Annotated in this window: 49 protein-coding genes and 1 pseudogene (2 of these 50 cut by a window edge); 24 read left to right on the top strand and 26 right to left on the bottom strand. The window is 62.8% G+C overall.

What is annotated here, in order from left to right:
- From ACQKI2_RS08690 to ACQKI2_RS08710, 5 genes are all read right to left on the bottom strand, one after another.
- On the bottom strand, positions 1-362 hold the 5' portion of the coding sequence (locus ACQKI2_RS08690; RefSeq protein WP_427379293.1) for an SIMPL domain-containing protein. 538 nt of this gene lie to the left of the window's left edge; only the first 362 of its 900 coding nucleotides appear in the window; its start codon is at positions 360-362; its stop codon lies beyond the left edge, outside the window.
- A 96-nt stretch (positions 363-458) separates the two neighbouring features.
- Positions 459-944 carry a bacterioferritin gene (gene bfr, locus ACQKI2_RS08695; protein ID WP_427379294.1) on the bottom strand — a complete coding sequence of 162 codons (486 nt, stop codon included), beginning with the start codon at positions 942-944 and terminating at the stop codon, positions 459-461.
- 204 nt (positions 945-1,148) lie between these two features.
- Positions 1,149-1,358, bottom strand: coding sequence for a (2Fe-2S)-binding protein (locus ACQKI2_RS08700; protein ID WP_427379295.1), 210 nt, complete (start codon positions 1,356-1,358; stop codon positions 1,149-1,151).
- A gap of 73 nt (positions 1,359-1,431) precedes the next feature.
- Positions 1,432-1,659 carry a helix-turn-helix transcriptional regulator gene (locus tag ACQKI2_RS08705; protein WP_427379296.1) on the bottom strand — a complete coding sequence of 76 codons (228 nt, stop codon included), beginning with the start codon at positions 1,657-1,659 and terminating at the stop codon, positions 1,432-1,434.
- A 3-nt stretch (positions 1,660-1,662) separates the two neighbouring features.
- A complete protein-coding gene (locus tag ACQKI2_RS08710) occupies positions 1,663-2,112 on the bottom strand; it encodes a hypothetical protein (RefSeq protein ID WP_427379297.1) in 450 nt (149 codons plus the stop codon).
- Between the two features lie 158 nt (positions 2,113-2,270).
- On the opposite strand from ACQKI2_RS08710, the gene ACQKI2_RS08715 reads away from it, so the two are divergent.
- On the top strand, positions 2,271-3,863 hold the full coding sequence (locus ACQKI2_RS08715; protein WP_427379298.1) for a lysine--tRNA ligase: 1,593 nt from the start codon (positions 2,271-2,273) through the stop codon (positions 3,861-3,863).
- Between the two features lie 65 nt (positions 3,864-3,928).
- Positions 3,929-4,261 (top strand): hypothetical protein, encoded by a 333-nt coding sequence (locus ACQKI2_RS08720; RefSeq protein ID WP_427379299.1) that lies wholly within the window; start codon positions 3,929-3,931, stop codon positions 4,259-4,261.
- Positions 4,262-4,345: 84 nt separating this feature from the next.
- On the opposite strand, the gene ACQKI2_RS08725 is transcribed toward ACQKI2_RS08720, so the two are convergent.
- Positions 4,346-7,807 carry an indolepyruvate ferredoxin oxidoreductase family protein gene (locus ACQKI2_RS08725; protein ID WP_427379300.1) on the bottom strand — a complete coding sequence of 1,154 codons (3,462 nt, stop codon included), beginning with the start codon at positions 7,805-7,807 and terminating at the stop codon, positions 4,346-4,348.
- A 126-nt stretch (positions 7,808-7,933) separates the two neighbouring features.
- Here ACQKI2_RS08725 and ACQKI2_RS08730 point away from each other — a divergent pair, with 126 nt between their 5' ends.
- Both ACQKI2_RS08730 and ACQKI2_RS08735 read left to right on the top strand, forming a co-directional pair.
- Positions 7,934-8,431: an Lrp/AsnC family transcriptional regulator gene (locus ACQKI2_RS08730; protein WP_035601403.1), complete on the top strand. Its 498-nt coding sequence runs from the start codon at positions 7,934-7,936 to the stop codon at positions 8,429-8,431.
- 67 nt (positions 8,432-8,498) lie between these two features.
- A complete protein-coding gene (locus ACQKI2_RS08735) occupies positions 8,499-9,563 on the top strand; it encodes a serine hydrolase domain-containing protein (RefSeq protein WP_427379301.1) in 1,065 nt (354 codons plus the stop codon).
- Here ACQKI2_RS08735 and ACQKI2_RS08740 read toward each other — a convergent pair.
- The 10 genes from ACQKI2_RS08740 to ACQKI2_RS08785 form a co-directional block, all read right to left on the bottom strand.
- Complete coding sequence (locus ACQKI2_RS08740; RefSeq protein ID WP_427379302.1) at positions 9,560-10,642, bottom strand: DUF2332 domain-containing protein; 1,083 nt, start codon at positions 10,640-10,642, stop codon at positions 9,560-9,562. The genes ACQKI2_RS08735 and ACQKI2_RS08740 overlap by 4 nt on opposite strands.
- 18 nt (positions 10,643-10,660) lie before the next feature.
- Positions 10,661-11,284, bottom strand: coding sequence for a hypothetical protein (locus ACQKI2_RS08745; RefSeq protein WP_427379303.1), 624 nt, complete (start codon positions 11,282-11,284; stop codon positions 10,661-10,663).
- A complete protein-coding gene (locus tag ACQKI2_RS08750) occupies positions 11,262-11,558 on the bottom strand; it encodes an SEC-C metal-binding domain-containing protein (protein WP_157532902.1) in 297 nt (98 codons plus the stop codon). Before ACQKI2_RS08750 ends, ACQKI2_RS08745 begins: the two co-directional genes overlap by 23 nt.
- Positions 11,559-11,637: 79 nt before the next feature.
- Complete coding sequence (locus ACQKI2_RS08755; RefSeq protein ID WP_427379304.1) at positions 11,638-12,819, bottom strand: thiolase family protein; 1,182 nt, start codon at positions 12,817-12,819, stop codon at positions 11,638-11,640.
- Between the two features lie 102 nt (positions 12,820-12,921).
- Positions 12,922-13,515: a glutathione peroxidase gene (locus ACQKI2_RS08760; RefSeq protein ID WP_427379305.1), complete on the bottom strand. Its 594-nt coding sequence runs from the start codon at positions 13,513-13,515 to the stop codon at positions 12,922-12,924.
- Between the two features lie 103 nt (positions 13,516-13,618).
- A complete protein-coding gene (locus ACQKI2_RS08765; protein ID WP_427379306.1) occupies positions 13,619-13,948 on the bottom strand; it encodes a PilZ domain-containing protein in 330 nt (109 codons plus the stop codon).
- Positions 13,949-14,071: 123 nt separating this feature from the next.
- Positions 14,072-16,282, bottom strand: a complete 2,211-nt coding sequence (locus tag ACQKI2_RS08770; RefSeq protein ID WP_427379307.1) for a M13 family metallopeptidase — start codon at positions 16,280-16,282, stop codon at positions 14,072-14,074.
- Between the two features lie 90 nt (positions 16,283-16,372).
- Positions 16,373-19,594, bottom strand: coding sequence for an efflux RND transporter permease subunit (locus ACQKI2_RS08775; protein ID WP_427379308.1), 3,222 nt, complete (start codon positions 19,592-19,594; stop codon positions 16,373-16,375).
- Positions 19,591-20,856, bottom strand: coding sequence for an efflux RND transporter periplasmic adaptor subunit (locus ACQKI2_RS08780; RefSeq protein ID WP_427379309.1), 1,266 nt, complete (start codon positions 20,854-20,856; stop codon positions 19,591-19,593). Before ACQKI2_RS08780 ends, ACQKI2_RS08775 begins: the two co-directional genes overlap by 4 nt.
- 5 nt (positions 20,857-20,861) lie before the next feature.
- Positions 20,862-22,331 carry an efflux transporter outer membrane subunit gene (locus ACQKI2_RS08785; protein WP_427379310.1) on the bottom strand — a complete coding sequence of 490 codons (1,470 nt, stop codon included), beginning with the start codon at positions 22,329-22,331 and terminating at the stop codon, positions 20,862-20,864.
- A 213-nt stretch (positions 22,332-22,544) separates the two neighbouring features.
- Here ACQKI2_RS08785 and ACQKI2_RS08790 point away from each other — a divergent pair, with 213 nt between their 5' ends.
- Positions 22,545-23,930, top strand: coding sequence for a sensor histidine kinase (locus ACQKI2_RS08790; RefSeq protein ID WP_427379311.1), 1,386 nt, complete (start codon positions 22,545-22,547; stop codon positions 23,928-23,930).
- A 90-nt stretch (positions 23,931-24,020) separates the two neighbouring features.
- On the opposite strand, the gene ACQKI2_RS08795 is transcribed toward ACQKI2_RS08790, so the two are convergent.
- On the bottom strand, positions 24,021-24,569 hold the full coding sequence (locus tag ACQKI2_RS08795) for a GcrA family cell cycle regulator (protein WP_427379312.1): 549 nt from the start codon (positions 24,567-24,569) through the stop codon (positions 24,021-24,023).
- Positions 24,570-24,818: 249 nt separating this feature from the next.
- Between ACQKI2_RS08795 and ACQKI2_RS08800 the strand changes: the two genes are divergently transcribed.
- Positions 24,819-25,646, top strand: coding sequence for an ABC transporter permease (locus ACQKI2_RS08800; protein WP_427379313.1), 828 nt, complete (start codon positions 24,819-24,821; stop codon positions 25,644-25,646).
- A 3-nt stretch (positions 25,647-25,649) separates the two neighbouring features.
- Here ACQKI2_RS08800 and ACQKI2_RS08805 read toward each other — a convergent pair whose 3' ends face one another.
- Positions 25,650-26,936, bottom strand: coding sequence for a spinster family MFS transporter (locus tag ACQKI2_RS08805; protein WP_427379314.1), 1,287 nt, complete (start codon positions 26,934-26,936; stop codon positions 25,650-25,652).
- Positions 26,933-27,808: an alpha/beta fold hydrolase gene (locus tag ACQKI2_RS08810; protein ID WP_427379315.1), complete on the bottom strand. Its 876-nt coding sequence runs from the start codon at positions 27,806-27,808 to the stop codon at positions 26,933-26,935. Before ACQKI2_RS08810 ends, ACQKI2_RS08805 begins: the two co-directional genes overlap by 4 nt.
- A 209-nt stretch (positions 27,809-28,017) precedes the next feature.
- Here ACQKI2_RS08810 and ACQKI2_RS08815 point away from each other — a divergent pair.
- Together ACQKI2_RS08815 and ACQKI2_RS08820 are read left to right on the top strand one after the other, a co-directional pair.
- A pseudogene (locus ACQKI2_RS08815) lies at positions 28,018-28,137 on the top strand (TetR/AcrR family transcriptional regulator); the annotation flags it as partial.
- A gap of 3 nt (positions 28,138-28,140) precedes the next feature.
- On the top strand, positions 28,141-28,677 hold the full coding sequence (locus tag ACQKI2_RS08820; RefSeq protein WP_427379317.1) for a TetR/AcrR family transcriptional regulator: 537 nt from the start codon (positions 28,141-28,143) through the stop codon (positions 28,675-28,677).
- A 148-nt stretch (positions 28,678-28,825) separates the two neighbouring features.
- On the opposite strand, the gene ACQKI2_RS08825 is transcribed toward ACQKI2_RS08820, so the two are convergent.
- Both ACQKI2_RS08825 and ACQKI2_RS08830 read right to left on the bottom strand, forming a co-directional pair.
- On the bottom strand, positions 28,826-31,162 hold the full coding sequence (locus ACQKI2_RS08825; protein ID WP_427379319.1) for a TonB-dependent receptor: 2,337 nt from the start codon (positions 31,160-31,162) through the stop codon (positions 28,826-28,828).
- 343 nt (positions 31,163-31,505) lie between these two features.
- Positions 31,506-31,808: a hypothetical protein gene (locus ACQKI2_RS08830; protein WP_427379321.1), complete on the bottom strand. Its 303-nt coding sequence runs from the start codon at positions 31,806-31,808 to the stop codon at positions 31,506-31,508.
- A gap of 391 nt (positions 31,809-32,199) precedes the next feature.
- Between ACQKI2_RS08830 and ACQKI2_RS08835 the strand changes: the two genes are divergently transcribed.
- Positions 32,200-33,123, top strand: coding sequence for a hypothetical protein (locus tag ACQKI2_RS08835; RefSeq protein ID WP_427379322.1), 924 nt, complete (start codon positions 32,200-32,202; stop codon positions 33,121-33,123).
- A 209-nt stretch (positions 33,124-33,332) separates the two neighbouring features.
- Positions 33,333-34,487 carry a hypothetical protein gene (locus ACQKI2_RS08840; protein WP_427379323.1) on the top strand — a complete coding sequence of 385 codons (1,155 nt, stop codon included), beginning with the start codon at positions 33,333-33,335 and terminating at the stop codon, positions 34,485-34,487.
- A 29-nt stretch (positions 34,488-34,516) separates the two neighbouring features.
- On the opposite strand, the gene uvrB is transcribed toward ACQKI2_RS08840, so the two are convergent.
- A complete protein-coding gene (gene uvrB, locus ACQKI2_RS08845; RefSeq protein WP_427379324.1) occupies positions 34,517-36,700 on the bottom strand; it encodes an excinuclease ABC subunit UvrB in 2,184 nt (727 codons plus the stop codon).
- Between the two features lie 195 nt (positions 36,701-36,895).
- Between uvrB and ACQKI2_RS08850 the strand changes: the two genes are divergently transcribed.
- The 3 genes from ACQKI2_RS08850 (at position 36,896) to ACQKI2_RS08860 (ending at position 39,016) form a co-directional block, all read left to right on the top strand.
- Positions 36,896-37,222 carry a DUF2200 domain-containing protein gene (locus tag ACQKI2_RS08850; protein ID WP_427379325.1) on the top strand — a complete coding sequence of 109 codons (327 nt, stop codon included), beginning with the start codon at positions 36,896-36,898 and terminating at the stop codon, positions 37,220-37,222.
- 115 nt (positions 37,223-37,337) lie between these two features.
- Positions 37,338-38,453, top strand: a complete 1,116-nt coding sequence (locus ACQKI2_RS08855) for a ParA family protein (protein WP_427379326.1) — start codon at positions 37,338-37,340, stop codon at positions 38,451-38,453.
- Positions 38,453-39,016, top strand: a complete 564-nt coding sequence (locus ACQKI2_RS08860) for a hypothetical protein (protein WP_427379328.1) — start codon at positions 38,453-38,455, stop codon at positions 39,014-39,016. The genes ACQKI2_RS08855 and ACQKI2_RS08860 overlap by 1 nt, the downstream gene beginning before the upstream one ends.
- Before the next feature lie 59 nt (positions 39,017-39,075).
- Here ACQKI2_RS08860 and ACQKI2_RS08865 read toward each other — a convergent pair whose 3' ends face one another.
- Positions 39,076-40,587, bottom strand: coding sequence for an inorganic phosphate transporter (locus ACQKI2_RS08865; RefSeq protein WP_427379329.1), 1,512 nt, complete (start codon positions 40,585-40,587; stop codon positions 39,076-39,078).
- A gap of 269 nt (positions 40,588-40,856) precedes the next feature.
- Here ACQKI2_RS08865 and ACQKI2_RS08870 point away from each other — a divergent pair, with 269 nt between their 5' ends.
- On the top strand, positions 40,857-42,338 hold the full coding sequence (locus ACQKI2_RS08870) for a sigma-54-dependent transcriptional regulator (protein WP_427379365.1): 1,482 nt from the start codon (positions 40,857-40,859) through the stop codon (positions 42,336-42,338).
- 24 nt (positions 42,339-42,362) lie between these two features.
- Here ACQKI2_RS08870 and ACQKI2_RS08875 read toward each other — a convergent pair whose 3' ends face one another.
- From ACQKI2_RS08875 to ACQKI2_RS08885, 3 genes are all read right to left on the bottom strand, one after another.
- Complete coding sequence (locus ACQKI2_RS08875) at positions 42,363-43,346, bottom strand: bifunctional helix-turn-helix transcriptional regulator/GNAT family N-acetyltransferase (RefSeq protein WP_427379330.1); 984 nt, start codon at positions 43,344-43,346, stop codon at positions 42,363-42,365.
- Positions 43,347-43,431: 85 nt separating this feature from the next.
- Positions 43,432-44,622, bottom strand: a complete 1,191-nt coding sequence (locus tag ACQKI2_RS08880; protein ID WP_427379332.1) for an MFS transporter — start codon at positions 44,620-44,622, stop codon at positions 43,432-43,434.
- Between the two features lie 128 nt (positions 44,623-44,750).
- Entirely contained in the window at positions 44,751-45,668 is a 918-nt protein-coding gene (locus tag ACQKI2_RS08885; protein WP_427379333.1) for a hydrogen peroxide-inducible genes activator, read from the bottom strand.
- A gap of 120 nt (positions 45,669-45,788) precedes the next feature.
- Here ACQKI2_RS08885 and ACQKI2_RS08890 point away from each other — a divergent pair, with 120 nt between their 5' ends.
- The 10 genes from ACQKI2_RS08890 to murD all read left to right on the top strand — a co-directional run.
- A complete protein-coding gene (locus ACQKI2_RS08890) occupies positions 45,789-46,346 on the top strand; it encodes a peroxiredoxin (RefSeq protein WP_035600292.1) in 558 nt (185 codons plus the stop codon).
- A gap of 126 nt (positions 46,347-46,472) precedes the next feature.
- Entirely contained in the window at positions 46,473-47,015 is a 543-nt protein-coding gene (locus ACQKI2_RS08895; RefSeq protein WP_427379335.1) for a carboxymuconolactone decarboxylase family protein, read from the top strand.
- A gap of 412 nt (positions 47,016-47,427) precedes the next feature.
- Entirely contained in the window at positions 47,428-47,922 is a 495-nt protein-coding gene (locus tag ACQKI2_RS08900; protein WP_427379337.1) for a division/cell wall cluster transcriptional repressor MraZ, read from the top strand.
- Positions 47,922-48,950, top strand: a complete 1,029-nt coding sequence (rsmH, locus tag ACQKI2_RS08905) for a 16S rRNA (cytosine(1402)-N(4))-methyltransferase RsmH (RefSeq protein ID WP_427379338.1) — start codon at positions 47,922-47,924, stop codon at positions 48,948-48,950. Before ACQKI2_RS08900 ends, rsmH begins: the two co-directional genes overlap by 1 nt.
- Complete coding sequence (gene ftsL / locus ACQKI2_RS08910) at positions 48,947-49,327, top strand: cell division protein FtsL (protein ID WP_427379340.1); 381 nt, start codon at positions 48,947-48,949, stop codon at positions 49,325-49,327. Before rsmH ends, ftsL begins: the two co-directional genes overlap by 4 nt.
- The gene (locus tag ACQKI2_RS08915) at positions 49,324-50,955 is read left to right on the top strand and encodes a peptidoglycan D,D-transpeptidase FtsI family protein (RefSeq protein ID WP_427379342.1); all 1,632 of its coding nucleotides are present in this window, start codon (positions 49,324-49,326) and stop codon (positions 50,953-50,955) included. The genes ftsL and ACQKI2_RS08915 overlap by 4 nt, the downstream gene beginning before the upstream one ends.
- The gene (locus tag ACQKI2_RS08920; protein WP_427379344.1) at positions 50,952-52,388 is read left to right on the top strand and encodes a UDP-N-acetylmuramoyl-L-alanyl-D-glutamate--2,6-diaminopimelate ligase; all 1,437 of its coding nucleotides are present in this window, start codon (positions 50,952-50,954) and stop codon (positions 52,386-52,388) included. The genes ACQKI2_RS08915 and ACQKI2_RS08920 overlap by 4 nt, the downstream gene beginning before the upstream one ends.
- Positions 52,385-53,821, top strand: coding sequence for a UDP-N-acetylmuramoyl-tripeptide--D-alanyl-D-alanine ligase (locus ACQKI2_RS08925; RefSeq protein ID WP_427379346.1), 1,437 nt, complete (start codon positions 52,385-52,387; stop codon positions 53,819-53,821). Before ACQKI2_RS08920 ends, ACQKI2_RS08925 begins: the two co-directional genes overlap by 4 nt.
- Positions 53,821-55,014 (top strand): phospho-N-acetylmuramoyl-pentapeptide-transferase, encoded by a 1,194-nt coding sequence (gene mraY / locus ACQKI2_RS08930; RefSeq protein WP_427379347.1) that lies wholly within the window; start codon positions 53,821-53,823, stop codon positions 55,012-55,014. The genes ACQKI2_RS08925 and mraY overlap by 1 nt, the downstream gene beginning before the upstream one ends.
- Before the next feature lie 10 nt (positions 55,015-55,024).
- Positions 55,025-56,220, top strand: partial view of a UDP-N-acetylmuramoyl-L-alanine--D-glutamate ligase gene (gene murD / locus ACQKI2_RS08935; protein WP_427379348.1) — the 5' portion only. Its footprint extends 220 nt past the window's final position; only the first 1,196 of its 1,416 coding nucleotides appear in the window; it begins with the start codon at positions 55,025-55,027; its stop codon lies beyond the right edge, outside the window.

A 56,220-nucleotide genomic window follows, 5' to 3' on the forward strand; every position in this document is an offset into this window, starting at 1 on the left:
TTGTCCTTGTATTGCTCATAGAGCGCGGTGACGTTCACCGAGGACTGGATGAGGGCGCTCTTGCCGGCCGTCTTCTTGATCGTGTCATAGGCAAGACGTCCACGCTCGACCGCCAGCTGCATCGCTTTTTTCGAATCCTTGTCGGTTTCCAGATAGGTCACCGAGAAGGAAGCGCGGTTTGGAGCAACCTCCATGTTGGCCCGGCCGAGCACTTCGATGACAGGGTTTCTCGTCCAGTAGGGCGTTGTGAAGGCCTCGTTCTGGAAGTCGGGCATGGTCTGCGCGCTGGCCAGAGACGTGGCGGCCGTACTCATCGCAAGGAACAGGCACGCAAGGGCGCGCATGGCGGAAAGGCGTTTCATGTATGTCCCCATAAGGTCAGATGTGAATGCGGCCTGCAGAGTGAACTGCAGGCCGCAAAACTATCGAACCTTTAATGTGGCCGTACAATGGCTGGATTAGTCCCCTTTTTCGTTCGCTTCGGCCTGGAGCAGCGTGTAGCGCTCGATGCCGATACGCTCGATCAGGGCGAACTGGGTTTCCAGATAATCGACGTGTTCTTCCTCATTGTGGAGGATCTTGTAGAAGAGATCGCGGCTGCCATAGTCGCGCACTTCCTCACAATACTGGATCGCGTCGCGCAGCAGCGGGATGGCGATATTCTCGAGCTTGAGATCGCATTCGAGAATTTCCTGAACGCTCTCGCCGATATGCAGCTTGCCCAGATCCTGAAGGTTGGGCAGGCCGCCGAGGAAGAGAACACGCTCTACCAGCCAGTCGGCGTGATGCATCTCCTCGATCGATTCCTCATACTCTTTCTTGGCGAGCTTGGAGACGCCCCAGTCGCGCAGCATGCGGGAATGCAGGAAATACTGGTTGATGGCGGTCAGCTCGTTTTTCAGGGCCTGGTTCAGGAAGTCGATGACCTTCTTGTCGCCTTTCATGGGGAGCTCCGCTGGTTGGCTATGTAAGTGAATCTACCTAGGCATATAGAGGAGGGGTTGGCGGCGATCAACCAAAAAATCCAATAAAATCAATTGCATATGAAAGTGCGACACAGTTGCAGCGGACATGCGCCAAGCGCCTGCGCAAGGCAGGCACAGTCAATGCTTTGAGTTTTCAGGAAGAAACGGTCCGCAGCAGCGGGCTTATTCAGCAGCGATCATCGGCAGGGAGCCGCTTTGAGCGTCCATCTTCTCGGAAATCATTTCCCCGATCGTGGTGGAGCACTTGCCGCAATTGAACTTGCAGCCATGGTGAGCCTGCACAGCCTTGGGGCTGCGGGCGCCAGCATCCACGGCCTCGCGGACCGAGCGGCAGTTGATACGATTGCAGACGCAAATGATCATGCGAACCATTTGCAGCACTTGCGAATGAGTGTCAATCAGGCTTTCGCGGAAGGCGGGCCTGAATTTGCATCCCCGGGCGCGGTCAGGCGGCGGGCGGACTCTCCCATCCAAAAACATCTTCAATTCCAAGGCCGAAGACCCTGGCTATCCGGAAGGCGCTTTCCAGAGAGGGGGAGTATTTGCCCCGCTCTATCGCGATGACCGTCTGGCGGGTGACGCCGATCATCTCGGCAAGCTGTGCCTGGCTCATCCCGCCGCGTGCTTCGCGCAGCTCCCGTATGCGATTGGTGATGGGAGGGGCGTTGGCCATGGCTCAGCCACCCCGGCGGTACAGGAAGATCTGGAAGGCGTATTCCGATATCTGCGACAGCATCAGGCTGAGAAAGACCAGGTGGAACAGCATGTTTCCGTCGAGGTTCAAAGAATAGTGCCAGAGGCCCCCGAGCGCCGGAACGGCCAGCACATAGCCCGACCAGTTGCCCGCCTTGTCGGCAATGATCTTTTCCCGCTCATCGGCGGGCGCATCGGCCTCCTTGCCGGCCATTCCCGCAAGAACCGACATCATGATCACCGAGGCAATCACGATGAACACCACATAGGCGATGACAAAGCCGATGATCGGCGGGGCGGTTCTGCCAAGCGCCTCGGAAAGGCTCATCACCTTGCCGAAATAGAAGACCGCGCCCGCACTCAGGATGAGGCCCATGCCCCATGCGGATTTTTCCCGGAACGACATGTTCGCGACGGTTTCGATAACAGACATGGCGGTCTCCGATCGTGTCAAAAATTCTATACATCCTCATGTGGTTCAAAATTTTTGACATGTCAAACATCTTTTACAAAACTTGCCCCGTCGCTTGACGCCCCCCGGCGCGGCCTCTAGGTCCGGCGGACCATTAATCAGTAGTGACTGACAATAAGATGACCGACCTTTCGACCCTCGCCCAAACTGCCAAGGCCTGGCCTTTCGAGCTTGCGCGCGCGCTGGAAAAGCGCGTGGCCGAACAGGTGAAGGCGGGCGAGCGCAAGGCAGACGCGCCGGTCATCTTCGAGACGGGCTACGGCCCCTCGGGCCTGCCGCATATCGGCACCTTCGGCGAAGTTGTGCGCACCACGATGGTGCGCCATGCGTTTGAGGTGCTGACGGCGGGCAAATATGCCACGCGCCTGATCTGCGTGTCCGATGACATGGACGGTATGCGGAAGGTTCCCGATACCGTGCCCGATCCCAAATCGCTGGAAACCTTCCTCCAGAAGCCGCTGACATCGGTGCCCGATCCTTTCGGCACCCATGCGTCCTATGGCGCGCATATGAATGCGCGTCTCTGCGCGTTTCTCGACAAGTTCGGCTTCCAGTACGAGTTTCTTTCGGCCACCGACTGTTACAAGTCCGGCCGGTTTGACGCGATGCTGCTGCGCGCGGCGGAGACGTATCAGGCGATCATGGATGTGATGCTGCCGACCCTGGGGGAGGAGCGGCGGGCCACCTATTCGCCCTTCCTGCCGATCAGCCCGAGCACGGGCCGCGTGCTGTATGTGCCGATGAAGAAGGTAGACGCTGCGCGGGGGGAAGTGACGTTCACGGATGAAGACGGCACGGATGTGACGCTGCCCGTTACCGGCGGCGCGGTGAAGATGCAGTGGAAGCCCGATTTCGGCATGCGCTGGGCCGCGCTCGGCATCGACTTTGAAATGTTCGGCAAGGACCATCAGGCCAACGCGCCGATCTATTCCAAGATCTGCCGCATCCTGGGGGCGCGCCCGCCGGAACAGTATGTCTACGAACTGTTCCTGGACGAGAAGGGCGAAAAGATCTCCAAGACCAAGGGCAATGGCATCTCGGTCGAGCAATGGCTGACCTATGCGCCGGACGAGAGCCTGGCGCTGTTCCAGTTCCAGAAGCCGCGTGTGGCGAAGAAGCTCTATTTCGACGTCATCCCCAAGACCGTGGACGAATACCTCACCTTCCTCGAGAAGTTCCCGCAGGAAGAGGTCGCCGCGCAGCTGGAAAACCCTGTCTGGCACATCCATTCCGGCCGCCCGCCGCAATGGTCGAGCCCGGTCAGCTTCGCGCTGCTGATGAACCTCGTGGCTGTCGCCAACCCGACCGATACCTCCCAGCTCTGGGCCTATATCACCCGCTACGCGCCCGAAGCGTCTCCGCAGACCCATCCGCTGCTGGACGAGCTGGCGGGCTATGCCATGCGGTATTACCGCGACTTCGTGTTGCCGGCGAAAACCTTCCGGGCACCAACGGATCAGGAGCGCGCCGCGATGGCTGACCTTTCCGGCCGCCTCAAGGCATTCAGCGATGAGCCCACCGGCGAGAACCTGCAGACGCTGACCTTCAGCGTTGGCAAGGATCATGGCTTTGAAAATCTGCGCGAATGGTTCAAGGCGCTTTACGAGGTGCTGCTGGGCCAGGAGCAGGGGCCGCGTTTCGGTAGTTTTGCCGCGCTCTATGGCGTGGCCGAGACCGCCGGGCTGATCGACGACGCGCTGGCGCGTGGCTGAGCTGTAAGCTGAAAGTAACGCAAATGCGGGTTATGGTTGGGTCTTCACAAGGAGGCTCCCCGCCCATGCGTCTTTGCATTCTTGCTGCGCTCGCCCTGACTTTGCCGATGACGGGCTGTGTGGCGGCCAAGATCGTCACCGTTCCGGTCAGCCTGGCGGGGGACGCGCTGGAGGCAACGGCCAAGGGCGTGGTGTATGTAGGCGGCACGGCCGTCCGGGTGACGGGCGACGCGCTGGACGGGCCCGACGAGATGGTCCGCCTCGAAGTGACCTACAAGAAGGGCAAGGGCACGCGCACCGAGACGCGCGAAGTCAAAGCCAAATATGTCGAGCGGGAAATCAAGAAGATGAGCAAGAAGGGCAAGGTGGTGGACGTGGAAGTGTCGCCGCTCCGCTGATCCCTGAAAAAGAAACCCCTGACCCGCTTTCGCGGGCCAGGGGGGCAGTTTCACTGCGCGCCATACAGCCGGGAAGCGGTCCGGCTATCGCGCTGCAGCGATCAGGGAGACCTTCGCCTTGGGCAGCTTGCCCTCCGGCCAGCCGGCCCAAAGCTCTGCCGCATGGGCCTTGGCTTTTTCCACGGCGGCTTCCTTTACATGGCCGAAGCCGCGGATTTCGTCGGGCACTTTGGCAATCTCGACGGCCAGGCTGTGATTGGCGGGGGTCAGCTCCCGCGCAATCTGGCTCATATTGGCGAGATAGTCATCGCGCAGGGCGCGTTCCATCTTGCGCTCCCCGGTATAGCCGAAGAGATCAAACCGGGTGCCGCGCAGGCCTTTCAGCCTGGCGAGAACCCGGAAGCCGGTCAGCATCCACGCGCCGAAATGCTTTTTCTCCAGATGCCCGTTGCCATCCTTCTTCGAGAGGATAGGCGGGGCGAGCCAGAAGCGCAGCTTGCCGCCCTTGAACTGGCTGGCCAGCTGCTCAGCAAACTTTCCATCCGTATAGAGACGGGCAACCTCATACTCGTCCTTGTAAGCCATCAGCTTGTAGGCATAGGTGGCCACCGCGCGCGTCAGGTTCTCGCCGAGGCCGGCCTGCGTCTCTGCCGCGCGGACCTCTGCCACGATATCCCGGTAGCGGGCGGCATAGCCGGCATTCTGATAAGCGGTGAGGCGGCCTGCGCGGTCCTCGATCAGTTCGTCCAGGGTCTTGGGCTCGATATGGCCGCGGGGATCGTGCTGCGGGGCGAGGCGTTCAGGCGCCGCGGCGGCGAGGCGGCCGATATTGAACGCCGCCATGTTATCCTCAACCTTGGTGCCGTTGAGCCGGATGGCGCGGTAAAGGCCGCGCAGGCTGACGGGCACTTTGCCCTTCTGCCAGGAATAGCCCACCATGATCATGTTGGTGTAGATGGCGTCATGCAGATAGCCCACGGCGAGCGCTTCGGCATCAAAGGCGCCGAACTCTGCGGTCTGGCGCTTTACCCGCGCCGAGAGCAGATCGCTCTCGAAACGTTTCGACCGGTTACGGATGAATTCCGAAGTGGGGGTAACGTCCGAATTGGTGTAGGCGGCCGTGCGCTCCGGGTCCATGAGGTTCAGCGCGTCGCCGCCGGCGGCTACCACAAGATCGCAGCCGATGATCAGGTCAGCGCTGGCCGGGGGCACGCGGCCGGTGGAGATCATCTCCGGCTCGCGCGCAAAGCGCACATGGCTGAGCACCGGCCCGCCTTTCTGCGCAAGGCCCGTCATATCCAGCGTGCAGGCCGCATTGCCGTCCACATGCGCGGCCATGGCCAGCACGGCGGCAACCGTGGTCACGCCTGTTCCGCCCACGCCCGTGAACAGCACGTTCCAGGGCCGGGCGAGGCTGGGCGTTTCGGGCAGGGGCAGGCCGTCGGCATCAAAGACAAGGCGCGGCTGGTCTTCCCAGGCCGGTTCGCCATCCTTGATCGTCACGAAGCTCGGGCAGAAGCCCTTGACGCAGGAGAGATCGGTATTGCAGGTCGACTGGTTGATCCGGCGCTTGCGGCCAAGTTCGGTCTCCACCGGCTCCACCGAGAGGCAGTTGGATTTGATCGAGCAATCGCCGCAGCCCTCACAGACTTCGGTGTTGATGATGGTGCGTACACGGTCTGGGGCGATCATGCCGCGCTTGGAGCGGCGGCGCTTCTCGGTGGCGCACATCTGGTCGTAGATGATGACGGAGACGCCTGGTGTCTGGCGCAGTTCCTTCTGCACGTCTTCCAGATCGTCGCGGTGATAGATCTTCACGCCGCGCGGCAGGCCGGTGACGGCGGCATAGCGCGTCGGATCTTCGGTCACGATACGGATGGTCTTGACGCCTTCAGCCTCCACCTGCTGGGCAATCTGGGCGGGCGTCTGGCCAGATTCCACATGCTGCCCGCCGGTCATGGCAACCGCGTCATTGTAAAGGATCTTGTAGGTCATGTTTGCGCCACTGGTGACGGCGGCGCGGATGGCCAGAGAGCCGGAATGGGAATAGGTGCCATCGCCCAGATTGACGAAGACGTGGGGTTCTTCGGTGGCCCAGTGCTGGCCCACCCAGGCAATGCCTTCCCCGCCCATCTGGCTGGTCATGTCAGTTTTCCGGTCTGGCATGAAGTTGGCCATATAGTGACAGCCGATGCCGGCGAGGGCGCGGGAGCCTTCGGGAACATTGGTGGAGGTGTTGTGAGGGCAGCCCGAGCAGAAATGCGGCGAGCGCACGGTGGGCGAGGCATTCGTGCGCGCAGCTTCGCCGGCGCTGCCCACGCGGTTGAAATAGGCCTCGGCGCGGCTGGTATCCCAGCCCGAAGGGATGGAGCGCATCAGCGCGTTGGCGATTTCCGGAATGCTGAGCGAGGCAATGTCGGAAAGGAGCGGGCGGCCTTCCCCGTCGAACTTGCCTTCGATCACCGGGCGCCGGCTTTCCGGGAGGTCGTAGAGGGCCGCCTTCAGCTGCGCTTCGATCAGCGGGCGTTTGTGCTCGATGACCACCACACGCTCCAGGCCGGAGCAGAATTCGCGGATGCCTTGCGGCTCCAGCGGCCAGGGCATGGCCACCTTGAAGATGCTGAGGCCGAGGCGGCCAGCTTCTTCCGGCGTCAGGCCGATCGCGGCGAGGGCCTCGAACACGTCGCGGGCTGCCTGGCCGGTCACGATGATGCCGATGCGCGGCTTGGGCGAAGGCAGGATCACATGGTCCAGCCGGTTGGCGCGGACATAGGCCTGCGCGGCGGGCAGTTTGATCTGGCGCAGCCGGGCTTCCTTGTTGAGGGGAATGTCGCCCCGGCGCATATGCACGCCGCCTTCCGGGAAGGGGAAAGACGGCCGCTGGATCGACAGCCGGCTGAGCGTGACATCGACCACGGAGCCCGAATCCATCGTATCGGCGAGCGCCGTGAGCCCGACCCAGGCGCCGGAGAAGCGGCTCATCTCCCAGCCATGGATGCCATAGTCCAGCACGTCCTGGATCGAGGCCGGGTTCAGCACCGGGATCTCGGCATCCATCATCGCGTAATCGGACTGGGACGGCAGGGTGGAGGATTTGCAGTTATGGTCGTCCCCCACGATGGCGAGGACGCCGCCAAGCGCCGAGGTGCCGGCGGCATTGGCGTGTTTGAAGACATCGCCGGTGCGGTCCACGCCGGGGGCCTTGCCATACCAGATGCCGAACAGGCCATCGAATTTTGCGCCGGGGAAGAGGCCGAGTTGTTGCGAGCCCCAGACAGCGGTGGCGCCGAGGTCTTCGTTGAGGCCTTCCCAGAATTTGATGTCGTGAGCATCGAGAAGTTTCTGGACGGCGCGGAGTTGCTGGTCATAGCCGCCGAGGGGAGAGCCCCGATAGCCCGAGATGAAGCCGCCGGTATTGTGGCCTGCGGCACGGTCCAGGCGCTTGCGATCAATGGGCAGGCGGACGAGGGCCTGGATGCCCGTCATATAAGCCTTGCCCTCGACAAGTTCGTATTTGTCGTCCAGCGTAACTTCACGATGTTTCATGGCAGACTGGCGCTCCAATGTCTGCGGCATATTATTGGGAAAAACGAACGAAATTGCTTGCCTATCTTGCGAGAATTTTGTTATTTCCGGGAATATTCTTCCAATTGTTGAGGGGTTCCCGGTAAATTGTCCCAAGAGCTTGATAGCATTGATGCCCGCATCCTCGATCTGATTCAACACGATGCGAGCCTGTCGGTCGCTGAAATTGCAGAGCGTGTGGGGCTTTCTTCTTCACCCTGCTGGCGGCGCATCAAGCGTATGGAAGAGGCCGGCTTCATCAAGGGGCGGGTGACGCTGATTGACAATCATGCGCTGGGGCTGAACTTCGAGGTGATTGCCAGCGTCAAACTGGCCTTGCCGAGCAAGGAAAACCTTGAGGCTTTTGAAGCGCTTGTGCAGCTCTGGCCGGAGGTGGTCGAATGTATGACCGTGACCGGGGCGGTAGACTATTCCATGCATATCGTAACAACGGACATGCATGCTTATGACAATTTCCTGCGCGACAAACTCCTTGGTTCCAAACTGGTTTCTGACGTTCAGTCGCGGATTGTCATCCGCGTTGCGAAGAAAACCACGGCCCTGCCCCTCGGCCTCGTGCGCCAGTCTGCAAAGTCGAGCGATTAGGGCCCGGCGGGCGGCAAACCGCGTCATTTTGAGTATTCTGGCAGCCAGTTTGATAACCGGCCCGGTCATGGCCGAGACAATTCCGGACAAATCTGGACAGATCCGACCCCTTCTGGAGACCGCGCGGGAGAGGCACGGCCTGATCGGGCTGGGCGCCGTGGTCGCCACGCCGGAGGACGGGATCATTGCGCTCGCGGTCACCGGGGAGCGCGCGCGGGGCGGCGCGGCCATTCAGCCCACTGACGCCTGGCATATTGGGTCCAATACCAAGATGCTGACTGCGCTGGGCTGGGCACGTTTGGTGGAGGCAGGCTCGGCGCGCTGGGGGATGACGCTGGGCGAGATCTTCGAGGGCGAGACGCTGCACCCCCGCTGGCGGGATGTAACGATTGAGGAGCTGCTGGCGCATCGCTCGGGCGCGGCGGCCAATCCCGGCGTGCTGTGGATGACCGGGGCGGGGCGCAATGGCGACCCTGTGGCGCAGCAGCGCGCCAGCCTGGTGGCCAGCACCTTGCAGAAAACCCCGGCGGGCGAGCGCGGCGCGTTTGTGTATTCCAACCTCGGCTACATCCTTGCCGGAAGGGCGATGGAGCAGGTGGCGGGAACAGGGGAGACCTATGAGCAGCTGATGCGCCGTCTGGTGATTGAACAGGTACCGCAGGGCGCGGGCATGGGATTTGGCTTTGGACCGCCGAGTGCCATTCAGGGGCATAAGGGCGGCTTGTTTGGCGGGCTAAGGCCCGTGGGCACCGGGCCTTCTGCCGACAATGCGCCCGCCTTTGCCTCTGCCGGAACAGCCCATATCAGCCTTGCCGGGCACGCCCTTCTGTTGCTGCCTTTTCTGGAGGGCCCCCAGGCGCTGCCTGGCGAGATGCGCCGCAGGCTGATGACGCCCTATCCGGACGCGGCGGCGGAGTATGCCATGGGGTGGGGCGTGCAGACAGGCGCGGATGGCAAACCCGTTTATCTGCATGCGGGGTCCAACACGATGTGGCTGTCGCAGGTTGTGGTGTTGCCGGAGCCGGGCGCGGTGATCATTGTCAATACGAATGCGGCCGGCAAGCAGGCAGACGAAGCCATCCGTGAGCTGACAGGTCAGTTGATCGGCTGGGCGCAGGAAAATGCCCGCTAGAGACGTTCGGCCCGCACGACATGCCCATCTGAACGCACAAGGCGGTAATCTTCCCCCTCCGGCCAGACGCGCAGATAGGTGATGAAATCGTTCGGATTGATGCCCACCTGATCGGGCCCCTGGAAGAAGGCGCCCGGCTCAAAGCAGACCCAGGCAAGCGGGCGGTCCCAGGTGGCCTTTGCGCCGGCCTCTTCAATCATGGCCTGCAGGGCGCGGCGCGTTTCGGCCGGCGGATATTGCAGGAAGACCGAATGATAGATCACGGTCGGGCCTTCTTCGGGGCGTGAGGCGAGCTTTGCCTTCAGCCAGTCTGCCGCGTCTGCCTTGTCGACGCGGACGCGGGTGCGGCGGGCCAGCGCGATAGCGGCATCGAGCCGCGCAAGCCGTTCGGGCTGGTCGGGCCAGACATAGGATTTGAGGCGGCGGGCGGCCGAAGCCTTTGAAAGACTGATCGGCGCCTGATCGCAGGCCGCGCGGGAGGCGACGTTGAACGACATGTCGATATGATCCGGGGGCGGACCATCCCACTCGGTGTCGATGGTGACGTCGCTGTTGCCGGTAAGCTCCCAGCGGCTGGTGCGGTAATTGAACCGGTCCCAGTTCTGGTTGAGGCCAGCGCTGGCGCCCAGTTCCAGCATATGCATCGGCCCCGGAAAGAGGCTGGCGACCTTCAGGAAGCCCGGCACGAGCGCAATGGCGCGCCGGGTTTCGTTGGTCTGCGGGGGGGATTTCATGAAAACCTTTGCCGCCCGCTCGCGCCTTGTCAGCCAGTCGCGCGCGATGGGCCAGACGGCCTCCATGGTCCAGTCCGGATTGGCGCCTGGATAGACGGCGGCCAGTTCCGGCGCCTTGCCGCCCAGAACGGCATAGTGAAGGTATCCGGCGATCCGCAGGGACAGCGCATCGCGGCGGGGATTGCCCGGCCAGCCCCTGACCAGCCGCTCAACCGGCCCGCCGGCCTCGATATCGCTGGCCATGGCGTGGCACAGGGCCTCCATGAATGGAGACCCCAGCGCAGCGCAGAACCCTGCCTGCTCGCGAAAATGCGCGAGAATGTCGTCCCTGGTTGTACCCGCCACGCGGTTGTGCCCCTTCGCTCACACACTACCGATAGAGGTATGTAAAGAGACTTCATAGCCGGAATTTATTGCTGCGCAGATGATTTCTGGCGTTAACCTTGTGCCTGCCTCATGCAGCGGCAGGGCCGGGCCGTAGCCGCTGAAGGACCAGGCGCGGGCGCGGCCTGCCTGGATGAGAAAGGCTTTCCCTTCAACGGCGTACATGGCGCCGTCCGGAAGCTGGGCGGGGGTGATGATCTCGCGCGCGCGGCGGCCGGTGAGCACCTGCTGCATCGCCCCGGCGGAGAGGGCATCGGCTTCAGAGATCGAGGCGCCCGGCTTCAGGCGGCCCGCGCGGATGAGGGCCTGCCGGAAAGCTTCCGCCTCCTGCCGGCGGCATTCGAAGCAGGGCCGGTGGCCGCCCGCCAGAGCAGTCGCCTCATCCAGAAAGAAGAGTTCGGTATAATGGCCGGGCCGCATCAGCGTGCGGCGCCGGCCTTTGAAATCCAGCCGGCAGATGATCCAGCGCTGGCTGGCCCATTGCCGGGCTTTCAGTGTACGGTCTTCCCGGTGGAAGCAGCCACCCCGGTTTCCCATGAACAGGCCGCGTTCGGGCACGGCATGCAGATGCCCGAACGGGTCAGCCCGGTTCTGGAGCGGCATGGCGCGCAGCCCTCCCAGATCTGGGAGGGCTGCTGATGCCGGAACTGTCAGTCTCGGGAATATTCATTCCTGTTTGCCCCATCGAAAGCGGCCTGATTTCAGGCAGCACTTGCTGAAATCTGCGATCCGAACCGCAGGGGCAAAGGTCGTTCCGTCCGAGTTTTTCGACGAGTTCCTTATCGCCGTGTACGATCCGTACGCCGCGCTTTACGCTGGTTTCGGAGTTGAAGCCCTTGCGGCGTTTAGAGGAGACCTCGAAAGGACGGAAGTTCATCAAATGATCTGATCTTGCGGGCCATGACAACCTCCCTGTTTGTGTGGGAGGCCGTCATAACGCAAGGGCAGGTTGAACGCTAGACCCGCTCGACCGCCATGGCGATGCCTTCGCCGCCGCCGATGCAGAGGGAGGCCATGCCTTTTTTCAGGCCGCGGTCTTCCATCGCTGCCAGCAGCGTGATGAGCACGCGGGCGCCGGAAGCGCCGATCGGGTGGCCCATGGCGCAGGCGCCGCCATTCACGTTCAGCTTGTCATGGCTGATGCCGAGCTCTTTCATCGCGATCATCGGGACGACCGCGAAGGCTTCGTTGACTTCCCACAGGTCCACATCCTCGGCCTTCCAGCCGGCCTTCTTGAGGGCCTTCTGTATGGCGGGGACGGGGGCGGTGGTGAAATAGGCCGGCTCATGCGCATGGCTGGAGGCGGAGACGATCTTGGCAATCGGCGTGAGGCCGCGTTTCTTCGCTTCGGATTCGCGCATCAGCACCAGGGCGGCGGCGCCGTCGGAGATGGCCGAGGCGTTGGCGGCGGTGACCGTGCCATCCTTGCTGAAGGCGGGCTTCAGGCTGGGGATCTTGTCGGGCATCGCTTCGCGGGGAAGCTGGTCGGTGTCGATCACGGTTTCGCCCTTGCGGGTTTTCACGGTGACGGGGGCAATCTCGCGCTTGAACTTGCCGGCTTTGGTGGCGTCCTGAGCGCGCTTCAGCGTTTCGAGGGCGTAGGCGTCCTGCTGCTCGCGCGTGAACTGGTATTCGCGGGCGATCATGTCGGCGAAGTTGCCCATCGGGCCGCCTTCATAAGCGTCTTCCAGGCCATCGGTGGCCATATGGTCGCGCGCGGAGGCGGCGCCGTATTTGTGGCCCTGGCGCAGGGTGATGAGGTGGGGCGCGTTGGTCATGGATTCCATGCCGCCGGCGACGATGACGGTAGCTTCGCCCGCCAGCAGGGCGTTGCGGCCCATGACGACGGCTTCCATGCCGGAGCCGCACATCTTGTTGATGGTGGTGGCTTCGGTTTTTTTGTCGAGGCCAGCCTTGATCGCCGCCTGGCGGGCCGGGGCCTGGCCCTGGCCGGCGGGCAGGCAGTTGCCCATGATGATTTCGTCAACTTCCGTAGCGCCAAGCTTGGCTTCGGCGGTTGCGGCTTTCACGGCATGAGCGCCAAGCTCATTGGCCGAGAAGCTGGCAAGTTCGCCGAGCAGGCCGCCCATGGGCGTGCGGGCCATACCTACGATGACGACCGGATCTTTCTCTGACATGGGGCGCGTTCCTTCCTGAGAATGGTTTCTTGTGCGGCGCGGGAGAATAGGCGCCGGACATGCCGTTTCGTCAAGGCCGGGGAGGCCGGTTCCCGGCCTGCGTCAGCTGCCGAGAGCTGCTTCGATGTCAGCCGCCAGGGCTTTGTCGCCGGGTTTTACCGAGGAGGAGTAGGCCTTGATTGGCGTGCCATCGGCGCGGACGAGGATCTTGTGGAAGTTCCATTTCGGCTGCGCCGGCTCGCCCAGCGTGGTGACGGCGGCCTTGTAGAAGGGGTGCTGATCCGGGCCGGTGACGGCGTATTTCTTGGTCAGCGGGAAGGTGACGCCGTAATTGATTTCGCAGAAGGATTTGACGTCCTCCTCGCTGCCGGGCTCCTGACCGCCAAAATCATTGGACGGGACGCCGACGATCACGAGGCCGTCCGCCTTGTTCGCCTCGTAGAGTTCCTGAAGGCCGGCATATTGCGGCGTGTATCCGCAGCGCGAGGCGGTGTTGACCACCAGGATGGCCTTCGCATTGAGGGCGGTGAGATTGAGCGGTTTGCCGTCGATGCTGGTGAATTCGGTGGCGGACATGGCGATGCCGGTCTCCTGGGCAGCGGGCGGGGTGGGGGCGTCCTCCTTGGGGCCGGCGGTCGCTTCGGAGCAGGCTGCGAGCAGCATGGGGGTGGCAAGGGCGAGCATTGCTAGGCGCATCGGCGCATCTCCTGAAGGTAATCCACAGGAAGTATAGGCCGCTGAAAGGCCGCGTCATCCCCATGCGAGATGAAATGCTTGTGATTTGAAGAAGCCGGGCGGCTCAGATCAGCTTGAGGCCGACCTCGGAGCCTTTCTGCCAGACCACCTGAGCGCGGCCGGAAATTCCGACAGTGCGGGCGTTCACAGAGAGGAAGCGGGGCATGGTTTCATTGGTGGGGAAGCGGATGCGCAGGCCTGTGTCGGAATAGTCCAGCACGATCCCCTTACGGGTGTAGCCCGATTCCAGGGTGACGGTGGCTTCCCGGTAGACATGCGCGCGCAGGGGGCGGGCATAGCCTTCGCTGCGCCGCGAAGACGTCACATCTTGAATGCGCGACGGGGTAACCGTCCCGGTTTTCCGGTGTCCCAAGAGGCGCGTGAAAATAGACATGCCCAATCCCTAAGCAAGAACCATGCCGGAATACGGCCCTTGGCCGGCAACTTAGGAATTTGGGGGTTAAAGGCGAATTGACCGGGAGGGTTAAATTCTCCCGGTCAATCCCTTTTGCGGCTGTTACCAGATCCGGACGCGCTGTTCCGGCGGCAGGTAAAGCGGCGCGTCTTCGGTGACGCCGAAGGCGGCATACCATTCGTCGAGATTGCGCACGACGCCGTTAATCCGGTATTCCGGCGGGGAGTGAGGATCGGTCAGCAATTGCTGGCGCTTGGCTTCGTCACGGTATTTCGAGCGCCAGACCTGCGCCCAGCCGAGGAAGAAGCGCTGGTCACCGGTGAGGCCATCGATGACGGGGGCCTGCTCGTCTGCGCTGACCACGCCGTCACCATCGGCATCCAGGCTGAGCTGGTAAGCCTTGTAGGCCATCGAGAGGCCGCCAAGGTCGCCGATATTCTCGCCAAGGGTCAGGCGGCCATTGACGCAGGTGGCCCCGTCATCAAGCGGGCAATAGCCGTTATACTGCGCCACCAGCGCGTCGCCGAGTTGGCGGAAGGCACCCTGATCTTCCGGGGTCCACCAATTGCTGAGCGCGCCGGATGGGGCGTATTTGGCGCCCTGGTCGTCAAAGCCGTGGCCCATCTCATGGCCGATCACCCCGCCGATCGCGCCATAGTTCACGGCCGGATCGGCAGACAGGTTGAAGAAGGGCGGTTGCAGGATGGCGGCCGGGAACACGATCTCGTTGAAGGCCGGGTTGTAATAGGCATTGACCGTTTGCGGGGTCATGAACCATTTCGTCTTGTCGACCGTTGTTCCGAGGTCGGACAGATTATCGTCCATCGCCCATTTGGCAGCCGCCATGGCATTGTCGAGGGCGTTGGAGGTGACCACCAGGGTCTCATAGGTCTCGAACTTGTCGGGGTAGCCGATCTTGGGGTTGAAGCTGTCGAGCTTTTCTTCAGCCTTCACCTTGGTCTGGTCGCTCATCCAGGTGAGTTCTTCGAGGTTGACCGCCATCGCCTTGCGGAGGTTGGCGACGAGTTCATCCATCGCGGCTTTATTCTCCGGCGGGAAGTAGCGTTCGACGAATACCTTGCCGATGGCCTCGCCCATCACGCCTTCAGTGGAGGAAACCGCGCGCTTCCAGCGCTCACGCTGCTGGGGCTGGCCGCGCAGGGTGGTGCCGTAGAAGGCAAAGACTTCACGGTCGATCTCATCGGGCAGGACGTCCGAATGATCGATCAGGAAATGGGCTTTCAGATAGGCTTTCCAGGTGTCGAGCGGCGTTGCGTTTGCCAGCCGGAACATCGCCGGGAAGCCGCCGCCAAGCTTGGTGGCGTCTTCGACCGAAATGCCGGCCTCTGCCAGCTCTTCCTGTGTCGGCGGAACCTGCGCGACGAGGAAATGATCCTGCTCGCCGACGCCGATCGTGTCGAGCGCAATGGCGGCGGGGAAGGGGCCGGCCATGGCGTAGAATTCACTGCGCGAGAGTTTATTGTAGGTGATCTCCGGATTGCGCGACAGGGCCCGGTCCCAGTGGGTCTTGGCCATCTCCGTTTCGAAGGCCATGACGTCTGCGGCCGCCGCTGCCGGATCAGCATAACCTGCCTTGCCGAGAAGGGTTGTCAGCAGATCGACATATTTGGCGCGCTGCTCGGCGGATTTTTCGTCGGTCTTCAGATAATAGTCCCGGTCCGGAAGGCCGAGGCCGCTGAGGCCCATCTGGAAGATGTAGGTTTCCGGGTCCTTGTCATCGACAAACACATAGCCGCTGATTGGCGAGGCAAAGCCGACAGTAGCCGTCAGACGGCTGACATCCTCGATGCTGGCAATCGCGTCGATCTGATCGAAATAGGGTTTCACCGGCTCCAGCCCGGCGGCATTGATCGCATCCATATCGAGATAGGCTGCGTAATAGGCGCCGATCTTGCCTTCCGGCGTATCGAGGGCCGGGCCGGCCTTGGCGAGATCTTCGATGATCAGGCGCACGCGCTGTTCGGATTTTTCGCGGAGCAGGTCAAAATTGCCATAGCGCGAGCGATCCGGCGGGATTTCAATCGTGTCGATCCAGGTGCCGTTTGCATGGGTGTTGAAGTCGTCGCCGGGGCGCACTCCGGTGTTGAAGGCGGTGAGATCCACGCCCCAGCCGCCCCAGGTGTCGGGCGCGGAGAGAACAAGGCCCTCGGGTGTTGGATATTTTCCGTCGCTTGTCTGGCTGGCGGGCGGGGCTTCAGCCGGGACAAGCCCGGCTTCCGGCGGCGATGCAGGCGCTGTGGCGCAAGCGGTGGTGAGCGCGATGACTGCCGCGCCAAGGAGCAAACGTTTCATTTCCGGTCCTCCGACTGTTTGCAAAAACGACCGATGGCCGGGATGCCCGGCCATCGGCTTACTGATCAATTCAAGGGGTGGCATATGAGGCTACTCTGCCGGGTGGGCTGGCGCATCATGGCCGCCCTGGCTGGTGCCCATAAGGGCCTCCTCATCCAGCGTGACATGGCCGGTATAGCCTTCACCGATCTGGCGATATGGCTTGCCGCCCCATGTCCAGCGGAAGATGCGCCCGACTTCCACGCCGGCCGCGTAGAGGGCGGGCACCATCAGCAGTGACACGAACAGCGCAAAGGCAACCGCATAGCCCAGCGATACGATCATCGGCTGGAGGAACTGTGCCTGCACGGAGCGTTCTGCCATCAGGGGCAGGATGCCGACGAAGGTGGTGACCGAGGTGAGAAGGATCGGCCGGAAGCGGGAAACGCCGGCATCGACCAGCGCCTGCACGGCGCCGGCGCCTTCATCCCGCCTGCGGTTCACATAATCGATCAGCACGAGGTTGTCGTTGATGACGACGCCGGCGGCTGCCGCGATGCCGAAGAAGGCGAACATGGCCATGGGCACGCCGCTGACGGCCAATCCGAAGATGGCGCCGCAATAGGCAAAGGGCAGGGCCATCATCAGCAGCAGCGGCTGGGAATAGGACCGGAAAGCCACGGCGAGCAGCATGTACATCGCTCCCACACCGATCAGCAGCAGGCGGCCGATTTCAGCAAAGAAGCGCTGTTCCTGCTCATACCCGCCCGCTTCGCCGCGGATCACATCCGGGAATTGCTGGCGGAAGCCCGGCCAGAAATCCTGCTCCATCGCGCTCATGATCCGGCCCCGGCCGCCATCACCGAAGATTTCGGCAGATATGGTGACCGAACGCACCCGGTTGCGGCGGACGATGCGGTTGATGCCGGGCGCGAATTCGAATTCAGCGACCTGCGTGATCGGAATCTCCCGGCCATCGGCTGTGCGGATACGGAGCGTTTCGAGACTGTCGAGATCCTGGCGCGCCGATTCCGGGAAGCGGACCATGACGCGCACATCTTCGCCGTCGCGCGGATTGCGCTGGGCTTCGATGCCGTAATAGGCCTGCGCCACCTGGCTGGAAACATCGCTGAGGGAGATGCCCAGTGTTTCGGCGCCAGGCTTCAGCGTGACGCGGATTTCCTCGGCCGATGAGGAGAGGTTGTCCGAAATGTCATAGGCTTCGGAATAGGTGGCAAGGTGGTTTTTCAGATAGTCGGCCGCCTCGCGGAGCCGGTCGAGCTCACGGTGGCTGAGCGCGAACTGCACGCCATTGTCAGCCTCGTTGAAGGTGAAGGCAAACTCGATTGCTTCGGCGTCCTGGATTTCGCCGGTGGCGGCGCGCAGCGTTTCGGCGATGTCCTTGGAGCGGATGGTTTCGGGGCGCTCCTCAGGCGGGACGAGGCCGATGAAGGCCTGAACCTGGCGGCCGGCAGCGATCAGCGAGGCATCGCGGATCAGCCCCTCCTTGACGTCCGGGTACTGTTTGGACAGCTCTGACTTGGCAACATCGACACCATTCTGAAGCTGATCGCGCACCTGCAGCAGGCGTTCATACGGTGTGCCATCGGGCATCTCGATGTTGACCTGAATGAGGTCGGCCTCGATTTCCGGCATGAACTTGAAGGGCACGATGCCGGTGGACTGCATCGTCACGGCAATGGCAAACAGCGAGAAGAAGAAAGCGACGGTGGCGTAGCGGAAGCGGATCGCCTGTTCGAGCACCGGCTTGTAGAGGTTGTTGGCAAACCACAGCATACTGTCGGCGATGCGCCGCTGCATGGCCATGAAGCGGCCCGTGCGGCCGTCGAAGGCCTGCTTCTTCATGTGCGAAAGGTGGTTGGGCAGGATCAGCATCGACTCGATGATCGAGAAGGTGAGGGCGGCGACCACGACAAAGCTGATCTGCTGGGTGAACATGCGCGTCGGGCCGGTGATGAAGGCCCAGGGCAGGAAGGCGATGATGGTCGTCAGCACGCCGAAGATCACCGGCTTCATCACCATCTGTGTACCGGCAATGGCCGCGTCGAGACCTTCGCGCCGGCCGGATTCCACCTCCCTGTGTATGTTCTCGCCGATGACGATGGCGTCATCCACGATGACCCCGATCACCAGCAGCACGGCGAAGGTGGACAGGATGTTCCAGGAGACGCCGAAGAAGGGCATCAGCATGACGGCGCCGGCAAAGGCGGTGACGATGCCCGCGGTGACCCAGAGGGCCACGACCGGACGCAGGAACAGGATCAGCACGAGCATGACCAGCAGGGCGCCCTGCAGCGCCGAATTGGTGATCAGGTCCATCCGCGCGTCGAAGGTTTTGGAATCGTCCCAGAGGATATCGATCTTCATGCCTTCGGGCAGGATGCCGTTGGCCGGATCATTGGCCCGCTCGATATAGTCGCGGAAGCCCTTGGCGTATCTCGGGATGTCCATCTGATCGGGCTCAGGTGTCATCACGAAGATGGTGTTGCGGCCGTTGAAGGTGGTGCTGAGCTTGTCGCTGACGAGGCCGTCGATGACGGTGGCGACATCGCTGACGCGGACGGTGCCTTCATTGCTGGTCTGGCGGATGACGATGTCGCCGAACTGCTCGGCCGAGTCGGCGATGTTGCGGGACATCAGCGAAACATCGCCCACGGGGGATTCAATGCGCCCGCCCGACGAGTTGAGCGAGGTGCTGCGTACAGCGGCGGCCACATCGTTCAGCGACAGGCCGAACCGGCGCAGCGCTTCTTCGGACACTTCGATGCTGATCTGCTCGTCCATCGTGCCCTGCATGACGGCGAGTTCCCCGCCGGGAAGGCGGGCAATGTCGTCGCGGACCTTCTTGCCGACGCGGCGGAGCGTTTTCTGGTCAACGTCGCCATGGACCACCATGCCCATGAACGAGTTGCGCTGTTCCCAGCGGGTCACCTGCGGGCGATAGGCCGCCTGCGGAAGGTTGTTGATCTGATCGACGCGGATCTTGATCTCGTCGAGGAAGACATCCATGTCGATGTCATCCCGGCCGCGGATGTTGACCACGCCGGAGCCTTCGGTGGCGATCGAGGTAATCCGGTCGAGGCCGTTGATGCTGGCGACGGCTTCCTCGATACGGGCAACGATCTGTTCTTCGATGTCACGCGGGGAGGCGCCGTTCCAGGCAACCGAGACCGAGGCCCCGGAAACCTTCACGACCGGGAACATTTCCCGCTCCATCGCGCTGTAGCCGAACACGCCGCCGGCAAAGGCGATGATCATCAGCAGGTTGGCGGCAACCGCGTTACGGGTAAACCAGGCGACCAGGCCGTTCATTGCGCGCTCCCCTCGCCGCCTTCCTGGGTGCCGGCATCAGCGAGCGCTTCGGTATCGGCCTTTTTCTTCTGGCCATGCACCTTCACCGTCCCGTCAGGCAGGCGCTCGAGCACGGTGATGCTCATGCCGTCGAATGCCGCCTGGATGGGGCTGGTGACGGCGAGTTCGCCGGGCTCCACGCCGGAGCGCAGATACGCGCCGGTGCGATCGGAATAGGCCACATCCACGGGGCGGATGGAGAGCTTTCCAGTTTTCGCGTCGCCGATGAACAGGCGGTTGTCGCCCCGCAGCGCGGCGCGCGGCGCGATCAGGACATTGTCCAGCTTTGCGCCTTCGATACGGGCGTTGACGAACAGGCCGGGCGCCATTGGCGCGCCGTCATCAGCGCCTTCGCCGAACGGGTCTTTCAGCTCGGCAAAGACATTGATCTGGCGTGTCTGCGAGTTGATGGCCGCGCCGGTGCGTACGACTTCGCCGATCCAGGTGCGCGGCTGGCCGCCAACGACAGCGGAGAATTCGACGCGGGGGCCGGGGGTCTGGGCCGTCGAGGAAAACGCAATCGGCAGGCCAAGCTGGCCAAGGTCGGCATCCTTCAGGGGCAGGGCAACTTCCACCACATCGGTGGCGAAGATGTTACCCAGCGACTGGCCCGGCGAGACGAACTGGCCAATGTCGGCCGAACGTTCCCGCACGCGGCCATCGAAGGGGGCGATCACGGCGGTCCGCCCAAGGCTGAGTTCAGCCTCGGCAAGCTGGGCCTTGGCCGATTCAAGGGCTGCGCGGGCTTCAGCCAGCTGCGGTTCGCGGCGGGCGAGCGGGGAGGCGTCCGACAGGCCAAGGTCGGTCAGATCCTTCTGCGCCAGTTCTGCTTCCGCTATCTCGCGGGCAAGGCCCTGCTCGGCGCTGGCGACAACCGACCGGGCACGGACGACAGCAAGCTCATAGTCAGCCGGCTCGACACGGACGAGCACCTGGCCACGCTTGATGAAACCGCCATCGACAAAATCGGGTGACACATAGGTGATGCGCCCGGAAATCTGCGGGGCAACGATGATCTCACGCTTGGGGCGCACTTCGCCCTGCGCTTCGACGGTGATCGTCAGGGAGCCGGATTTGACCTGTTCGGCAAAGACGTTGAGGCCGGGTCTGGGCTCGTCATTCTTCTCCGGCTCCGGCTTCATCGCCGTGACGGCAACGACGCCTCCCACCCCCAGCACAAGCAGGATGGCAATTGGTGCGATGATGGCGATCAGGCGTCCCATGGCGTCTATCTCCTGCCGCTTTCGGCGGCGTCAGTGTCAAACAGGTCTTCCTCGGAAGCGAGTTCCATTCCCGGAACCCCGCCACCCAGGGCGAGATGATAGTTGATGCGGTTGCGGGCGCGGTCTGCCCGCGCCGATACCAGCTGGCTTTCTGCAGTCAGCCGGCGTGTTTGTGCGTCGATCAGGTTGAAGATGTTCACCGTACCGCTGGAATACTGGCGCTCGGCGATTTCCTCGGCGAAGCGGGCTTCTTCCAGCGCGCGCGTCTGGGCCTCTTCCTGACGGGCGATCAGGATGTCAGCCGTCAGAGCATTCTCGACCTCGCGCCAGGCGTCCAGCACCGCGCTGGCATAATTGGCGACAGCCGCTTCGGCCTGCGCGATGGCCGCCAGGCGCTGGGCATTCAGACGGCCGCCGCTGAAGATCGGCTGCGTGATGCTGCCGATCAGGCGGGCGGCGATCAGCGAGGGATCGAGCGCGTCGGAAATATCGGTCTCGCTTGTGCCCGCCGAGCCTGTGAGGCTGAGGCTGGGCAGTAGCGCGAGGCGGGCTTCTTCAGCGCGCAGGCCAGCACTGACGATCCGGGCCTCCAGCGCAGCAATGTCCGGGCGGCGTGACAGGAGGAAGGCGGGATTGCCCACCACATCCATCGGCGGCAATTCGGGAATGACGGCCGGGGCGGTCAGCTCAGCCGAAGGGTAGCGGCCAAGCAGCACTTCCAGGCTACGGGTGGTCTGGGTGGAGAATTGACGCTGCGCGGCGATAGAGGCTTCGGCCTGGGCAAGCGCGCTGCGCGCCGTGCGCAGTTCCAGCGGCCCGTAAATACCGGCGCGCACACGCGGCTCTGTGAGGTCCACCACGCGCTGGCGCGCTTCATAGGTGAGAACGGCGATGCGCTCCTGCGCGAGGGCTTCATTCAGGTTGATCCAGGCAATGGCGGTCTGGCCGGCAACCGAGAGTTCTGACGCGGCAAGGTCGGCCGCTGTGGCGGCATACTCGGCGTCGGCCTGCGCGATGCCATTGGAAATCCGTCCCCAGAGGTCGAACTCCCAGCTGGCATTGAGGCCGAGGCCATAGCTTTCGCCATTGATGCGGTCTGTTCCGCCGCCAGGAAGGGCCACGCCGGTCGAGGTGCCGCCAAAGCTGCCGGTGGCGGAGAGGGAGGGCCACCGCGCGCCCCGCGCGCTGCGGGCAAGCGCAGCAGACGCCCGCAGGCTGGCGGCGCGGGATTCAAGCGTGGGGTTTGCGGCAACAGCTTCTGCCACAAGATCATTCATTGCGGGGTCGTTGAACTGGTCGAGCCAGTTACCCGTCTCTGCTACACCGGCAACGCCGCGCGCGGCCCATTGGGCGGGCGCGTCTGGCGCGGTGGCGAACAGGGCTTCCCGGTCGGTGGACAGACGCTCCACGGCGCTCGGGGAAGTGGCGCATGCCGCAAGCATGGCCGTGCCCATAAGAAGGAAAGAATTTTTCATGCGGTTTCCGGCGCTCCGGGCTGCCTTGGGGTTGCGATACGCTCGTCCTTGCCGAGCGTCAATGATAAATTATCGATTTTCAATAACTTTTTGTCCTTGCTCATCAACTGGCCGCTTGGACCTACAGATTTGCCGATCTTGGCTTCCGGTTATGGGCGCGGTAGCCGCCACTCGAATGACCGGATAGGATTCGATGCTACAGGTGGCGCATTTATGAACGATGGATCTGAAACAGACGGTTTACAGCCTTCCCGGCAGTCGATGACGCGCCGGACGCGGGACTTCGCAGTCCTGGTCCTGACGACCGGAACGGTGATGCTGATCCTGGCGCTTACGGGCTCCCTCGGGCTGATCGAGGCGCTGACGGCCATGTTCGTTATCGGGGCCATCGCGGCGGCTTATTATGTCGGTTCTGCCGCGATGCAGGTGCCCGTGCCCGCCAAGCCGCTCGAAGCGTCCCGGCGCGAGGGGATGGCCATTGCCGACTTTCTATCCGCCCTTCCGCTTCCGGCTTTCGAGGTCAGCCGGGAGGAGCAGAGGATCACGTCTTTCAACCAGCCAGCCGCAGTTTTCCTGCGGCTCGGCCAGCGGCGGTCTGCGCCGCCACGCGCCAGCGCCATTATCCGCGCGCCGGCTTTGCTGGCTGCCATCGAGACCTGTTTCAATGCGGCGGGGCTGGGCTCTGCCGAAATCGAGATGGAAATCGGCCCGGAGGAGCAGTGGCGCGCGCACATTCATCCCATTCCGGTGAGCGGGAACCTGATGGTGGTGCTGGAAGACCTCACCCCGGTCAAACGTGCCGCGCGTGCGCGCGCCGATTTCCTGGCCAATGCCAGCCATGAGCTGCGCACGCCGCTGACCGCCATTTCCGGTTTCATCGAGACGATGCGCGGCCCGGCCCGGGAGGATAAGGACTCCTGGGACCGCTTTCTCAGCATCATGGCGGGGGAAACAGAGCGGATGAGCCGCCTGATTGCGGATCTCCTGTCCCTTTCGCGGATCGAGAGCGCCGAACATGTGCAGCCGACGGCGCGGGAGCATTTCGGCGATATCGTCATGAATTCGGTGGATGCCCTGCAGCCGCTGGCGAGCGAGAAGGGGGTGGAACTGGTGTTTGACGAGCCCGAAGCTCTGCCGGCGGTGACCGCCAATCGGGATGAGCTCATCCAGGTGGTGGAAAACCTCGTCTCGAACGCGATCAAATATTCCAAAGGCGGGCACAAGGTGACGATCCGGTGCGGCGTGGCGGCCGATGCGTTCGCCGCGCGGACCGAGGTGGCGCAGGTCTGGCCGGACAGCGAGCGGATGACGCTGCTGCAGACCTCCAACCGCGTGGCCATCAATGAGCCGACGGTCTGGATGCGGGTGGAGGATCAGGGGCCGGGCATTGAGCGGGAACACCTGCCGCGCCTTGGCGAGCGGTTCTACCGCGCCGATCAGAGCCGGGGCGGCAAGATCACCGGGACGGGGCTTGGCCTTGCCATCGTCAAGCACATCATGGCCCACCATCGCGGCGGGCTGGCGGTGGAGACGGTGATGGGGCAGGGCACGGCGTTTGGCGTCTGGTTGCCGGCTGCGCGGGAAAACCAGGGCGCCTAGCTGATCGAGATTGTCCCTGAACGGTAAAGCCCCCGGGGCGGGGGGCACCGGGGGCTTCCTTCCGTCTGGCGAGATGGAATGCTGGGCTTGTCAGCCCGCAATGCGCCGGACGTAGTCGTATTCTTTGCGACCTTCGCGCTTTCTCGCAGGCTGGAATGCAACGGCTGCATGCTCAGCGCAATAGGGTCCGCAGTCTGCCTTGCGTCCGCAGAAGGCAAATTTCGGGTCGGCGGGGTCGCCGATCGGCCATTTGCACATGGAGTCGCGCAGGGTGAGGATGGTGGCCGGGGTGCCGTCTGCCATCGGCAGGGGCGGCAGCGGGGCAAGGGCGGTGGCGCGCTGCGGGGTGGCCGGAACATCGGTCAGGCCGGGGAGTGTTTTTGCGGCCGGCGCTGCTGCAGGCGCTGCAGCGGCGGGGCTGGCCGCCTCGACCACGAAACGGGGCTTCGGACGCGCCAGGCGCGGCGGGCGCTTCACAGGGCGCGAGGGGGTCGCGCGGCCCGACAGGCCAAGGCGGTGAACCTTGCCGATCACGGCATTGCGGGTCACCCCACCCAATTGTTTGGCGATCTGAGAAGCCGAATGGCCTTCGGCCCACAGCTTCTTGAGCACTGTTACCCGTTCATCAGTCCATGACATGGCTTGCAGGTCTCCCGCTTTGGGCTGAACCCCACACTGAGCCCAAACCCACTAGATGTTGTGACGGCTGGTAAACGCCGCCCCTCTCGACACCTAGATATCGTATCAGGACCGAAATGAAACACAACATGGGCCCCGCGCTTTCCACAGAGTTTCTATATGTTGTGTTAAGGATTCCACAGGCAGGCGGGCCGGAAAAGTCGAGGGGCACCCCTCGCGCAACCCGCGCGCATCGCCTATTTGCCTTGCATGGATACGATTCCCGGCACTTCGCAATCTCGCCTTCGCCAATATGGCGCCTTCAACGGCCTTGGCCTGTGGACACTTTACAAAAGGGAGGTTGGCCGCTTCCTGAAAGTCTGGATGCAGACCGTATTCGCCCCGGTGGTGACCACGCTGCTGTTCATGACGGTGTTCAAGCTGGCGTTCGGGGATCGTGGCCGGCTGACGGGCGATTTCGAGGGGCTGAACTATAACGACTTCCTGGCGCCCGGCCTGATCATGATGGCGATCCTGCAGAACGCCTTCGCCAATACGAGTTCAAGCCTGCTGCAGGCCAAGTTCAATTCCACGCATGTGGACTTCCTGATGCCGCCGCTCTCGCCGCTGGAGCTGACGATCGCGTTCCTGGGCGGGGCGGTGACGCGCGGCCTCGTCGTGGCGGCGATCTCCGCCATTGCGATCCAGCTGTCGGGGCTGGCCAATCTTTCGGTGGCGCATGTCTGGCCGATCCTGTGGTTTACCCTCACCTCGGCCATCATTCTGGGGGCGCTTGGCGCCTATGGCGGCATCTGGGCGGACAAGTTCGACCATCTGGCCGCAGTGACCAACTTCGTGATCGTGCCGCTGACATTCCTGTCGGGCACCTTCTACGACATCAAGGTGATGGTCGAGCCGTTCCAGACCATCGCGCATTTCAACCCGATCTTCTACATGATCGACGGCTATCGCTATGGGCATCTTGGCGTGGCCAACGGGTCCATCCTGATGGGGGTGGCCTATACCGGCATCCTGTCGCTGGCATCGATGGTCTGGGTCTGGCTGCTGTTCCGCAAGGGCTACAAGCTCAAGGCCTGACGGCTAGAGCGCGGCCCTGGCGGCGTCCTTCCGGTAGCTGCGCGTTGCCATGAGCAGGCAGACGATGCTGGAGGCGTTGAAGAGCAGGATGATCTCCAGCGACCGGGCGAGCGGCTGGGCGGCGCCCGCGCCCGCAAAATGATCTGACAGCACCCCGGCAATCCATGGCCCGCAGCCGATGCCGATCAGCGTCAGGCAGAACAGCATGAACGCCGACGCAAAGGACCGCATCCTGAGCTTCACCAGCTCCTGCGAGGCCGTATAGGCAACGCTGGCATAGATGAGGCCGATGAAGCTCGGCACGATGTTCCAGACATAGGCCATCTCAACTGTCGGCGCGCGCAGGAACATCCAGGCGAAGGGCAGGGCAATGGCGGCGCACAGCGCGATGATCAGCGGGCGCCAGCGCAAATCCTTCTTCGACAGCGTATCGCAGACCCGGCCGAGCACAATGGCCCCGACACTGCCCACCCCGCCGATCAGGATGCCGAGCGGCAGCGAGACCTGGCCAGGGGAAAGACCATAGGTGCGCTGAAGATGGCTGGAGGTGAAGACAAGAAAGGCGTTTGCCGAAACGCAGATCAGCAGGCAGCCCGCCATCAGCCAGAGATAGGAGGACTGGCTGAAGATGAATTTCAGCGTTTCTCCCAGAGAGGGCGCCGGGCCGTCATCCGTGCGCTGATCTGCCAGACCGCGCACCGGTTCGCGGATGCCGAAGCGGACGATCAGGGCAAGGATCAATCCGGGAATGCCCGCCACGAAGAAGGCAACCCGCCAGCCAAAAAGCTCGTTCACATAACCGCCGATGGCAAAGCCCGCCATGATGCCGATGCCTATGCCCGAGGTGTAGATGCCCAGCGCGGTGGCGCGCTCCTGCGGGGGATAGAGATCTGCGATCATCGAGGTTGCCGGGGGCGTGCCGCCCGCTTCGCCCACGCCGACGCCCATGCGCGCCAGCAGCAGATGCCAGTAATTCTGGGCGAGGCCTGAAAGCGCCGTCATGGCAGACCAGAGGCCGAGGGCTATGGCGATGATATTGCGCCGGTTGCCCCGGTCTGCCCACATCGCCACCGGAATGCCGAGCGTGGCATAAAAGGCAGCGAAAGCCAGGCCGGAGAGCATGCCCAGCTGGCTGTCGCGCAGGCCCAGCTCTGTCTTGATCGGCTCCAGCAGGATCACAAGGATCTGCCGGTCCACATGGTTGAATGTGTAGGTCAGGGTGAGGACCGCAAGGATCCAGGCGCGGCCGGAAATCTTCGGAGCGGCGTGCGGCAGGGCAGGGCTGGTCATGCCGCAGTCTCCAGACGGTTGAGGAAGGCAGCGAGGGCGGAAACGGCCGGGGGTTCGTCCAGGATCGGGGCATGGCCCACCCTTGGCACGGTGGCGAGGGTGGCATCAGGATGCCGCTTCGCCATCTTTTCTGCGGTCTCTGCCGACAGAATGTCGGAAATCTCTCCACGGACGATCAGCAGGGGCGCCTTTCTTGCCGCGCCGAATAGGCGCCACATCAGGAAACTGGTGAAGACGCCGGGCTTTACCTTGCCGAGCGAGCTGGCAATTCCGGGATCATAGGCGGGGACGACCTGGCGTGTCGGCAGCTCCTTATAGGTTCGCCGGGCAAAATCCATCCAGCGCTCGTCGGTCATGTCCGGAAAGGCGGCGCCCTGAAGTGTTTTCACGGCGGCCGCCGCGCTCTCCCAATCGGTGACGGGGGCGACCTTGCCGGCATAGGAGGCGATCCGCGCAATGCCGGCTTTCTCCACTGCCGGGCCGATATCATTCAGCACGATGCCCGCCACGCGCCCCGGCGCGGCCCGCGCCATGAGCAGCGAGATCAGCCCGCCCATGGATGTGCCGATCAGGGCGGCGCGCTTTATGCCGAGCGTGTCGAGCAGGGCCAGCATGTCCCTTGCATAGACGGGCGGCTGGTAATTGTCTGTATTCGGATCATAGGCGGATTTCCCGCGCCCGCGCACGTCCACCGCGATATAGCGATAATGGCCGGGCAGGGCGGCGATCATCGGCTCGAAATCCTGATGATTGCGCGTCAGCCCATGGATGCAGAGCACGGTGAGGCGGGCGTCTTCCGGGCCATAGGATCTGGCGTAGAGCGCCAGGCCATCCTGCGATGTCCAGGTGATATCGGTGCCCTCTGGCAGCATACGCCTTGTCTCCCCCTACGGAAGCTGATGTTCCGTTTCAACAGATGTTGAAAAATAGACGCAAACCCTGCACAAAGGCAAGCGCAATGGGCCGCTTTGACAAGCAGGCTTTCTGGCCCATACCCTGAAGGGGACAAGGCCTGAGGAGGAACACCCTGACCGCACGCATCAAGACGCCGCCGCCGAAAGCAGATCGCCGGACCGCCATCCTGGATGCGGCCGAAGCCGAGTTCAGTGCCCATGGTTTCGATGGCGTCACCCTGCGGACAATTGCCAAGCGGGCGGGGGTCGACCTTGCCCTGCCAAACTATTATTTCGGCCCGAAGAAGCAGTTGTTCGACACGGTTTTCATTCGCCGGGCGCAGATCGTGAACCTTTGGCGCGAAGAGGCGCTGAAAGCCGCCATCGAAGCAGCGCGCCCGCAACCGCCCACGGTCGAGGCGATCATCCGGGCCTATCTGGAGCCAATGCTGACCGGGCCGCATCTGGAAGATCAGGGCTGGAAGAACTACTACGCCCTCGTGGCCTATGTGAACAACTCGCCCGGCTGGGGCGGCCGGCTGATGGCGGAGCATTTCGATCCGCTGATCCGCCAGTTTCTGGACGCGCTGCGCCTCTCGCTTCCGGGAATGGACGAGAAAGACCTCTATTGGGGCTATCAGTGTTTCTCTGGCGCGCTGACCCTGGCGCTCGCCCAGACGGGCCGTATCGACCATCTTTCCGGCGGTGTGTGCCGGTCTGATGACCTCGCCGATGCCTGCGAGCATATGGTGTATTTCATCACCGGGGGATTTGAAGCGGCCCGCCGCGCGGCGCCCGCCGCCCTCACCCCTCCGGCGCCCAAGCGCCGCGCCGCAAAGCGCGGCTAAAACCGCGCCTGCCACAGGGGGGGGGCGGCAATCTCATCCGTATAAGGAAAAAAAGGGCGGCGCCGTGAGGCACCGCCCTGTAGGTAGGTCTGGAATGGCTGTGTCTCAATGTCCCCGTGAGACACAGCCGGGAGGAAACGCTCCAGACCTAGAACTCGTAATCCACACCGATGCTGAAGGTGCGCGGATCGCCGTAATAGGCATTCAGTACGCCTTCCAGGCCCAGCGTCGGCGCGCCGGTAACCGGGTTGATGAAGTTGTATCCGGCGACCTTGTAACGCTCGTCCGTCAGGTTCTTGCCGGTGAAGGTGAAGCCCCAGCGGCTGTCATCCGGTTTCCAGCGAAGGCCAAGATCAACCAGCGTGTAGGCTTCCTGGTCCAGCGGGCTGCGAACTTCAAACTGGCTCGACTTGCTGCGATAGGAGGCGAGCGTGTTGAGGGTCAGGCGGCCCGGCTTCTGCAGGATGTGGAAGGGCGTGTCATAGGTCAGGCGGAGGCTGCCCGTCCATTCCGGCGTGTTCTGGAACACGCGCTGGTCTGCCACGTCATTGCCGAAGGCGTCGATGAATTCGTTGAATTCCGCATTGATGTAGCCAACCGACAGGGCCGAGGTGAGCATATCGGACTCGTTGAACATCTCTTCGCCGAGAACGGCCGTGCCTTCGAACTCCACACCCCAGAGATCGGCCGAGGCGGCGTTGGTGGTCACGCCGGTGAACGTGTCGTTGACGCCGTCGCCGTTGGTGTCGATGCCGACCGAGCCGGGGATCTGGACGTTCTGGTAATCCATGAAGAAGCCGGCGAGGCTCGTCTGCAGGCGGCCCTCAAAGGTGCTTGCTTTCCAGCCGATTTCGTAGCTGTCGACCTCTTCGGGTTCGAACTGCATGAAGGCGAACACTTCCTCCGGAGAGACCGTGCCATCCTGATCGAGATCGGGCGCGGCGGTCGTCTGGCCACGCGGGTCGAACGAGCCGCCCTTGAATCCCTGAGAATAGGTCGTGTACAGAGTGTGGTTCTCAACCGGCTTGTAGGTCAGCGAGACGCGGGGGCTGAAATCGTCAAACTTGGCAGAGCCGTCAAAGTTTGATGTTGTGGCGATCGGCACGCCGGGCCCGCCGAAGAAGGGGGAGAAGCCGCCCACATAGGTGCGGCGCAGGACGATCGAAGACCGCTTGTCTTCTGTATACCGCCCGCCAAGCGAGATGGCGAACTGATCGGTCAGATCATAGGTGAAATCGGCAAAGATTGACCAGGTTTCGGTGCTGACTTCGCCAAAGGTCTGGGCGTTCAGGCCCGGCAGGCTGAGCAGCGCGCCCGTGGTGCCGAGAAGCACGTCAAACACGGTCGAGGAATTTGCATCCAGATAATAGGCGCCGACGATGCCGTTCAGGCGGTCGCTGGAATACAGAACCTGAAATTCGTTCGACAGCTGATCATTGGTGTAAATGCCGGGAACATCGACATCTGCCTCGGGCAGGGCATCGAAGTCGATCGGGCTCGTGCCTTCATCTTCGCGGTAGGCGAGGATGTTCTTCAGCGTGATATTCTCATTGACCTCATATTCGGCCACGAGCGATCCGCCATAGACTTCCACCTTCTGCTCCACCACATCCAGACCGGCGCGGTTGTCATAGACATCGCCCAGCACGGGATAGGTAGACGGCGGGAAAAGATCCGGGATCAGACGATGCCCCTGGCGGGCATTCGACTCGTCATTCATATAGTCGCCCGCGAGGCGCAGCTGGAAGGAGTCCGTGACATCCCATTCTGCGGAGAGGCGGGCGGAGAGGACGTCTTTGTTGTAGTTTTCTTCGCCGGTGATCAGGTTTTCGCCGAAGCCGTCGCGGGTGAAGATGCCAACGCCGCCGCCGATGCGGAAGGTCTCTGCCAGCGGCACCGAGCCGGACGCCACCACATCCTTCTGCCCATAGGTGCCCAGCACGCCGCGCGCCTTGAAGGCCGGGTCCGAACTCAGCCCCTTGGTGACATATTTCACCGCGCCGCCGATCGTGTTGCGGCCATAGAGCGTGCCCTGTGGCCCGCGCAGAACTTCAATCCTTTCAACGTCATAGACCTCCAGAACCGCGCCCTGCGGACGGTTGAGATAGACGTCATCGACATAGATGCCGACGCCCGCCTCAAATCCCGAAACGGGGTCCTGCTGGCCCACGCCGCGGATGAAGGCGGAGATCGTGTTGTTGGTGCCGCGCGAGACTTCCAGGGTGACGTTGGGCGAGATCTTGGCGACCTCATCCATCGTCTGGACGCCGAGATCGGCGAGCAGGTCGCCGCTGAAGGCGGAGACCGAGAGCGGCACGTCGAGGAGGTTTTCCTCGCGGCGCTGGGCGGTGACGACGATGGCGCCGAAGCGGCGCTCGTCCGAAGCGGCGGTCTCTTCCGGCGTCTCCTGAGCATAGGCGGCAACCGGCGTGAGCGCCGTGGCGCACATAGCCAATGCCATGAATCGATTGAATTTTACGGCCATATTGTCCTCCCGTATGCCCGTTATCGAGCTTTTTTTCAACAAGCGTTGATTTTCAACAAGTGTTGAAATGACAGGGCCGGCGCGGCCTGTCAATGTGTTCCGGGTGCAACACTCCGGCCCCGCGCGCGGCGGCGGGCGCGGAAAAACTCCAACGGAAACTCCAAAGGATGGGCGGAAAGCTCTATCGGGGCGTCAACGGGGGGAGGCCAGTCGGGCGCGCGCAGGCTCGCCCTTCGGCTTCGCTCAGGGTGAGCCTTTGGGTGAGGCCGGTGTGTGGGGCGCCCTCACCCCCCCCCGGCCCCTCTCCCGCTTGCGGGAGAGGGGGGCAGGGTGCGTCACGCCGCTAGTTCGAGGGCTGCCACTCAAACAAATCCAGCGTTTCGTCGCTCGGGCGTTTGCCTTTCAGGCGGTCGAAGCAGGGGTGGGGAATGTGGCGGCCCGAGGGGAGGACTTCGGAGACAAATGTGCCGCCATGGGAGGGCTTTGATACGCGGATATGGGCGCCGCAGACCGGGCAGGTCTCGGCCCAGCCCTGGCGCGGCGGAGCGTCACGGCCATCCGGGCGGTAATAGATGGTGGCCGCCACGCGGGAGCGCTCCGGGCTGGCATTGGCATTCCGGAAGTGTTCCTTGCGGTGAATCCACATCTTGGGGGCTCCTCTATGCGACTGGCGCTAGGGGTAGCAGGGAGGGGTAAAGGAAGGGTGAGAGCAGAGCGCGTTGAACCCCTCTCCCTTGGGAGAGGGGCAGGGGTGAGGGGGAGCTGCGCCCTCGGCGGGTTGCAGCGTGGAGAGGTTGCGCTCCCTCACCCCCAACCCCTTCTCCCAGGGGAGAGGGGGCGTGGACAAGCGCGCGCTTATCCGGCGGGGTTTCTTCGCCGTTTATGCTGCGGGGATGACTGATGTTGCGGCCCCTCTCCCCCAACCCCCTCTCCCCGCAAGCGGGGCGAGGGGGCTTAAGAGGCACGTCAACACGCAGGCTACCTCCCGCTCGCTTCGGCATCTGGCGCGGGAGGCGGCCGAGCGGGGGGAGCGGCTGGTGGAGATTTCGCGGCGGCTGCAGATTTCTCCGTCCACGATCCATCATTGGGCGAGGGCAGATGGCTTCCGCCGGAAGGATATCAAGGCGCGGGCGAGCCTTTCGGCCGGGCCGGTGATGCCGGGGAAGGCGGATTATCCGGAGCTGAAGGAGATGGCGCCGCGCGCGCGGCTGGCGCGGCTGCATGAGCTTTCCGGCATGGCGCGCCTGCGCGCGATTGCGGCGGTGGAGGAAGGCTATGTGGAGTATGGCCTCAAATGGCTGCGCGAGGCGCAGAAGCTGGGCCGCGCCTGGCGGGCCTTGCGGGAGTATCTGGAAAATTATCCGCCGCCGGAGGAAGAGGTGAATGATACTCTGATGAGCCGCGCCCTCGAGATGCTGGCGGAAATGGTGCAGGCCGATGAAGAGGGGCGCGAGCCGGTGTTCCGCGAATTGCCGCCGCATCTGCAACGCGAGTCGGAAGAGAACGCCCGCATCTGGGACGCCATCGAGGACGCCCGCCTGGCGCGGATGACCCGGGAGCGGGATGGGCGCGCGCCAGACGAGGAAGAGCTGGGCGACGACCGGCTGCACAATCTGGAGGAGGATGTGAAGGAATATTGGCGGCTGAAAGGAGAGGTGAAGAAATGGCGCCTCCTGCCCGGCCGCGGAGACCCGCCCTTTTTAAGGGCGGTCTCCCGTGGGCGGAGTGTCGCCGAACACCCCTCTCTCGTAGGGAGAGGGGCCGGGGGTGAGGGGGTCGCTCGGGATCAGAAATCGCACGGCGATTTCCCGAGCGACGAAAGAATGACTCTTTCGGCCCCACCGTCGCAGCCCTCACCCCCAACCCCTCTCCCGCAAGCGGGAGAGGGGGCCAAAAGCGGAGGCCCCCGGCTCTACGGCATCGAAGACGCATTCCCGGTGAGGGTCTCGCGGCGGGAGTGATCCGCGTAGGGAGCGGCGTAGGGTGCATTAAGGCCGAAGGCCGCAATGCACCGGTGGTGCGAGACGCGGGGCGGTGCATTGCGCTGCGCTTAATGCACCCTACGGATCGCGAAGCGATCCATTACTAGCGCCATAGTTGAGTAAAACTTGCCACCAACGAGTGAATCGCCAAAGGTGAAACATACGCAACTTTTTGGGTCTCGCCGCTTATGAACGCAGAACTTCTCAAGGATAATTTGGCATTTGCATTGGACACAGAGGATGACGCTGGCATCGGAGGCAAGTTAGATGCTTTTGTTGAGGCATTTGGGAACTTGACTGGCAATCCGACAGATCCAAGCCTTCAGACAGCCTTTAAGGCTTCTCTGACGGAGCTTCGCAAAGCCATGTTCGAATTGGAAGCTGAGCTTTCAAATGTCGACTTGGGTCGTCTTCAATCCGTTCGGGCGCTCGATTGGATGAATGTTGCCTTCGCGGACAAGCTTCAAAGAACAATAAGCGAAAACAACATGACTCCAGCAGTCGCTCTTTCAGAAATCAAAGCTACTGTTGAAGGGCGGAAAAAGTTCTTTGCTACTCTTCGTGGGACGAATAACGGACTAAAAGCAATTGGAATCCGAGGTTACGGCCTTGTGCCTGGGATTCCAGAAATTAGCTTGCTTTTACCGCGAGATTTGTTCGCCAACCAACTAAGTGGTTTGATAAAAGAACTCCGCCAAATCTCCTTCATCTTCCGAGCCATCGCTGCGGCTGTGGGGCAAGAAACAGAAGAAATAGAAATCAAGTCCATTTCAACGACTGATCCACAATTCTTCCTTTCGACAACCGTGCAAGTGGCAATAGCGATAGCTTCGTCAATCACGTGGGGGCTGAACACGCTAACCCAGCTTGAAAAATTGAAACAGGCGAGGGCGGCAAATAAGGATACCCACGCCTTTTCAAGCGAAGAGTTGGACAAGATTTTTCTGCCAAAGATTCAATCCATCATCTCTGAGGCTATAAAGGAGTTGAAGGAAGAGCTGCTTGGCAAACCGCAGTCAAATAAACATAGGGAATTGGGTGCGGCACTGGAAAACGCCGCGACCGCACTGTTGGGTCGACTAGAGCGAGGAGTGAAAGTCGAAATACACTTTCTGCCAAAGAAGGAGCCTGTAGAAAATGGAGAAGAATCTGGTGATCCTTTAATGCAAGTACCCAAAGATCAAGTTAAGCTTCTAGAGCTTGCTCAGCAGATTTCGTACGAGGATCACGAGACTCCACCTGTCCTCTCAATAACCTACGCAGTTGAAGAGGCAGTTGGTGATGAAGTGCCAAAGAAGAAAATCAAACCAAAAGAAGCCGATAAAAACGAAGGGCAAAACTAAGGAATGTCCAAACTTCGTTTGTTCACTAACTAAATCCCCAAATCCTCTTCCCGCAGTCGCTTGACCTCGTCGCGGAGGCGGGCGGCCGTTTCGAATTCGAGGTTCGCGGCGGCTTCGCGCATCTGTTTTTCGAGGCTGGCGATGGCAGCCTTGAGGTTGTGCCCGGTTTCGCCCCGAAGTGGCAAGGGTTTTTCTTCGGAGACGCCCCGTTCACGGTTGCGGCGGGAGCGGCTGGCCGAGGGTTTTTCGCCGAGTTCGGAGAGGATGTCTGATACGGCGCGTTTGATGGTTTGCGGCGTGATGCCGTGCTGCGCATTATAGGCCATCTGCTTTTCGCGGCGGCGGCTGGTTTCGTCCATGGCGCGCTGCATCGAGCCGGTGACCCGGTCCGCATACAGAATGACCTTGGCCTCGGCATTGCGCGCGGCGCGGCCGATGGTCTGGACGAGGGAGGTTTCCGAGCGCAGGAACCCTTCCTTGTCGGCGTCGAGAATGCCGACGAGGCCGCATTCGGGAATGTCCAGCCCCTCGCGCAGGAGGTTGATGCCGACGAGGACATCGAACACGCCGAGGCGCAGATCGCGGATGATCTCGATGCGCTCGATCGTGTCCACATCCGAGTGCATGTAGCGCACGCGCACGCCGTTTTCGTGGAGGAAGTCTGTCAGGTTTTCCGCCATCTTTTTCGTCAGCGTGGTGATCAATGTGCGGTGGCCTCGGGCGGCGGCGGCCTTGGCCTCGGCCATGATGTCGTCAACCTGGTTGGCGCCGTCATTGGAGACGGGGCGGACCTCGACCGGCGGGTCGATCAGGCCGGTGGGGCGGATGACTTGCTCGGTGAACACGCCGCCCGTGCGCTCCAGCTCCCAGGTGCCGGGGGTGGCGGAGACGTGGACCGTCTGGGGGCGCATGGCATCCCATTCCTCGAATTTGAGGGGGCGGTTGTCGATGCAGGAGGGCAGGCGGAAGCCGTATTCGGCGAGGGTGGACTTGCGGGAGAAGTCGCCTTTGAACATGGCGCCGATCTGGGGGATCGTCTGGTGGGACTCGTCGGTGAAGACGAGGGCGTTCTCGGGCAGGTATTCGAAGAGGGTGGGGGGCGGCTCGCCGGGCTTGCGGCCGGTGAGGTAGCGGGAATAGTTCTCGATGCCGTTGCAGGAGCCGGTGGCGGCGAGCATTTCGAGGTCGTACTGGGTGCGCTGCTCGATGCGCTGGGCTTCGAGGAGTTTTCCGGTCTTTTCGAAATGGGCGATGGTGGTCTTCAGCTCCGCCTTGATCTTCTCGATGGCCTGGTTGAGCGTCGGGCGCGGGGTGACGTGGTGGCTGTTGGCGTAGATCTTGACCTGGGGGAGTTTCTGGATCGTCCGTCCCGTGAGGGGATCGAACTCGGTGATGCTTTCGAGTTCATCGCCGAAGAAGGAGAGCTTCCAGGCGCGGTCCTCATAGTGGGCGGGGAAGATGTCGATGACATCGCCCTTGACGCGGAAGGCGCCGCGGCCGAAGGCGACATCGTTGCGGGTATACTGGTTGGCGACGAGGCGCTGGGTGACCTCCTTGGGGTCGATCCGGTCGCCGGCCTTCAGGGTGAAGGTCATGGAGGTGTAGCTCTCCACCGAGCCGATGCCATAGAGGCAGGAGACGGAGGCAACGATGATCACATCGTCCCGCTCCAGGATGGCGCGGGTGGCGGAGTGGCGCATCCGGTCGATGGCCTCGTTGATGGAGCTTTCCTTCTCGATGTAAAGGTCAGACCTCGGAACATAGGCTTCGGGCTGGTAGTAATCGTAATAGGAAACGAAGTATTCGACGGCGTTGTCCGGGAAGAAGGATTTGAACTCGCCATAGAGCTGGGCGGCGAGGGTCTTGTTGGGCGCGAGGATGAGGGCGGGGCGCTGGGTGGCCTCGATGACCTTGGCCATGGTGAAGGTCTTGCCCGTGCCGGTGGCGCCGAGGAGGACCTGGTCGCGCTCGCCCGAGGTGATGCCGTCCACAAGCTCGGGGATGGCGGTGCGCTGGTCGCCGGCGGGTTCGTATTCGGAGGCGACGCGGAAGCGCTTGCCGCCTTCCAGCTTCACCCAGTCGCGGTCCGGCCGGTGGGGCGTCCACTGGTCTGACGGGAGGCGGCCGGCGGCATCAAGCGCGGCGCCATCGAAGGCGAAGGCAGCAGAAGCGTCAGCGACGCCGCGAGCGGGGGGACGGGAGGAGCGGGCCATGCCGGGCATATTGGGCCGGGCGGAGAGAGAGTAAAGGGTGTTCTTGTATTGTTCGATGCGCTAGACTGCGCGCCGAGGCCCCGGCAGAGGGCTGGCGCAGGGCGGCGCGGGCGAAGGCAAGGAGGAGACGTGAGCATGGCAGGGCAGCAGGCCGGAAAGAAGGCTGGGGCGCCCGCAGGCCACAGGATTTTCAGGATGGCGTTCGCCAAGGTGTATCCGGCCTATGTCGCCAAGGCGGAGAAGAAGGGGCGCACGAAAGGGGAGGTCGACGAGATCATCCGCTGGCACACCGGCTACAGCCAGGCGCAGCTGGACGCGCAGATTGCGGCGGGGGTGGATTTCGAGACCTTCTTCGCAGAGGCCCCGGCCATGAACCCGGCGCGGGAGCTGATCACTGGCGTCGTCTGCGGCGTGCGCGTGGAGGCGGTCGAAGACCCGCTGATGCGGGAAATCCGCTACCTGGACAAGCTCGTGGACGAGCTGGCGAAGGGGAAGGCTATGGGGAAGATTTTGAGGGGTTAATCTAATTTATTTGAAAAGAGTGCTGCCCAGTAGCCCGATTGGATCTGGCGAAGTTGTTGTTTTGTTCGCGTTGAGCGTAATGTTTCCGGTAGTTAGAATGTTCTAACAGAGGTGGATGCTGGGGGGCGTTGTGGACACTTTTTTGAGGTCTTTTTCAGAACATGGTACAGTTGTACTGACTATAGCGGGTCTTATGTCTCTGGGATTTGCGGCTGGACGGTATTCCAATGGTGGGGAAATTAGAAAACTCAAAGCCGAGTTAGATAAGCGCAAGGTCATTTCTCAAACTGAAACGGCCGCTCTTAAAGATGCTTTTGAGCAGGGCGCGGATTTTTGGCTCAAGCGAGACGTAAAGAAATTTCCGGATTTCGATCTGCGCCGAGAAAATTTTGCAATTCCCACAGTTGTAGTCAGCAACCTAAAAGGCGGCGTCGGGAAAACGACTATAACCGCGAACCTCGCAGCCTACTTTGCTGCGAAAGGTAAGCGAGTTCTGATTCTCGATCTTGATTGGCAAGGATCTCTCGCAAACGTATTCAATACTCTTCGAGATGCCGACAGTGCACTATCAGAAATCAACCAAGTTTTTTCTCCCGATGCGGATGGTTCGACGCTTCTGTCTTTGATCAGATGGGGGGGGAGAATACCGGATGATCTGTGTTATGTGACGACCTACAAATCTTTCAGCGATACCGAGAACCAAATATTGGTTCAGTGGATCAGGGGAGACCTGCCCTTCGACGCGCATTTTCTTTTGGCAAATGTGCTGTGGACGCAAGCTGTTAAAGGGCGGTTTGATGTGGTGCTGATTGATACCCCGCCCCGGATGACTGCCGGGCTTGTAAATGCATTGAGTTGTGCCTCACACTTGATTGTCCCTACAGTTCTTGACGAAACGTCTGGTGAAGCTGCTGCGGCTTTTATTCAGACGGCTGATAAATTCGCTCAACGGTACAATCCCCAGTTGCGCATTGCCGGTATAGTGGGGAGTCTCACTACAAGGAGGCCAAGCTTGACCGCTTCAGAAGAGCGTTCAAGGACTGATCTCGTGTCTCGAGTTGATAGGCTCAAACTGAGGTATACGGGAGATGAGTTGGTGGCCAATGTCTGGATACCGAAAAAGGCCGCGTTTGCAGATGTGGCTGGCAGGAGTATCGCGTATTCCAGCAACTCAGAAGTAAAGTTGCTTTTTGATCAATTGGCTATCGAATTAAAGATGGATAAAATCTAATGAAAGCGCAGAAGTTGGCCGAACTGTTGGCCTCGACTGAGGATTTGTTGGCTTGGGGCCAATGTTCAGAGTCAATTAATTCTGTTAACGAGCTGGAAACCGTTCTGAAGGCAAAATCGAGACTGAACCTCATAGTGTTTTTTGCTCTTTGGTCAGATGAGATGAGTTCCCACAAATCAGAAGATCTAAGCTTCAAAGGTCTGTTAGCGGGGATTTTGCGCATCCAGATCGCTTCTGGGGCTAGCGCGGCTGCCAAAGCGACCACGGCGTTAGACGACGTCGTTGCGAACGACACCACCCTTGAGCAAGTGACGGACGGCATTAGTTCTTTTGATTTGGTCGCCAGTTTCGTGGACAAACTCCAAGCTGCAGCAGGAAATCGTGATGCCTTTGAAAAGGTAATTGCATTGCTGCAGCAGAAGGGCGTCGCGAGCAAAGCTCAAATTCTTGCTATCTCGCAAAAGTATGCAGGCGGAGCAAAGCCTAAGAGCATCGAGCATGCATTGAACAATATCCGTTCCAAATTTTCATCTGAACAGTTGTTTAATTCCAAAACTGGCTAAGTCGGGCGTTTCAGATACTAAGGTCATCTACGTCCATAGGAGCTGGGATAGAGCCGCCCTCAAACAATCCTGAAGAGGTGTTGCAGCGTCAGGTAGATGCCGGCGGAGAGGGCGGCGCTGGCGGGGACGGTGATGAGCCAGGCTGCAGCGATGCTGGTGACGTGCTGGCGGCGGACGAGCTTGCGGGCCGATTTGCGGCGGGCGAGGCCGGAGAATTGGGTGGACGCGCCGTTGGGCGATTTCATGTGAACATAGGCGACGCGCGTTTGCGACGTGGCGGTGAACCATTCGCGGAAGAAGCCGACGCCGAAGATCGCGCCCACGGCAATATGGGTGGAGGACACCGGCAGGCCGAGCCAGCTGGCGATGATGACGGTGACGGCGGCGGCGAGGGCGACGCAATAGGCGCGCATCGGATTGAGCTTGGTGATCGAGTCGCCGACCATGCGGATGAGCTTGGGCCCGAACAGCATCAGGCCGAAAGAGATGCCCGAGGCGCCGATCATCATCACCCAGAGCGGGATGGTCACCCGGTCTGACACCTCCCCATCCTGCAGGGCATGGACGATGGCGGCGAGCGGGCCGATGGCATTGGCCACGTCATTGGCGCCGTGAGCGAAGGAGAGCAGCGCGGCGGAAAAGATCAGCGGCCAGATGAAGAGCTGGCGCAGGGAGAGGTTGCGGTTTTCCATGCCTTCGGACTGGCGGCGGATCAGCGGGTGGCTGAACGCCCAGGCGACGAGCGCAATGGCGAGGCCGATCAGCAGGGAGTGTGGCAGGGAAATCTTGACCAGCTTGCTGACGCCTTTCAGCGCCATATAGGTGCCGAAGGCGCCGGCCATGACGGCGATCAGCACGGGCACCCAGCGGCGGGCGGCGGCGATCTTGTCTTCCCGGTAGATGATGGCGATCTTGATGAAGGCGAGCACGGCCGCCGCGATGATACCGCCCATGACGGGCGAGATGACCCAGGAGGCGGCAATGCCGGTCATCACCGGCCAGCTGACGGCGCCGAAGCCGGCCGCCGCAATGCCCGCGCCCATGACGCCGCCGACGATGGAATGGGTGGTGGAGACCGGCGCGCCCAGGACGGTGGCGAGGTTGATCCAGAGGGCAGCCGAGATCAGCGCTGCCATCATCAGCCAGACGAAGGTTTCAGTGTCGGCGACATTGGTGGGGTCGATGATGCCACGCGAGATGGTGGAGACGACATCCCCGCCCGCGAGCAGGGCGCCGGCGCTTTCACAGATGGCGGCGATGATGATGGCGCCGGTCATGGTCAGCGCCTTGGAGCCGACAGCCGGGCCGACATTGTTGGCCACATCATTGGCGCCGATATTGAGCGCCATGTAGCCGCCGATGGCAGCGGCCGCGACGATCAGCAGGCCATTGGTCTGGTTGCCGAACAGCGTGCCACCGATCAGCACGATGGCGGCGAGAAAGAGGAAGGCAAAGCCGGGGGCCACCAGGCCGCGCGCCAGGGTGGCGGTAGCGGCTTCGGCTTTTCCGATCTTCGCAAGGTCTTTATCGAGCGTCTCCTTGACGATCGTTGGTTCCTTGCCATCCACCATTGAAGCCCCCGCGCTCGAGACGATGTGAGGCGCAGAAGCCGCAACCGCCGGCAATTTGCAAGCCGCACCGCCCGAGATTCCGGCGGGCAACTGCAGATGTCATACGGTTGTCATAAAACCCCCAGGCGGTGTCCGCGAAGATTTCGATGAAATTCAAACGGCTGGCGAAACCGTAACTCCATGCGTCTGTGTCAGAACGGGGCGTAACGAAACGGCACGGGGCGCCCAAGGGAGGCGTGCTGGCCGCAATGGATGAAAAGGGTGTGGCCATGGCCAAGACGATCCTGGTGGTCGATGATGATCCGACGCAGCGCCGCCTGCTTCAGGCAGCCGTCGAGAAGGCCGGCTTTGCCTGCCGCACGGCGCCCGATGGCGAGACGGGCCTGCAGCTGGCGTCTGACGCCCGCGAAGGCGTGGATGTGGTGCTGCTGGATCTGACGATGCCGGGCCTTTCGGGCATGGAGACGCTGGAGCGGCTGAACACCAAGCGCCCGGACCTGCCGGTGATCATGCTGACGGCAACCAGCGGCATCGACACAATCGTGCAGACGATGCGGCGCGGGGCGGTGGACTTCATCGTCAAGCCGGCCAATCCGGAACGTGTGGTCGTCTCCATCCGCAATGCGCTGAAGATGCAGAGCCTGACGGGCGAAGTGAAACGCCTTTCGCGCAAGGCCGAGGGCGGCATGAAGTTTGAGGACATGATTGCCTCGGCTCCGGCGATGCGCAGCGTGATCCGCATGGCCGAGCGGGGCGCGGCGTCGGACATTCCGATGCTGATCCTGGGCGAAAGCGGTGTGGGTAAAGAGGTGGTTGCGCGCTGTATTCAGGGCGCGAGCGCGCGGGCGGGCAAGCCGTTTGTTACCGTGAACTGCGGCGCCATTCCGGAAAACCTCGTGGAGTCGATCCTGTTCGGCCATGAGAAAGGCGCGTTTACGGGGGCGGTTTCCAAATCGCCCGGCAAGTTTGTCGAAGCCGATGGCGGCACGCTGTTCCTTGATGAGGTGGGCGAGCTGCCGCTTGATGCGCAGGTGAAACTGCTCCGTGCCCTGCAGGAAGGCGAAGTGGACGCGGTGGGTTCGCGCCGCCCGACCAAGGTGGATGTGCGCATCATCTCGGCGACGAACCGCGACCTGGCTGGCCAGGTGAAGGCCGGCACGTTCCGCGAAGACCTGTTCTACCGTCTCAACGTGTTCCCCATCGACATGCCGTCGCTGCGCGAGCGCCGGGAGGATATTCCGGCCCTGGTTGACCATTTCATCGCGCGTTTCAATGCCAGCGAGGGCACCAAGGTGACCGGCGCGGGCGAAGACACGCTGCAGATGCTGTATGCCTATGACTGGCCGGGCAACGTGCGCCAGCTTGAAAACTCTGTCTTCCGCGCTGTGGTGCTGTGTGACGGGGATGAACTGCGCCCGCAGGATTTCCCGCAGATTTCCAGCATGATGGGCGAAGTGAAGATGCTGCCCGCCATGCCAGCGCGCGCATCAGAGCCCCCGCCGGTTCCGGCCAATGATGCCCGCCCGGCACCTGCGCTGATGGTGGGGGATGTGCCCGTCGCCATCAAGGACGGCGATGGCGAGATCCGCAGCCTGCAGGATATCGAGCGCGATCTTCTTCAGTATGCGATCGATTTCTATGACGGCCATATGAGCGAAGTTTCCCGCCGTCTGGGCATTGGCCGCTCGACGCTTTACCGCAAGGTGCGCGAATACGACCTCGACGTGCGCGGCGAACGCGAAACGGGCTGATCTGACTTTTGAAGCCGGCCCGGATCAGTTCCGGGGCGGCTTCGAGAGATCGTACGACATTGCCACATTGGCCCGCGCATAGCTGGCGCCATAGCGCGCCATGATGCCAGCATCATGCACGAAGCCGGCCTTTTCATAGAGGTGGATGGCGGCGGCGCACTTTGAGTTGGTGAGCAGGAACAGCTCACCAATCGGCATCTGGCGAGCCCGTTCTATCGTCCGGTCAAGGAGGAATTCGCCTGCCTTCAGGCCGCGGGCGGAGGCGCGCACGCCCATCTTGGTCAGCTCGAAGATGTTTCCCTCCACCGGCATCAGCGCGCAGGTGCCGATGATGCCGAGGCCCTCTGCCTCGACGAACAGAATCTCGCCGCCCGGCGCGAGGATTTTCTCGCGCGGGTTTTCGATGATCTCGATATCCTTCTTCTCCAGCGTGAACATGTCTTCCACCCATTCGCGGGTGATGGCGTCGAACTCCGGCGCGAGGCGGTCATCAAATTCGACCAGCCGCAGGGCCGGGCGGCTGCTGGCGCCCTCGTCGCGGATACGGTCGTGCAGGGAGCGTTGCTGAAGCGCGCCTTCCAGCCGGGCGATCCAGGAGAGGAAGCCGGTTTCTTCGCCTTCACAGAGCCCCTGCGCGGCGCGGCGCACCTGCGGCCAGAGATCGGCTTTCAACTCTTCCAGCAGGGCTTCGCCCTCGGGCGTGAGGCGGATCAGCTTCTGGCGGTTGTCGCCCTTCACGCGGCTGGTCGTGGTGATGCCGAGTTTCTGCAGAGCATTGTGAATGCGGGTCACGGCCGGCTGGCTGATGCCGACGGCCTCGACCGCTTCGGTGACGCTCATCGGGCCATAGGTTGTGAGCGCGGCGAGCAGCGGGAAATGCGTGCCCTGAATGGGCAGGCCGCGATCAGCGAACACTTTGGTGGCGTCGGCCTGCATCTTCTCGGCCAGCCGCTTCAGCCGGCTGCCGAGGGCGAGATAACCCATCTCTGCGAGAACGTCTCTGGCCATTGGGGCCTCCTTCAAATCATGAGTTATATAACGTGTTATATAATGGGTGTGTCAAGCCGGGATGCGTGCAGGCGATTCAGGGATGTCAGGGCTGGGAAACCGGGTCGATCGGCTGGCGGGTGGCACGCCAGGTGAGGACGAGACCGGCGAGGGTGATGACGACCATCAGCCAGTAGAGTTTCGTCTGGGCATCAATCCCGCCCGGCGCGAGGGCGTCATAGGCGAGGCCGGCGGCGAGGCCGGTGACGGCCATGGCCGGGCCGAAGATCAGCGCGCCATTGGCCGAATAGGCGAGCGACAGCTTGTCATCCGGCAGGGCGGCCTGAAGGAAACGCATCGTACCGATATGCGTCATGGCGAAGCTGGCGGCGTGCAGGGTCTGAAACACATAGACCGCTTCGACCGGCAGGACGAAGCCGGCGGCGGTCCAGCGGATGAGGGCGCCGAGGCCGCCGATCCAGAGCATGGTGTAGTAGTTCATGTTCTTCAGAAGCTGGCGGGAGAGCAGCAGGAGCAGGATTTCCGCCGCAACACCGATGGCCCAGAGGGCGCCGATATGGCTGCCGTCGATGCCCTGGGCGATCCAGATATTGGAGGCGAACGCATAGTACGCCCCATGGCTCGCCTGGATCAGGGCGGCGGCGAGCAGGTACACGAACACGCCCGGTATCCGGTAGAGGGTGAAGGAGTCCGTGAAGGTGGAGATCAGCGGGCGGCGGGCCACGGCGGCGCGGGCGCCCTGCTTGGTGAAGATCGGCGCGATGGCGGCGAGGGCGGAGGCGGCAATCAGATAGACAAGTACCCAATCGGCGCCATACGCGCCGAGGATTGCCCCGCCGCCGAGATTGGCGGCCACGAAGGCGGCCGAGGCGATGGCGCGTCCCTCGCCATAGTCCGGCCGGCCGTGGCGCGTGCCGAAGACCAGAACCGCCTCAAACAGTGGGCCGATCAGGTTCATGGCGCTGTAGACGAGCACGCAGAGGAAGAAATCCACGGCGCGCGGCGAGTCCGGCACCAGCAGCGCATAGGCGGCCAGCGCCACCACCATCACCGAGGCGAGCGTGCCGCGCAGCCCGTGATCCTGGGCGATGCCGGCCGTCAGCGGGCCGGCGAAGATGCGGATGAGGATGGCAAGCGTGCTGGCGCCGGCAATTTCGGCGCCGGACATGCCGGCCACACGCTCCATCCAGACCGGCAGGTAAGGCAGGTTTGCGCCGAGGACGAGGTTGACGGCGCCGGCCGCCAGCGCGGCGCGCCAGGATGCGCTCAGGCCCATGATGGCTTACCGCTGACCCCTGCTGCGTGCCCCCTCATGGCTGATGCAAAGTCCCTTGTCCGAAGCCCCCGATTTTCCGCTGATACTCTGCTTGGCGGGGGCTTGGTAGGGGCTCAGCCCAAGAGTTTTCAGGTCATGGCGCTGCCATCTGGCCGCAGGCGTTCGCGCACCAGTTCGCCGAGCTTGCGGGCTTCGGCTTCGCGCGGGCTGCCGGCCTTCCAGGCGATGCCGACCTGGCGGCCGATGATCGGGTTGACGAAGGAGCGCACGGCGACATCCGGGCCGAGGGTGAGGCCGTTATCCGCCGCCAGCCGCGGGATCAGCGAGACACCCAGGCCGCCGGCGACCATGTTGACCAGCGTGCCGAGCGAGGTGGCGGCAACCTGTTCGCGCCCGGCGCCGGCCTTCAGGCGGCAGACCGAGACGGCATGGTCGCGCAGGCAGTGGCCATCTTCCAGCAGCAGCAGGTCTTCGCCCTGAAGGTCTTCCGGGGAGAGGCCGTTCTTGCGGCTGAGCGGGTGGCTGGCCGGGGCGGCGAGCAGGAACTCGTCGTCGAACAGGGTCATCACCTCGATACCGGGCGCTTCCCAGGGCAGCGCGATAAAGGCGGCGTCCAGCGTCCGGGCCCGCAGCTGGTCGATCAGGCGGTGGGTGCGGTCTTCGGTGAGGTAGAGTTTGAGATCGGGATAGCGCCGGGTGAGCTGGCCGACGATCTGGGGCAGCACGAAGGGCGCGATGGTGGGGATGGCGCCCAGATGGAACGGGCCGGAGAAGAGGGCCCCGGCGCTGGTGACCGCCTGGACGAGGGCGTGGGCGTCTGCCAGCAGGGCAGAAGCGCGCGCGACGGCTATTTCCCCGGCATGCGTCAATGTGGCGCCGCGGGATTCCCGCTCGGCCAGGGCAACCCCGAAGAGGTCTTCCAGCTCCTTTATGCCCGCCGAAAGGGTGGGCTGGGTGACGTGACATGCCTCGGCAGCACGGGAGAAAGAGCCCGTTTCACCGAGGGCGACGAGGAATTGAAGCTGGCGGAGCGTCGGAAGAATCATAGGGATAATCTATATGATAAATCGGAATTATCAATTTTCTTTATTGCGTGCACTGCACCAATTCGAGAGCTGCCTGCAGCCACCGAAGCAGGCCAGCAAACCGTTTGAGGAGACCTCCCTATGCTTGGCATCGGCCAGAAACTGCCTGACTTCCAGATCACCGGCGTGAAACCGAAATTCATGCAACACGAACAGAATGGCGAAAGCGCTTTCGAGCCGCTGACCCAGGACAGCTTCCCCGGCCTCTGGAAAGTCATCTTCTTCTATCCGAAGGACTTTACCTTCGTCTGCCCGACCGAGATCGCCGAGTTCGCGCGTCTTGCGCCGGAATTCGCTGACCGCGATGCCGTGGTGCTCGGCGGTTCGACCGACAACGAATTCGTGAAGCTCGCCTGGCGCCGTGAGCATGGCGACCTGAAAGAACTGCCGATCTGGCAGTTTGCCGACACCAACGGCTCGCTCGTCGATGGCCTCGGCGTGCGCGAAGAAGGCGCCGGCGTTGCTTACCGCGCCACCTTCATCGTCGATCCGCACAATGTCATCCAGCACGTCTACGTCACCAACCTCAACGTTGGCCGTAACCCGCAGGACACCCTGCGCGTGCTTGACGCTCTGCAGACGGACGAGCTCTGCCCCTGCAACCGTCCGGTTGGCGGCAAGACGCTCGAACTCGCCTAAGCGAGACTGAATGCCAGCTGGTTCCGGGCCTTGCGCCTGCCCCCACGTCCCCCCGCCCATGGCGGGCGCGGCCGGGACCAGCTGGTTATTCGCCTTTCCATTTTCGAAGACTGACAGGAGTGCGCGATGTCGCTTGAAACCCTGAAGACCCTGATTCCGGACTATGCCAAGGATATCCGTCTCAATATCGGTTCTCTGGCGAACGAAACGATCCTGAACGACCAGCAGAAATATGGCTGCTACCTGGCCTCTGCCCATGCTTTGGGCGAGCCTCAGACGCTGCGCGCCATTGAGGCGGAAGCGCGCGGCAAGCTCTCGGCCGAAGCGGTGAATGCGGCCAAGGCGGCCAGCGCCATCATGGGCATGAACAATGTCTATTACCGCGCCACGCACCTGGTATCGAACACCACCTACACCACACTGCCCGCCCGCCTGCGGATGAACGTGATCGGCAATCCGGGCGTGGAGAAGGCCGATTTCGAGCTGTGGTCGCTGGCGGTGTCGGCGATCAATGGCTGCGGCATGTGTCTCGATGCGCATGAGGCCGAGCTGCGCAAACACGGCATGACCAGCGAGCAGATCCAGGCGGCGATCCGGATCGGCGCTGTGGTCAATGCGGCCGCGCGCATCCTCGCGGCAGAAGCGGCGCTGGCGGCAGAGCCCGCCTGATCGCGCCTCGCGAATCCTGAATGGGAGCCCCTGGGCCTTTATGGGCCTGGGGGCTTCTTTTTGGGCGGGGAGGGGGCAGCTGCGGGTAATGCCCTGCAGCGCGCATGTATTCTTGGTAAGGAAGCGGGCAAAAGCTGCGCGATTGCATCTCTGGCGGGCGAGCGATGCGGCATCGCAACACGGGCGCCTAAGCCCCGGTTTCTGCTTGGGTTTTGCGCCGTTTCCCATGCCTGCCCATTTGGGCACCCCGCGCTGTTCCGATGATGGGCGCTCTTTGTTCCTGAATTGGTCCAATGTGGAAATTCTGATTCGCCAGTGGTGCCCATTGAGGCCCATGCGTGCCCATGATACTCCAAATTTACACATGGTTTACCCATGGCGGGGTTTAGGCAGATAAGATTGGGCTAGGCGGGTGTTTGTTTCCTCCTATGAGGGCGCTATTGACGCAAAGGGCAGGGTTTCGATCCCTGCGCCTTTCCGCGCCGCATTGGGCGGGTCAAATCGCGTTTTTGTGTGGCAGGCCCCGGATGGGTCCGGCGCGCTGGAGGGGGGCGGCGAGGAGCTGATGGAGCTCTACCGCGAAACCCTGGCCGAACTGCCGCTGCAATCGCCCATCCGCGAAGCCATCGTCACCTGCATCATCGCCGCGTCTGCCGATCTCAAGATCGACGATACGGGCCGGGTGAAGCTGCCCGAGGATCTCTGCGAAGCGGCAGACCTCAGCGGCAAGATTAAGTTCTCCGGCCAGATGGATAGTTTCCGGATCTGGAACCCGGAACGGTTCAGCCTGCACCAGATGCGTATGCGGTCGATCGTCAACGCGCCGGAAACGCTCGATGCGTTTGCCTCTGCCTATAACAAGGTACGCCAGCGCCGCGCCGCGGCCGGACGTGGGGAGGCTGGCTGATGTCGACGCGCGCCACACCCCGCACACCCGCTGAGCCCGGCCATCTGCCGGTGATGCTGGCCGAAGTGCTGACCGCCCTCGCCCCGGCCGATGGCGATGTGATCATTGACGGCACATTCGGCGGCGGCGGCTACACCACTGCCATTCTGCAGGCGGCGAGTTGCACCGTACTCGGCATTGACCGCGATCTCGATGCAATCGTCCGGGCCGAGAAGATGGCGCAGGCCAATCCCCGCCTCGTTCCCCTGCTCGGCTGCTTCGGCGATCTCGACACCCTGGCTGAGCAGGCGGGCCATTCTGCCGTGGACGGCGTTGTGCTCGATATCGGCGTTTCCAGTTTTCAGATCGATCAGGCCGAGCGCGGCTTTTCCTTCATGAAGGATGGCCCGCTGGACATGCGGATGGGCGGAAGCGGTCCGTCTGCAGCCGATGTGGTCAACAAGATGAGCGAAAAGGGCCTGGCGGATGTGATTTTCCGTCTGGGCGAGGAAAAAAACGCCCGCCGGATTGCCCGTGTTCTGGTGCAGCGCCGGGCGGAGGCGCCGTTCGAGACGACGGCCGATCTGGCCACTGTGGTTGAAGACGCGGTTGGCGGGCGGCGCGGCGCGCGGGTGCACCCCGCCACGCTGACCTTCCAGGCGATTCGGATGTATGTGAACGACGAGCTGGGCGAGCTGGCGCGCGGCCTGCGCGCGGCCGAGCGTATCCTGAAACCGGGCGGGCGGCTGGTGGTTGTCACCTTCCATTCGCTGGAAGACCGGCTGGTGAAGCAGTGGATGAAGCAGAAAGCGGGCGCCGTGCCGTCCGGCTCGCGCCATATGCCGCTGCTTTCCAAGGGCCCGCAGCCGGCCTTTGAACTGCAGGAAAACAAGGCGGTGCAGCCGTCTGAAAAGGAAGTGGAAACCAATCCGCGCGCACGGTCTGCAAAGTTGCGGGCGGCGATCCGCACCAACGCGGACGCGGCCCAGGATGAGGCGAGCGACGGTATGAACCTGCCGCCGCTCGCGGAGCTGGAGAAGTCGCGATGAGCCGCAAGGTATTTTTCTTTGGTCTTCTGGTCGCCGGGTTGCTGATTTTCAGCCTCTACCGGGCAAAATATGGCGCCAAGGACACCGCCGCCGAACTGATGGCGGTGGAAGCGCAGATCGAGGAAGCCCAGCGCGAAAAGGCGCTGCTGGAAACCGAGCTTGCCCATATGAGCCGGCGGGACTGGATCGAGGAATATGCCCGCAAGGAGCTGGGCATGGCCCCGCCCAAGCCCGGCCAGATGGCCAATGAGGGCGACCTTGACGACGTGGTCGGCCCGCCGGTGACCACGCTGCGGGTCATGTCGGTATCCGGTGAGGCCGCTGACACAGCGGATACGGATGAAGATGCCGGCAAGGCTGCGGAGGCGCCCAGATGAGCGAAGCCTCCCGGCATCGTACACGGCTCGCTGGGCTGGCCATCGGCCTGCTCTTCGTGCTGATGGCGGGCCGGGGCGGTTATCTGGCCCTGTCGGACGCGCCGTCCAATGCGGCGGCGCGGCCGATGACGGCAGCGCTTCAGCAGCGTGCGGACATTGTGGACCGGAACGGCGAATTGCTGGCCACATCGGTTGTCTCCTGGTCGCTCTGGGCCAATCCGAGCCTGATCTGGGATGGCGCGGATGTCGCCGGGCAGCTTGTGCGTGTGCTGCCGGACCTGAACGAGGCCGACCTTGCTGCCCGCCTGTCTGACCCCAAACGCAAATTCGTCTGGGTAAAGCGCGGGCTGACGCCCCGCCAGCGCGAGCAGGTAGCCGCGCTTGGCCTTGAAGGCCTTGATTTCCGCGAAGAGGCCCGCCGGGCCTATCCGCGCGGTGTGCTGGCCGGGCAGGTGCTCGGTTATACCAATGTCGATGGGCAGGGGATCGCCGGGGTCGAACTGGCGCAGGAGGCCGCGCTTCAGGGCGGGGCGGCGCCTGTGCGGCTGACGCTGGACATCGGCGCCCAGGCGGCGCTGGAGGCAGAGCTCGCCACGGCGGCAATGGATTATGACATGAAGGGCGGCGCCGCGATCCTGATGGATACGCGCACCGGCGCCATTCGCGGCATGGCAAGCTGGCCGCCGTTTGACCCCAACCGCGCCAGCGATACGCCTGCGGACGACCCTTCCCGCACCAACCGGGCGATCAGCGCGGTGTATGAACTCGGCTCGATCTTCAAGCCGCTGACGATTGCTGCCGCGCTGGACGTGGGCGCGATCAAGCCGGAAGACCGGTTCCCGGTGGGCCAGCCCCTGTTGATTCAGGGGCGCCGCATCTCCGATACACACTGGTTTGCCCGTGAGGCGGACGTTTGGAAAATCCTTTCGGAAAGCTCCAACATCGGCACGGTGCAGGTGAATTATGCGCTGGGGGCCCAGCGCCAGCAGCAGTTTCTGGATCTGGCCGGCCTTACCCGCCGCGCGCCCGTCGGCCTGCCCGGTTCGGCTGCGCCGCTTGTGCCCGCGCGCATGGATGAGGTGACGGCCGCGACCGTTTCCTATGGCCATGGCATCTCGGTAACGCCGATGGCGTTTCTGGTGGCCTTCTCTGCCTTCGGGAATGACGGAGTGATGGCGGCGCCGGTGCTGCTGGAGGATGAGGCCGCGCCGAAGGCTGAGCCAGTGCGGCTGTTCTCCGGAGAGACGGCCCATCTGGTGACCGAGATGATGCGCCAAAGCGTGGTGAACGGGACATCGCGCCGCGCCGAGGTGCCCGGATACCGCGTGGCCGGCAAGACGGGTACGGCGGAGAAGCCGATCCCCGGCGGCTATGCCAAAGACCGCAATGTTGCGAGCTTTGCTGCGGTATTTCCTGCAGACAGCCCCCAATATGCCCTGATTGTGACGCTGGATGAGCCCAAGGCCATCGAGGACGGAAGCATGACCGCCGCTGTGAACGCTGCGCCGGTTGCCGGGCGTATCATTGAGCGCGTGGCGCCGCTTCTCGAGGTCGATCCGCGCTTTGAGGATCTCCGGCCTGCCACTGCGGCGCCCAGACCCCTCTCCCAGAACAGGAGTGAACTTTGAACCTCTCGGACCTTTTCCCGCTCGCCGAGAATGGCGAGACCGAGATTCTCGGAATGACTGCTGACAGCCGCAAGGTTCAGCCGGGCTGGCTGTTTGCGGCCCTCAAGGGCAGCGTGCATGATGGCGGGCGGTTCGTGCCCCAGGCCATCGCGCAGGGCGCTGCGGCGATCCTGTCGGATGGCGATGTGGGCGAGGTGTCCGTGCCGCATGTGATTGCCGATGAGCCGCGCCGCGCGCTGGCGCTGGCGGCCAAGCGCTTCTATGGCGCGCAGCCGGAATTCGTGGTGGCCGTCACCGGCACCAATGGCAAATCCTCAACAGTCGATTTTGCCCGTCAGATATGGGGCCGGGCAGGGATCAAGGCGGCCTCGATGGGCACGCTGGGCGCCATCGGGCCGAGCGGTAAGATCGATATCGGCCACACGACGCCTGACCCGGTAACCGTCAGTGAAACGATGAAAATGCTGGCCGCCCAGGGCGTGACGCATTGCGCGATGGAAGCTTCCAGCCATGGCCTGGAGCAGCATCGTCTCGACGGGGTGGACCTTTCCGCTGTTGCCTTCCTGAACCTCACCCAGGACCATCTGGACTATCATCCGACGATGGAGGCCTATCTGGGCGCCAAGCTGCGCCTCTTCCGTGATCTGGCCCCGAAGGGCATTCCGGCCATTGTCAACGCGGACAGCGATCATCGCGAGATCGTCGAGGAGACGGCGCGCAAGGCTGGGCTTCAGGTGGTCTCGTTCGGCTGGCGCGGCGAGGATCTCTGGATCGACGAGCTGATGCCGAAGGCGACGGGCCAGACGCTGTTCCTCTACTGGAAAGACGTGGAGCAGAAGCCGATCGAGCTGCCGCTGATTGGCGAGTTCCAGACGCTGAACGCGCTGGCGGCTGCTGCGCTCTGCCTGTCGCTGGGCATGGAGTTCCCGGCTGTGGCCGAGGGACTGGCCAATCTGAAGCCCGTGAAGGGCCGCCTCGAATTTGTCGGCAAGACCGAGACGGGCGCCGCCGTGTTCGTGGACTATGCGCATACGCCCGATGGGCTGGACGTGTTGCTGCGCGCTGTCCGTCCGCATACGGCGGGCCGGCTGAAGGTGATCTTCGGCTGTGGCGGCGACCGGGACGCCAAGAAGCGCCCGATCATGGGTGAGATTGCCAGCCGCCAGGCCGATGATGTGATCGTGACAGATGATAATCCCCGCTCGGAAGATCCGGCCAGAATCCGCGCCTCGATCCTTGGCGGCGCGAAGGGCGCCCGCGAGATCGGCGACCGGGCCGAGGCCATTCACACCGTGATCCGTGAGCTGAAAAAAGGTGACACGCTGGTGATCGCCGGCAAGGGGCATGAAACCGGCCAGATCATCGGGTCGCAGGTCTTGCCCTTCTCTGATCAGGATGAGGCGCTGACCGCCTTGAAAGCGAGCGCGCGATGACAGCCCCGCTCTGGATCTCCAGCGATATCGAACTCGTCACCGGTGGCGCGGCCAGCCAGCCATTTGAGGTGACGGGCACAATCTCCATCGACACGCGCACCCTGCAAAAGGGCGACCTCTTTGTGGCGCTGAAGGATCAGCGCGACGGGCATGACTTTGTGGAGGCTGCCTTCAGGGCCGGGGCGGCCGGCGCGCTGGTTTCCCGCCCCATGCCAGGCGGACCGGTGGTGCAGGTTGAGGATGTGCTCGACGCGCTGACCCAACTCGGCATTGCCGCCCGCGTGCGCTGCGGCGCGCACCGCACGGCGGTGACAGGCTCTGCCGGCAAGACATCGGTGAAGGAGATGCTGGCGCAGATCTACCGCGCCTTTGGCCCCGCCCATTGGAACGTCAAGAGCTTCAACAACCACTGGGGCGTGCCGCTGACGCTGGCGCGGATGCCGGAAGAAACCCAACGCGCGGTGTTCGAGATCGGCATGAATACGCCCGGCGAGATTGCCCCGCGCAGCCATATGGTGCGCCCACATACCGGCATTGTGACCTGCATTGCGGCGGCCCATCTTCAGGGGCTTGGCTCGGTGGAGGGGATCGCCGAGGAGAAGGCAAACATCTTTGCCGGCCTGGAAGCAGGCGGCACCATCATTCTGCCAGCGGACGATAAATTTCTGGATTATCTCTCCGAACGGGCGCGGAGTTTCTGTCCCACGGGCAATGTCGAGACGTTCGGAACCTCGCCCGATGCCACTGCCCGCATCGTGGCCTATGAAACCGACGGCCGCACCAGCCGCGTGGACGTGGAAATCGTCGGCCGCCGGGCCAGCGTGACGCTGAATGCCGTCGGCGCGCACTGGGCACAGAATGTCGCCGCCGCCCTGCTCGCTGCCAGCCAGTCCGGTCTCTCGGTCACCGAATGTGCCGAGGCGCTGTCGGGCTACGCGCCGCCGCCGGGCCGGGGCACTTCCGAAACGCTGACCCTGCCGGAGATCGGCGAGATCACGCTGATCGATGACGCCTACAACGCCAACCCCGCCAGCATGCGCGCCGCCCTCAAGGGGCTGTCCCAACGCGCGGGGGCGCGCCGTCTCGCCGCGCTCGGCGACATGCGCGAGATCGGGGAGTCCTCAGCCGAGGAGCACCGCAACCTTGCCGGGCCGATCGTTGAGGCAGGGGTTGATGGGGTGTTCCTGGCTGGTGCCGAAATGCAACACCTTTCCGAGGCTCTGCCGCAGGATCTGCAGCAGATATCTGCTCCGACTGCGGATGAGTTGTGGAATCAGCTGCAAAAAGCACTGCGCGCTGGGGATGTGCTCTTGATCAAAGGGTCGAATGCGTCCGGGATGGGACGGATAGCGGACCGGCTGCGCCAATGGAGCCAGCCGGCCGGATTGGGCAAGATGGATGGCGGCTCAGAAGGAGCTGCGAGGGTAAGCTGATGCTGTATGAACTGCTGGCCGCGGACAGCGGCGTATTCAATCTTCTGAACTACATTACCTTCCGCACAGGTGCGGCAGTCGTCACGGCATTTCTGGTGACGGTGCTGATCGGTGACGGGCTGATCAACTTCCTGCGTGCACGCCAGGGCAAGGGCCAGCCGATTCGCGATCTCTCCCTGGAGGCCCAGCTCTCGAAGAAGGGCACGCCCACCATGGGCGGCCTGCTGATCTGGGTGGGCCTGATCGTCGCCGTGGCCCTCTGGGGCAACTGGCAGAACCCTTATGTCTGGGTCACGCTCGTCGTCACCTTTTCCTATGCCTTCCTCGGCTTCCTTGACGACTATGCCAAGGTCACCAAGCAATCGACCGATGGGGTGTCCGCCGGGGCGCGCCTGATTACCGGCTTTGGTATCGCGGCCCTTGCCTGCGCGGTCATCATGGGCCTGCACGGGGCGCACACGCCAGCCGGCCATGCCGAATGGGGCCCGCTCAATCCGCTGGCGGAATGGATTGCCGGCTTTGCGCCGAAAACCTCTGTGCAGCCGGCCGACCCGAACTTCTCCGGCGGCGTGGCGGTGCCTTTCGTCAACAACTACTTCCTGCCGCTGGGCGGTTTCTTCATCCTCTTCGGCATGATTGTCATCGTCGGCGCGGCCAATGCGGTGAACTTCACCGACGGGCTTGATGGCCTGGCCATTGTGCCGATGACGTTCGCCGCCGCTGCCTATGCGATGATTGCCTATCTCACCGGTAACTTCGTGTTCGCCTCCTATCTCGGCATCCAGTTTGCCCCGGGCGCGGGCGAGCTTGCCGTGATCCTGGGCGCGGTGATCGGGGCAGGCATGGGCTTCCTCTGGTTCAATGCCTATCCGGCAAAAGTCTTCATGGGCGACACCGGCTCGCTTGGCCTGGGCGCGATGCTCGGCGTGGTCGCCGTGGCGACGAAACATGAATTCGCGCTTGTCGTGATCGGCGGCCTCTTCGTGATCGAGGCGGTTTCGGTGCTCAGCCAGATCGGCTGGTTCAAGATCACCAAACGCCTGACGGGCGAGGGCAAGCGCATCTTCCTGATGGCGCCCCTGCACCACCATTTCCAGAAGAAGAACTGGCCGGAAACGCGCGTGGTCGTGCGCTTCTGGATTCTCTCCGTCCTGTTCGCCCTGATGGGCCTTGCCACCCTGAAGCTGAGGTGATGCAGGCGCCATGATCCCCATTACCGAATACGCTGGAAAAGACGTTGCGGTGTACGGCCTCGGCCGCACCGGTCTCAGCGCGGCCAAAGCCCTCAAGGCTGGCGGCGCGCGCGTCCATGCGTGGGACGATAATGAGGAAAGCCGCGCCAAGGCCGAAGCGGCCGGCATCGCCCTCTCCGACATCAACAAGCGCGACTGGCAGACCTTTGCTGCGCTCGTCCTGTCGCCGGGCATTCCGTACAAATTCCCCCAGCCTCACCGCCTGGTGCGGATGGCGGAGATGACCGGCGTTCCGGTGATCGGGGATATGGAACTTTTCGCCCGCGCCGTGCAGGCGCTGCCCGAGAGGGCGCGGCCGAAGATCGTCGCGATCACCGGCACCAATGGCAAATCCACGACCACGGCACTGATCGGGCATATCCTGAAACAGGCCGGGCGCGACGCGCGCGTTGGCGGCAATATCGGCACCGGCGTGCTGGATCTGGCCCCGCTGCATTCCAATGCCATCTATGTGCTGGAGATGTCGTCCTACCAGCTCGACCTGGTGAAAAGCCTGCGCTGCGATGTGGCCGTCTTCATGAACCTCTCGCCTGACCATCTCGACCGGCATGGCGGCATGGATGGCTATCAGGCGGCGAAGATGCGCATCTTCCAGAACCAGACAGAGAAGGATGTCGCCGTCATCGGGTTTGACGATGTCTACTCCCAGTCGATCGCCATCGGCCTGTCGGCCAAGGGGCCGCAGAAGGTGGTGCAGATCTCCTCTACCTACACGCTGGGCAAAGGCATCAGCGCGGTGGATGGCCGCCTTTATGACAATCAGTCCGGCAAGGCGGAGTTCGTCGGCAAGCTGGATGAATGTCCGGCCCTGATCGGGCGCCACAATTACCAGAACGCTGCGGCGGCCTATGCGGCGTGCCGGGCGCTGGGCCTTGATCCGGGTACGATCATGGCGGGGCTGCGCTCCTTCCCCGGCCTTGCCCACAGGATGGAAGCGGTCGGCGAGATTGATGGCATCCGCTTCATCAACGACTCCAAGGCAACCAACGCCCAGGCCGCCGAGCAGGCGCTGCGCGCCTTCAAGAACATCTACTGGATCGCCGGCGGGGTTCCAAAGGCGGAGGGCATTGCCCCGCTCGCCCCGCTCTTTCCCAACATCACCAAGGCCTATCTGATTGGCCAGGCTGAAGATGCCTTCGCCGCTAC

This window comes from Hyphomonas sp. NPDC076881 (genome assembly GCF_050269995.1).
Classification (GTDB): domain Bacteria; phylum Pseudomonadota; class Alphaproteobacteria; order Caulobacterales; family Hyphomonadaceae; genus Hyphomonas.

Excerpts from the sequence above, each read along its gene's own strand:
- bfr (WP_427379294.1), bottom strand. The coding sequence starts at position 944 with ATGAAAGGCGACAAGAAGGTCATCGACTTCCTGAACCAGGCCCTGAAA.
- ACQKI2_RS08700 (WP_427379295.1), bottom strand. The coding sequence starts at position 1,358 with ATGGTTCGCATGATCATTTGCGTCTGCAATCGTATCAACTGCCGCTCG.
- ACQKI2_RS08705 (WP_427379296.1), bottom strand. The coding sequence starts at position 1,659 with ATGGCCAACGCCCCTCCCATCACCAATCGCATACGGGAGCTGCGCGAA.
- ACQKI2_RS08710 (WP_427379297.1), bottom strand. The coding sequence starts at position 2,112 with ATGTCTGTTATCGAAACCGTCGCGAACATGTCGTTCCGGGAAAAATCC.
- ACQKI2_RS08715 (WP_427379298.1), top strand. The coding sequence starts at position 2,271 with ATGACCGACCTTTCGACCCTCGCCCAAACTGCCAAGGCCTGGCCTTTC.
- ACQKI2_RS08720 (WP_427379299.1), top strand. The coding sequence starts at position 3,929 with ATGCGTCTTTGCATTCTTGCTGCGCTCGCCCTGACTTTGCCGATGACG.
- ACQKI2_RS08725 (WP_427379300.1), bottom strand. The coding sequence starts at position 7,807 with ATGAAACATCGTGAAGTTACGCTGGACGACAAATACGAACTTGTCGAG.
- ACQKI2_RS08735 (WP_427379301.1), top strand. The coding sequence starts at position 8,499 with ATGGCCGAGACAATTCCGGACAAATCTGGACAGATCCGACCCCTTCTG.
- ACQKI2_RS08745 (WP_427379303.1), bottom strand. The coding sequence starts at position 11,284 with ATGCCGCTCCAGAACCGGGCTGACCCGTTCGGGCATCTGCATGCCGTG.
- ACQKI2_RS08750 (WP_157532902.1), bottom strand. The coding sequence starts at position 11,558 with ATGAACTTCCGTCCTTTCGAGGTCTCCTCTAAACGCCGCAAGGGCTTC.
- ACQKI2_RS08755 (WP_427379304.1), bottom strand. The coding sequence starts at position 12,819 with ATGTCAGAGAAAGATCCGGTCGTCATCGTAGGTATGGCCCGCACGCCC.
- ACQKI2_RS08760 (WP_427379305.1), bottom strand. The coding sequence starts at position 13,515 with ATGCGCCTAGCAATGCTCGCCCTTGCCACCCCCATGCTGCTCGCAGCC.
- ACQKI2_RS08765 (WP_427379306.1), bottom strand. The coding sequence starts at position 13,948 with ATGTCTATTTTCACGCGCCTCTTGGGACACCGGAAAACCGGGACGGTT.
- ACQKI2_RS08770 (WP_427379307.1), bottom strand. The coding sequence starts at position 16,282 with ATGAAACGTTTGCTCCTTGGCGCGGCAGTCATCGCGCTCACCACCGCT.
- ACQKI2_RS08775 (WP_427379308.1), bottom strand. The coding sequence starts at position 19,594 with ATGAACGGCCTGGTCGCCTGGTTTACCCGTAACGCGGTTGCCGCCAAC.
- ACQKI2_RS08780 (WP_427379309.1), bottom strand. The coding sequence starts at position 20,856 with ATGGGACGCCTGATCGCCATCATCGCACCAATTGCCATCCTGCTTGTG.
- ACQKI2_RS08785 (WP_427379310.1), bottom strand. The coding sequence starts at position 22,331 with ATGAAAAATTCTTTCCTTCTTATGGGCACGGCCATGCTTGCGGCATGC.
- ACQKI2_RS08790 (WP_427379311.1), top strand. The coding sequence starts at position 22,545 with ATGAACGATGGATCTGAAACAGACGGTTTACAGCCTTCCCGGCAGTCG.
- ACQKI2_RS08795 (WP_427379312.1), bottom strand. The coding sequence starts at position 24,569 with ATGTCATGGACTGATGAACGGGTAACAGTGCTCAAGAAGCTGTGGGCC.
- ACQKI2_RS08800 (WP_427379313.1), top strand. The coding sequence starts at position 24,819 with ATGGATACGATTCCCGGCACTTCGCAATCTCGCCTTCGCCAATATGGC.
- ACQKI2_RS08805 (WP_427379314.1), bottom strand. The coding sequence starts at position 26,936 with ATGACCAGCCCTGCCCTGCCGCACGCCGCTCCGAAGATTTCCGGCCGC.
- ACQKI2_RS08810 (WP_427379315.1), bottom strand. The coding sequence starts at position 27,808 with ATGCTGCCAGAGGGCACCGATATCACCTGGACATCGCAGGATGGCCTG.
- ACQKI2_RS08825 (WP_427379319.1), bottom strand. The coding sequence starts at position 31,162 with ATGGCCGTAAAATTCAATCGATTCATGGCATTGGCTATGTGCGCCACG.
- ACQKI2_RS08830 (WP_427379321.1), bottom strand. The coding sequence starts at position 31,808 with ATGTGGATTCACCGCAAGGAACACTTCCGGAATGCCAATGCCAGCCCG.
- ACQKI2_RS08840 (WP_427379323.1), top strand. The coding sequence starts at position 33,333 with ATGAACGCAGAACTTCTCAAGGATAATTTGGCATTTGCATTGGACACA.
- uvrB (WP_427379324.1), bottom strand. The coding sequence starts at position 36,700 with ATGGCCCGCTCCTCCCGTCCCCCCGCTCGCGGCGTCGCTGACGCTTCT.
- ACQKI2_RS08850 (WP_427379325.1), top strand. The coding sequence starts at position 36,896 with ATGGCGTTCGCCAAGGTGTATCCGGCCTATGTCGCCAAGGCGGAGAAG.
- ACQKI2_RS08855 (WP_427379326.1), top strand. The coding sequence starts at position 37,338 with ATGCTGGGGGGCGTTGTGGACACTTTTTTGAGGTCTTTTTCAGAACAT.
- ACQKI2_RS08860 (WP_427379328.1), top strand. The coding sequence starts at position 38,453 with ATGAAAGCGCAGAAGTTGGCCGAACTGTTGGCCTCGACTGAGGATTTG.
- ACQKI2_RS08865 (WP_427379329.1), bottom strand. The coding sequence starts at position 40,587 with ATGGTGGATGGCAAGGAACCAACGATCGTCAAGGAGACGCTCGATAAA.
- ACQKI2_RS08870 (WP_427379365.1), top strand. The coding sequence starts at position 40,857 with ATGGCCAAGACGATCCTGGTGGTCGATGATGATCCGACGCAGCGCCGC.
- ACQKI2_RS08875 (WP_427379330.1), bottom strand. The coding sequence starts at position 43,346 with ATGGCCAGAGACGTTCTCGCAGAGATGGGTTATCTCGCCCTCGGCAGC.
- ACQKI2_RS08880 (WP_427379332.1), bottom strand. The coding sequence starts at position 44,622 with ATGGGCCTGAGCGCATCCTGGCGCGCCGCGCTGGCGGCCGGCGCCGTC.
- ACQKI2_RS08885 (WP_427379333.1), bottom strand. The coding sequence starts at position 45,668 with ATGATTCTTCCGACGCTCCGCCAGCTTCAATTCCTCGTCGCCCTCGGT.
- ACQKI2_RS08890 (WP_035600292.1), top strand. The coding sequence starts at position 45,789 with ATGCTTGGCATCGGCCAGAAACTGCCTGACTTCCAGATCACCGGCGTG.
- ACQKI2_RS08895 (WP_427379335.1), top strand. The coding sequence starts at position 46,473 with ATGTCGCTTGAAACCCTGAAGACCCTGATTCCGGACTATGCCAAGGAT.
- rsmH (WP_427379338.1), top strand. The coding sequence starts at position 47,922 with ATGTCGACGCGCGCCACACCCCGCACACCCGCTGAGCCCGGCCATCTG.
- ftsL (WP_427379340.1), top strand. The coding sequence starts at position 48,947 with ATGAGCCGCAAGGTATTTTTCTTTGGTCTTCTGGTCGCCGGGTTGCTG.
- ACQKI2_RS08915 (WP_427379342.1), top strand. The coding sequence starts at position 49,324 with ATGAGCGAAGCCTCCCGGCATCGTACACGGCTCGCTGGGCTGGCCATC.
- ACQKI2_RS08925 (WP_427379346.1), top strand. The coding sequence starts at position 52,385 with ATGACAGCCCCGCTCTGGATCTCCAGCGATATCGAACTCGTCACCGGT.
- mraY (WP_427379347.1), top strand. The coding sequence starts at position 53,821 with ATGCTGTATGAACTGCTGGCCGCGGACAGCGGCGTATTCAATCTTCTG.